This is a genomic window from Pseudomonas simiae (assembly GCF_900111895.1).
GTDB lineage: Bacteria > Pseudomonadota > Gammaproteobacteria > Pseudomonadales > Pseudomonadaceae > Aquipseudomonas > Aquipseudomonas simiae.
On the sequence record NZ_FOKB01000002.1, the window covers coordinates 680292 to 736996 of the forward strand.

Below are 56705 nucleotides of genomic sequence, written 5' to 3' on the forward strand. Positions count from 1 at the left end.
TGCTCGATGTGGTCACTGCCAGCGAGTTGAGGCTGCTCAGTTGCTGGCCGACCGCGTCCAGGCCGGCGAGGCCGGTAATCTGGCTGAAATTCACGCCCTTGAGTTTCTCGGCCTCGGCCAACGGGATCGCTTCATCCGGCGCACTTGGGGTGAGCCAGGCGAGTTTGTCGACGCCGACCTTCTGTGCCAGCACCAAGGATGCGATTTCCTCCTGCAGGTTGACCGATTCGCTGAAATTCAGCAGGCAGAACAGCAGCGCCGAATCTTCCGGCTTCCAGTACTCGGGCTTGTACCCGGTCTGGGCCAGGTCTGGCGGTAGCTTGTCGCGGTAGCGGAACAGGTAGGCATTGACGCCACGGGCATACACTTCGAAGAAGCGCTTGAGGCGCGGGCTCGATGCGTTATACAGCTCGCCCGCGCTTTTCTTCAGGTTGACCGCGCGCATGAATCGATCGACATCCAGCACCTCGGGCCCGGACATTTCCGCCAGGCGGCCCTGAGCCAACAGGCGCAGGGTGACCATCTGTGTGATGCGATCACTGGCGTGCACATAACCGAGGCTGAACAGTGCGTCATGGAACGTGTTGCTTTCGATCAGCGGCATGCCTTGAGCATTGCGGCGCACGGAAACATTCTGTGCCAGGCCTTTGAGCGGCTGCACGCCGGCGACCGGGGGCAGGGTGTCCTGGGTGCTCTGGAGCTGGCAACCGGCCAGGCTTAACGCACTGGCCACTGCCGCGGCAACGCCGAACCGGGGAAGAAAATGTGAGAGGGCTGGCGAGGCCATGGCAAAGCTCCTGCGGGGGGGTAGCGTCAGTAAAGGCGCTACGTTAGTGAGCGCGGCGAAACGACGCAAGCAGGAGCTATGCCTTATTTTCAGGAAATGCGTATCAAGACTTGGGCGGGTTCACTTTCTGCACCAGCTCATACGCGCGGACCGTCGCCGGCCGCTCCTTGATCCTGTTGAACCAGCGGTGCAGGTGTGGGAAATCTTCCAGGCGTTGGCTCTGCCACTTGTGGGAAACAATCCACGGGTAGATCGCCATGTCAGCAATGCTGTAGGCCTCACCCGCCACGAACGCGCGGTCTGCCAGACGCCGATCCAGCACACCGTAAAGGCGAGCGGTCTCGTCCACATAACGCTTGATCGCATACGGAATTTTTTCCGGTGCGAACTGGCTGAAGTGATGATTCTGACCGGCCATCGGCCCCAGGCCGCCCATTTGCCAGAACAACCACTGCAGTGTTTCCTGGCGACCGCGTAGGTCTTTTGGAATGAACTGGCCGGTTTTTTCCGCGAGGTACAGCAGGATCGCGCCGGATTCAAACAGTGAAATCGGCGCGCCACCGTCGGTCGGGTTCTGATCGACGATGGCCGGAATGCGGTTGTTGGGGGCGATCTTGAGGAAGTCAGGCTTGAACTGGTCGCCCTGGCCGATGTTGATCGGGTGCACCTTGTAGGGCAGGCCGGCTTCTTCCAGGAACAGCGATACTTTGTGACCGTTAGGGGTAGTCCAGTAATACAGGTCGATCATGAAGCTCTCCAAAAGTGGTGATGCTTGAGCGAATGCCTGTAGGTATAGGTAATGTTGGGTGTGCGAAGTTTCAATGAAACATTTGCGCATACCCATAGAAGCAAATTAAAAGGCGCCGTCCACCAACACCTGCACCGTCTGCTGCGAACAGCGCTCGATGCGTGCCCGCACGCGATACACCTCGGCAAACAGCAGTGGGTTGAGCACGTCGTCCGCTGCACCGCTGGCATACAAACGTCCCTGGCGCAGCACGGCAATATGGTCGGCGAAGCGCGCGGCGAGGTTGATGTCGTGCAGCACCACCACGGCAATCAGGTTGTGTTCGCGCACCAAATCGCGCACGCAATCCATGACTTTCAGTTGGTAATTGAGGTCGAGGGCGCTGGTGGGTTCGTCCAGCAGCATCACCTGAGGGCGACGGGCGATGAGTTGGGCGAGGCTAACCAGTTGGCGTTGGCCGCCGGATAGGGTGCTCAGCAACTGATCGGCCAAATGCGCGATGCCAATGCGCTGCAAGGCGTCGAAGGCTTCACGCAGGCAGGCGTCGCTGGGCAACGGGATGCCCTCGACATTCGCCACGCGCAGGGCGGCGATCACACTTTCCATCACGCTGAGGCTCAGTCCCGGTGGCAAGTTTTGCGGCATGTAGGTCACACGCCGCGCGCGCTCGGCGACGGACATGGCCGACAGGTCGAGGTCACCCAATCGCACAACGCCTTGCATCTTTTCCAGCCCGGCCACGGCACGTAGCAAGGTGGATTTACCCGCGCCGTTGGGGCCGATCAGAGCGGTGAGGCTGCCGTGGGGCAGGGTGGGCAGGCTCAGGTCGTGCACGATCTGGCGGCGCCCGTAACTTACCTGGGCATTGTGTACGCTCAACCCTTGGCTCATAACTGCCTCCCCCGTTTGAACACCAACACCACGAAAATCGGCACGCCCACCAACGCGGTGACGATGCCCACCGGCACGATCACGCCGGGCATGATCAGCTTGCTGGCAATCGACGACAGCGCCAGCAGCAACGCGCCGGTCAAGGCGCTGGCCGGTAGCAGGAAGCGTTGATCTTCGCCCACCAGAATCCGCGCGATATGCGGACCCACCAGGCCGATAAAACCGATGGTGCCTACAAAGGCCACGGCGGTGGCCGACAGCAGACTGATGCGCAGCAGTGAGAAAAACCGCAGGCGCTTCACGTCCACGCCAAAGCTTTGCGCACGGTCCTCGCCCATGCGCAACAGGGTCAGGCGCGGTGCGGCGGCAAAGGAAAACGGCAGCACTACCGCGACCACCAGCGCCAGGATGCCGAGCTTGTCCCAGTTGGCACGGGTCACACTGCCCAACGTCCAGAACACCAACTGTTGCAACACATCTTCGGTGGCCACCAGTTGCAGCAGCGCCACCACCGCGTTGCAACTAAACACCAGGGCGATGCCGAACAGCACCAGGCTTTCCACCCCGGCGCCGCGCAAACGCGACATGGCTTGCAGCAAAAATACCGACGCCGCCGCGAAGATAAATGCCGAGATGGAAATCGCCGTATTGGCCGAGACCCACAGTGTCGTCACCGGAAACACAATCACCAGGGACGCGCCCAAGGCCGCCGCCGACGACACGCCCAAGGTGAACGGGCTGGCCAGCGGGTTGTTCAGGATCGCCTGCATTTCGGCCCCGGCCAGCGACAGCGCGCAGCCCACCAGCACTGCCATGAGTGCATAGGGCAGGCGCACGTTCCAGATGATCACCTGGTCGGTGGCGCTGAGGTGGGACGGGTGCAGGATTCCGTCCAGCAAGGCCAGCAGGCCCATGCCCGAGGGGCCGCTGGCAAGGTCCACGAGGATGGCGCTCACCAGCGCCGTACCGAGCAGGCCAAGCAGCCAGGCGCGCCGCGCCAGCAGACGGCGATAGCCATGGGTGGCGCTGGCGAGGTCGAGGGTTTGAGTGGTCATTGAACTCACACAATCTTGAAAGCGAAGAGGATCCAAATGTGGGAGCTGGCAAGCCTGCTCCCACACTGACTGCATTCCAATAGGGCGATCAACGTTACTTGGGCTTGCTGTCGATCCAATAGGCACCCTGCAACGGCATCCCCAGGAATTGCGCGTTGATCTGGTCCATGGTCGCCTGCGGATCCAGCTGGGCGAACAGCTCCGGGTGCACCCATTTGGCCAACGATTCAATCGCCAGCAGGTTGTACGGCGAGTTGTAGAAGTCATGCCACAGGCCGTGGGCATTGCCCTCACGGATTGCACGAAGATTGGCGAATTCGGGACGCGCCAATACCCGGTCCAGCGCCTCGTGGGCTTCATCTGCGCCGACACCCGCGCCCAAGATCAAGCCGGGCTTGCGGTTGCCGGTGGCTATATACACATCCGGGTCGGCCTTGAGCGCGTACTCGACGCTGATATCGCCCAGCGCACCCGGCACCACGCCAGCGGCGATATTGCGCCCGCCAACCAGTGCGATCAGTTCGCCCATGCCACTCTTGCCGGTGGTATGCCCCGGCGCTTGCCAAATGCCGGCCAGCAGTTCGAGGAACACACTCGGGCGCGGCCCCGCCGGCAAGGTGGCGACCGCATCGGTGATCACCTTGATGTGCTGGTCATAGAAACCCAGGAACGCCTTGGCCTGGGCTTCACGCCCCAATGCCTGGCCCAGCGCGGTCATGCTGGTGTGAGTACCCTGCACCGGGTTGATGCGGAAGTCGACGAACACCACCGGAATGCCCGCCTGGGCCAGCACATCGGCGACCGGACTGTGTTCGGTGGGGCCGTGACCGGAAATGCTGAACACTGCCAGGTCAGGTTTCAGCGAGAGGATTTCCTCGGCGCTGACACTTTGTTCCGACGCTTGCCCGATCAGCGGGATGTCTTTCACTGCCGGAAATTTCGCCACGTAGGCGTTGTAGGTGTGTTGGTCGAGCAAGCGCAAATCGTTCTGCCAGCCGACGATGCGCTGGAAGGGCGCGTCCTTGTCCAGCAACGCAAACGCCGAAATCAGCCGGCCTTCACCCAGGACAACGCGCTTTACGGTGTCAGCCACTTCGACCTTGCGGCCCAGCACATCGGTGACTTCATGGGCGGCAGCGGTTTCAGCATGGCCCAGGACCAGCGCGGCAAACAGCACGCCGAGCGTGAGCACATTACGGGGTTTCAACATGGCAGGGACTCCAGGTGAAGGCGGCGCATCAGCCATCGCTCCAGCGCCGCAACAGGTTGTGGTAAGCGCCGCTCAGTTGCAGCAGCGCGTGGTGATCGGCGTCTTGGGCGGTGAGGGTCTGGATCGCCACGTCCATGTCCAATAGCAACTGGCGCTGGCTGTCTTCGCGCACCAGGCTTTCGATCCAGAAAAAACTGGCGATGCGCTCACCGCGCGTCACTGGGTTGATCTTGTGCAGGCTGCTGCCGGGGTAGATCAGCAAATGGCCGGCGGGCAGCTTCACAGCGTGTTCGCCGAAGGTGTCGCGGATCACCAATTCACCGCCGTCGTAGCTGGCCGGGTCGGCCAGGAACAGCGTGGCGGAGATGTCGGTGCGCACCCGCTCGCGCACGCCCTTGATGCCGCGAATGGCGTTGTCGATATGCCAGTCGAACCCTTCACCACCGCTGTAGCGGTTGAACAGCGGCGGGTAGATGCGCTTGGGCAAGGCGGCGGACATAAACAGCGCGTTGTCCGACAGCCGCGCCAGAATCTGCTCACCGATGCGATGGGCCACTGGCGAATCCTCCGACAACTGCCGGTTATTTTTCGCCATGGCCGAGCGCTGTCCGGCGGTCACCTTGCCGTCAACCCAGGGCTGATCGAGCAAGGTGGCCACGGTGGCGTCGACTTCGCTGACACTGAACAGCGCCGGGATTTCGATCAGCACGGTTCAGAACTCATAGTCGACGCTGGCGGTGAGGGTGCGCCCGGCACCTGGGATGCCGTAGAGCTGGAAGCCGTCGAGGGAGGCGCCGACCTGGCTGTAGTAGAACTTGTTGAACACGTTGTTGAGGTTGAGGTTGACCGTGGTGTCCTTGTTCACTTTGTATTGCGCGGCCAGGTTGCTCAGCCAGTAGCCGGGGGCTTTTTCGTGGTCGCGGGTGTAGATCGCGTACACGCCGGACGGGCCGTTGGCGTAACTGCTGTTGTTGTTCAAGCCGCCGACGTATTTGTTGTCGGTGTAACGGCGGCGGCCCACGTATTGCTCGCCGTAGCTGAGGCTCAGGGCATCGGTGACGGCGTAGGTGGTCCACAGATTGGCGGTCAGGTCGGGCACGTTCTTGGCTTCGGCGCCCTTGTTGATGCCTTTGGTCTGCGTGCTTTTGAGTGCCGAGAAACCACTGTAGGCGGTCCAGCGCGGGGTGATATTGCCTTGCAGGCCCAGTTCGATGCCGTCGACCCGTTTGGCGGGTAGGGCGCGTACCGGGGCGGATTCGCCGTCCTGGTATTCCCAGGCATTGTCCAGTTCGGTGCGGAAGATCGCTGCTGTGACGTTGAGCATATCGTGGGCAATGTCCCACTTGGTGCCCAATTCATAGGTCTTGGACTTGGCCGGGCTGTAGTTGCGGGTGCTCGCCGTGCCGTAGATCTGGTTATTGGTCGACGCACCCAACGCGGACGGCTGCGCCGCTTCGCTGTAGGACACATAGAGGCTGCCGTGGGGCAACGGCTTGAACACCGCGCCAACCCGACCGCTGACGGCACCGTCGGTGCTGCTGATGCTGGCTTGACCGCGTTGGCTGGTCTGGGCACGCCAGTTGTCGTAGCGCAGCGACCCGAGCACTTGCCACTGATCGTTGAGGGTGATGGTGTCGCCCAGGTAGATCCCGGCGTTGTCGATCACTGAGCGCGGGTCGCCTTCGCCTTTGGTCACGTAGGTGCTGGCGAAGCTGTGGTTGGGGGCGTTCATGTCGAACAACATGTCGCCGGCCGGCACTTTGGCGCTGCGTTTCAGGCCGCCGTAAGTCTCGTGATAGAACGCCAAGCCGCTGACCACGGCGTGTTGCAGGCTGCCGGTGGTGAGGTTGAAATTGAAGTCGGTCTGGTTGTCGAGGATGGTGTAGCGCTTGGACAAGCCGAAATCGCTGCCGCGCAGGATGCCGTAGGCGGTATTGCTGTTGTTCACGTAGTCGGAGTAGGCATTCACCGTGCTGCCCGGCACTTGGCTGATCGGTCCTACACCGGTGTAGCCCAAGGTCGCACAACGGGGGCCGGTGCAGGTCTTCTGGCCGTTGGCGTTGGCGGCGAAGAAGCGCGCCGGGGAGAGCACGGCAAAATTGTCGCTGCGTTCCCAACGCGTCTGGTTGCGCAGGTTGGCGTCATTCCAGTCGAAGTCATGCTCGAAGCGCGCCGTGAGCGAAGTGGTTTTGTTCTCTTGGGTGTAGAGGCTCGAGTCGCCGTACCCGTTGGAGCGCTTCACGCCGGGCATGCGATCGCCATTCGTCCCACGCTGGATCGGCACGCCGCCGTCCGGCGTATTGGTGTCTTTCTGGTAGAAGGTGTCGACGAAAAAGCGCGTGTCGGTGCCCAGGCCGAAGCCGAACGAGGTGGCAATGCCCCAGCGGTCGTAGTCCACGTCGTCACGTTCGGCCACTTGGTTGTAGTGCTTCATCAGGTTGATACGTAGGGCAGTGGTGTCGTTGATCTGTTTATTCAGGTCAGCGGTGAGGCGGCGGTAGGCATCGGTGCCGATACCGGCCGAGACGCGGTTGGCATCGCCCAGGTGCGCTTCTTTACTCACCAGGTTGACGCTGCCCCCCACGGCGGACACGCCGGATTCGATGGAGCCAGTGCCCTTGAACACTTCCGCCTGTTGCAGGTTGAAGGTGTCGGTGCGCGTGGACATGCCCGCATCGCGCACGCCATCGACGGTCAGGCTTTGTTCGGAAGAAAACCCGCGAATCGAAAACAGGTCGCCCCACCCCAGGTTGCCTTCGCCGGACATGAAGGTAATCCCCGGCACGTTGCGCAACACTTCCTGCAAGGTCTGCGCATTCTGCTCCTTGAGCACCTGCTGCGGCACGATGGTCACGCTTTGCGGGGCGTCCAGCAGCGGTTGGCTGATTTTTGCCGAGGTCACCCGGTCTACTTTGAACGTGGAAGTGGCTTCACCATCGACCTTGATTTCCGGCAGGCTCAGCACCGAATCGTTGGACTTGGCCGCTGGCGCGCCAGCCAAGGCGATCGGGACGACGCCGCCGGCAGCCAGTAGGCCGAACATCGGTGCCAGGGTGGTGTGCAGCGTTTGGCTGCGAGAGGTGGGCGATGACATGGGCAACTTCCGAGTCTAAATTACAATTACTCTCATTTAGGTTCGGTAGTCTAAAGAGCGTTTTCCCCTGCCATGCCCCGGGTTTGTATCGCTGATGCGTGATTATGGTTTCCTACAACATTCCATTACATTTGCCTGCACGGCTGGCTGAACTTTCGGCTATTTGCTGCGTTTCATTGTTTTTTGGATTGACTGCCCATGGCCAAGCAAGACCACCTGCTGATCGTTGATGACGATCCGCAAATCCGCCAGTTGCTCTGCGACTACCTGAGCGACGCCGGCTTCCAGGTCTCCACTGCGGCCGACGGCAAGGAAATGCGCCGCCGCCTGGCGCTGAATGTCATCGACCTGATCGTTCTCGACCTGATGCTGCCCGGTGAAGACGGCCTGAGCCTGTGCCGCGAACTGCGGGTGAACTCAAACACGCCGGTGGTGATGCTCACGGCAAAAGGCTCGTTGATCGACCGCATCGTCGGCCTGGAAATCGGCGCCGACGATTACCTGCCCAAACCGTTCGACCCGCGCGAACTGCTGGTGCGGATCAAGGTGGTGTTGCGCCGGGTGCAGAGCTTTCCCGACCGTGCGCGCCTGGATGAAGCGCCGAGCATCCGTTTCGCAGGCTGGCAGCTCGACACGCGGGCGCGGCAGTTACTGTCGCCGGAGGGGGTGGTGGTCAGCCTGGGCAACTCCGATTACCGCGTGTTGCGCCTGCTGTTGCAGCACCCCAATCGCCCGTTGAGCCGCGACTTCCTGCTCAATCACGTGTTCGACAAGGACAGCACGCCGTTCGACCGTTCCATCGATGTGTGCGTCAGCCGTCTGCGCTCGCAACTGCCGGCCAATGTGATCAAGACTGTGCGCAACGAAGGCTACATGCTCACCGCCGACGACGTTGTGCTGGAATCGTGAGACTGCTGCCGCGTTCGCTGTTCGGGCGGTTGGTGCTGATTTTGGTCAGCGGCATGCTCGCGGCGCAGGCGCTGACCAGCAGCATCTGGTACGACCGGCGCCACGGGCAGGTGCTGGAAATCCCTGCGCGCTTGATCGCCACGCGCTTGGCGGACGTGGTGCGGCTGGTGCACGGCGACCCGCAACAGGCGGACCTGCTGATCAAGATGCTCGACACGCCGACCTTCCGCCTGACCCTCAGCGACCAGGCCAGTAATACGCCTAGCACGCTTCACGACAGCGACCGGCCCACCGAACGGTTGATCAAGAAGGTATTGTCGGAAAAAACCGGTTACGCCCAGACGCTGATCCTGTTGCGCCTGTCGCTGGTGGATGCCGAAGGGCAAACCGCCGGGCTGTCGACCCTGCTGGGTTCAAAACCGGTGGTGGGGCAGTTTCTGATCGACCTGCGCCTGCCCGACGGCCGCTGGTTGCAGGTGGATGCCAGCGAAGAACAGGGCTGGACCAGCACCTCACCGCTGGACCTGTTGTTCGATTACGTTATGCGCATTTATTTGCTGCGGGTACTGGTATTGGTGCTGATCGCTCTGGTGGCGGTGCGCCTGGCGATCCGCCCGCTCAACGCGTTGGCCAAGGCGGCCGAAGCCCTGGGCAGGGATATCCAGCGTCCGCCGTTGTCGGTGGATGGCCCTACCGAAGTGCGCCGTGCCGCCCAGGCCTTCAATGCCATGCAGCAGCGGCTGATCGCCAACATCGCCGAGCGCACGCGGTTTCTTGCGGCTATTTCCCACGACCTGCGTTCACCGATCACACGCCTGCGCCTGCGCACCGAGATGCTTGAGGACAACCGCACCAAGGAACGTTTTCGCAGTGACTTGGAGGAAATGGAACAGATGGTGGCCAGTACGCTGGATTTTGTCAGCAGCGGTGAAATCAACGAGGCACGGCAGAACATCGACATCAATGCCTTGCTGCAAAGCTTGCAGGCGGATCTGCAGGATGTGGGCGAGAACGTGGTGATCGAAGGCCGCGCAAAACACCCACTGCCGGGGTACGCCCGCAGCCTCAAGCGGTGTGTGCAGAACCTGCTGGAGAACGCGGTGCGTTATGGCCGCGATGTGACGGTGCGGGTCGAGGACCAGGCGGATAGCTTGACGATCATTATCAGCGACCGAGGGCCGGGGATTCCCCAGGCACAGCTGGAGCAGGTGATGGAGCCGTTTTATCGGGTAGAAGGCTCACGCAATGCCGAGACCGGCGGGTATGGGCTGGGTTTGAGCATCGCTCACACCATCGCCAAGGCGCATGACGGGCGGTTGAGCTTGCGTAATCGGGAAGGTGGGGGCCTTGAGGCGGAGCTGCGATTCCAAAGCAAATCCTGAATGTGAAGTGCAATCTAAATGTGGGAGCGGGCTTGCTCGCGAAAGCGGACTTTCAGTCGATGCATCAGGTGACTGACACACCGAATTCGCGAGCAAGCCCGCTCCCACACAAGCCCGCTCACATTTGGGCCTTACGCCCCGTGGCACTTCTTGAATTTCTTCTCGCTGCCGCACGGGCAAGGATCATTGCGACCCACGTCCTTCAAGGCGTTGCGCACGGGCTCCTGGTGAGCATGGCCGCAGTTCGGGCCGTGGACATGGCCGTGGTCGTGATCATGGTGATCGTGATCGTGGTTGCAGTCAGGACCATGGACATGGGGTTGCTGAGTCATCGATGTCGCTCCGGAATAAAATCGCCGGGGATTATCTCGCCATTGTGGTTCACCTGCACGTCATAACCGATGAATAATCCGGTTTTCAGCTCGCCATCCAAGCGATACGGCACAGGCCGGTCGGGATTTTTCAGCATCTGCACCACATCACGGATCTGCGGCCAGAGGTTGGTGCGCACCGACACCCGGAAAAACTTATGACTGCGCGGCGGCACGGTGAGCCATTCATTGGACTCGCCCTCAGTCAGCACGAAGTCGCCCAGGGTGACCTTGTAAATCAAACCGCGCACAGTCAGGTCGGCGTCGTCGCGGTTATCCACGCGAAAGTACAGCTTGAATTTCTGCTCCAGCAACTTGGCGCGCACCACTTCGACTTTCACCAGCGACACGTGGGGCGGGGGGGAGTCGTCTTCAAACCACGACGCGCAACCACTCAAACCGAGGGCTAACGCCAGCATCAAGCTGTACATCCGAAGCATGGCGTTAATCCTTAGCGTTTTTAGAGGTAGCTGGAACAGCACTTCTTGAATTTCTGCCCACTGCCGCACAGGCAGGCATCGTTGCGTCCGGCCTTCACTTCCACGGTCGGGTCGATGAAGTACCAGCGCCCGTCATTCTGTACGAAAGAAGACTGCTCGCGGTGGCTATGTTCGCCGTTGCTGTCGTGCCAGCGCGCGGTGAAGGTCACGAACGCGTGTTCCGGCTGGCCGCCGAACACCTCGGAGCTTTCCACCTCAAGGCCGAGCCAGGTGCTCTGGGCACTCCAGGCGGCGATGGCATTTCGGTCCAGCCCGGCTTGTTGCGCGGGCAGGGTGGTGGCGATCAGGTAATCCACCAGGCCCAAGACGTAGGCGCTATAACGCGAACGCATCAACGCGGTGGCGCAGGGTGCCGGGTGGCCGGCGTGATAATGGCCGCAGCAGGCATCCAGCAGGTTGCCACTGCCGCAGGGGCAAATGGATGTACTCATCAGGTTACCACCAATACTTTCCGAAGTTTTCCGGGTTGGCCCAGAAGCGGGCGTTGAGCCAGTCCGGCACCTGTTTATAGTCAAGCAGATCATAGGTAAACAGCGTGAGAACCTGCTCGTCGCGCTGGAATCGCTCACCGGCCTGCAGGGCCAGGGAGAAAAAGTCCGTGTCCTTCCAGTCGCAGGCGCCCAGGTCCACCAGCACCGCAATGCGGCTGGCATTCAGGTTACGGATGCCGCCGAGCAGCGTCAGGCCTTGCGGTTTTGACAGGTGCTCCAGGCAGTCCACCACCAGCGCCAGGTCAAACCGCTGTGCGGCAAGCTCTGTGGGCAACGCGCCCGGTGCCGCGACGGACACCTGGGTATCCGGGTGGGCTTTTTGAAAAGCCTCCAGCGCCGGGAACTGGCTGGCGCCCAACAGCAGCAGGCGTTTGGGCTGGTGCAGATCGAGCAAGGCGGCCAAGGCTTGCTGAGGTGTACGGGCAGAAATACCAGCGGTCATCAGAGATCCTCACATCGGGACCATAGAGACTAGCGCGGCTGAGCGTGCGGGCCTAGAGCGGGTGGCGGCGAAAAGTCCTACGAATGCGGCGATCCTCAATGAATACAGGGGCGCGGCGTAGTGGCGCAGATGAAAAGAGCCGTCTTTACTCCACCCATCGGCCCCCGCCGATCCCCTCAGGAGAAATCAGATGAGCATCATGCGGACAGCTCTACCCTTGGTTCTGCTAACCGGAGTATTGACAGGTTGCGCAGGTTTGCAAAAAACCGATTGGCCCACCTGCGCCGCCATTGGCGGTGTGACCGGTGCGGCGATCGGTGCCACTGAAAGCTCGGCCTATGCGGGCGCTGGTGCGCTGCTGATCGGCGGCATGGCCGGTGCCTATTGCTGGGTGCACGGCGATGGTGATGAAGACGGTGATGGTGTGCCGGATAGCCGCGACAAGTGCCCAGGCACGCCAAAAGGTGTGCAGGTGGATGCCAATGGTTGCCCACCGACACCGCCACCGGCCGTGGTTGAGGAAGTGCTGGTGGTCAAGGAAGAAACCATCGTGATCCGCGATGTGCACTTCCAGTTCGACTCGGCCAAGCTGACGGCGGCGGACAAAACCAATCTCGACACCATCGCCACGCGCTTGAAACAGGAAGCCCCGACCGCCCAGTTGCGGGTCAGTGGGCACACCGACAGCGTCGGCAACGACGCCTACAACCAGAAGCTTTCGGACAAACGCGCCCATTCGGTGACGGACTACCTGATCGGTGCCGGTGTGCCGCGCAGCAATTTCGTATCGGTGACCGGCGCAGGTGAAAGCCATCCTGTAGCGGATAACAAAACCGCTGAAGGCCGCGCCTTGAACCGCCGCACCGAAATCCAGATCAACCGCTGACGGCCCTTGCCCCTGTGGGATCCACAGGGGCATTGCTGCCAATCCTCCCCCTTTATCATCTTTTTTGATCCTTCACTGGCAAAGCGCCTGTGGAAGTCGTTACTGTGCGTCCAAAGAAAAACTAGAAATATTTTTTGAAAATTTTCAGGGGAGCTCCACGATGCGTAAGGTTCTATTGCTGGCCCTGTTGGTCAGCCCCGTTGCCCTGGCCCAGAGCGTCAGTGTTGAAACCAACTCGTTGATGCGCCTGCCCAGCAGCACCAGTGTGTTGCAACTGGAGCGCTTGGACGTGGCGGACTACGGCACGTTGTTGATTCCGGCCACCATCAGCCAAGTCACCGTGGATGAACTGCACCTGGGCCGCGACGCCCGTATCGCCATCGTGCCCGGTAACACTGCGCTGCAATTGCAAGTGCGCCATGCGCAGTTGGATCACGGCAGCCAGATCACCTCACGCGGCGCTCCCGGCACCCACGAAAAGCCGGCCAAGGCCGGGCGTGACCTGACGTTGCGCATCAATTCGCTGGTAGCCGAAGAACTGTCGGTGGACGCCCGTGGCGGCGCCGGTGCCCAAGGTTATGCCGGGCTGGATGGCGCCAATGGCGAAGACCCGGGCTGCACCTGGGGCTCGGCCGGTCGTGGCGCCAATGGCGATAACGGCGGTGACGGTTTGCCAGGCGCGGCGGGTGCGCAGGTGCGGGTCGAGCTGCCGCAGGACTTCCCGGCGCAGCAGATCAAGGTGTGGGTGGATGGCGGTGCCGGAGGTTTGGCTGGCACAGCGGGCAAGCCCGGCAAGGGTGGCCAGTCCAAAGGCTGCCTGGTGTACCGCGCTGATGGCGGCGAGAAAGGCCGCCCAGGGTTGGAAGGGCAGCCAGGGCCGGCTGGGCCTGCAGGCACTGTGACAATTCAGCGGCTGTGAGTCGTTTGGGCTGACGTCTTCGCGAGCAAGCCCGCTCCCACATTCGACCGCATTCTCATGTTGGAACTCGGTCAACTGTGGGAGCGGGCTTGCCCGCGAAGAGGCCCTGAAGAACACCCTTATAACATCGGCCGAGCCGAAGCAATCGCCACCACCACCAACCCCACGATCAAATTGATCCCCACCAACCGGCGGATCTGGCCCAGCACCGCAGCCCCTGCCGGCCAATCCTCAGCCGCCACCGCCGTGCGCAATTCCGGGAATTTCAACGCCTGGATACGGATAAACAACGCCGTCATCACCAGATACAACCCCATCATCACCTGCACATACCGCGGTGCCGTCTCAAACCCGTTGAAGCGCAATTGCAGCAAGCCAATGCCGCTGATCGGCAAAATCGCCACCGCGACCCACACCCATACGAAAAAACGTTGAAACACATTCGCCCATAACCTGAGGCGGGCCGGGCCCTCAAGTGCCGCGACAGCGGCGGGGCGCAGGATCATCCAGGCGAAAAACATACCGCCGACCCATACCAGGGCGGCCAATACATGCAGGGTGTAAACGAGGCTAAACGCGGTCATTGTGGTACTCCGTTCTGCGCGGGATTCATTAGCGGGGTATGATAGCCGCCGATCCGAACCACTGAAAATTTATCCAGCGTTTTTTGCGCCCGACTATCCATGATCAGCACTGAACTCAAAACCACGATCCAGGGCGCCTACTCGCGTTTTCTCGAAGCCAAGAGCTTGAAACCGCGCTACGGCCAACGCCTGATGATCGCCGAAGTGGCCAAGGTCCTCGGGGATATCGACACCGACGACGAAGGTCGCCGCGAGGGTGAGCCCGCGGTCGTGGCGGTCGAGGCTGGCACCGGCACCGGCAAGACCGTGGCCTACAGCCTGGCCGCGATCCCCACCGCCAAGGCCGCCGGCAAGCGCCTAGTGATCGCCACCGCCACCGTCGCCCTGCAAGAGCAGATTGTCTACAAAGACCTGCCCGACCTGATGCGCAACAGCGGCCTGAACTTCACCTTCGCCCTGGCCAAGGGCCGTGGCCGCTACATGTGCCTGTCCAAGCTCGACGTACTGTTGCAGGAAGGCCATGCGCAGACCGCCACTGCCCAGCTGTTCGAAGAAGAAGGCTTCAAGATCGAAGTCGATGAGGCCAGCCAGAAGCTGTTCACCAGCATGATCGAGAAACTGGCCGGCAATAAATGGGACGGCGACCGCGACAGTTGGCCCACCGCCCTGGAAGACGCCGACTGGGCACGCTTGACCACCGACCACAGCCAATGCACCAACCGCCATTGCCCCAACTTCGGTCAGTGCGCCTTCTACAAGGCCCGCGAAGGCATGGGCAAGGTCGATGTGATCGTCACCAACCACGACATGGTCCTGGCTGACCTGGCCCTGGGCGGCGGCGCAGTATTGCCGGACCCGCGTGACACCCTCTATGTCTTCGACGAAGGGCACCACCTGCCCGACAAGGCCATCGGCCACTTCGCCCACTACACGCGCCTGCGCTCCACTGCCGACTGGCTGGAAACCACCGCGAAGAATCTCACCAAGTTGCTGGCCCAGCACCCGCTGCCCGGTGACCTGGGCAAGCTGATCGAACAGGTGCCGGAGCTGGCGCGGGAGATCAAGACCCAGCAGCAATTCATGTTCAGCGCCTGCGAGCAGGTGGCTGATTTCAAACCCGGCGAAGACGTCGAGGGCCGTGAGCGGCCGCGTCACCGTTTTGTCGGCGGGTTGATTCCCGAGCACATGCGCGAAATGGGCATCGAGCTGAAGAAGGGTTTTTCACGCCTGACCGACCTGTTCACCCGTCTCACCGACCTGCTCAAAGAGGGCATGGACGGCGAGGTCAATATCGGCATCGCCAGCAACCAGGCCGAGGAATGGTATCCGTTGTTCGGCAGCCTGTTGTCCCGTTCCCAGGGCAACTGGGAGTTGTGGACGGCCTTTACTGTTGAAGACCCGGAAGACAACCCGCCCATGGCGCGTTGGTTGACCCTGTCGGAAAGCGGTGCGCTGTTCGACATCGAGGTCAACGCGAGCCCGATCCTGGCCGCCGAGATGTTGCGCCGCAACCTGTGGAACGTGGCCTACGGCTGCCTGGTCACCTCGGCCACGCTGACGGCCCTGGGCACTTTCGACCGCTTCCGCATGCGCGCCGGCCTGCCGAAAAAGGCCGTCACCGCGGTGGTGCCCAGTCCGTTCCATCACGCCGACGCCGGTGTGTTACGGGTGCCGGACCTCAAGGCTGATCCACGGGATGCGGCGGCCCACACCGCTGCGATCATCCGTGACCTGCCAGAGCTGGTAGAGGGTTCACGCGGTACGCTGGTGCTGTTCTCGTCGCGCAAACAGATGCAGGACGTGTTCGACGGCCTCGACCGTGACTGGCGCAAGCAGGTGTTTATCCAAGGCAACCTGTCCAAGCAGGAAACCCTGAACAAGCACAAGGCGCGCGTTGATGGTGGGGACTCCAGCGTACTGTTCGGCCTGGCGAGTTTTGCTGAAGGTGTGGACTTGCCGGGTGCCTACTGCGAGCACGTGGTGATCGCCAAGATTCCGTTCTCGGTGCCGGACGATCCGGTCGAGGCGGCCTTGGCCGAATGGATCGAAGCACGGGGCGGCAACCCGTTCATGGAAATCTCGGTGCCGGATGCTTCCCTGAAGCTGGTCCAGGCCTGCGGTCGCTTGCTGCGTACCGAGGAAGACCGAGGCACCATCACCTTGCTTGACCGCCGTTTGGTCACCCAGCGCTATGGCAAGGCTATCCTTAATGCCTTGCCGCCGTTCAGGCGCGAAATTTCTTAAGCCACAGTGGGCGGATTCGCCCACTTCGTGGTCTATCTGACTGTCATTCATCAGGCCATTCATCGGCCGCCTGGGAGAACCTTGCTCGTATGATTCGCACGCTGCCCGCCCTTTTTGCCCTGCTGTTCGCCGCGCCCTTGATGGCCGCGCCTGCAGGGCAACAGACCCTGTTCAATTTCGTCCGGCCTGCCGATGTGGTCAAGGTGGCGACCCAGGACGCCAGCCTGCCGCAATACAACGCCGAACAGACGCCTGAAGGCGAAGTGCTGCGCCGTATCACGTTCAACCCGGCTGCCGAACCGAGCCTGGTCCTCAGCCCACAGACCGGCGCCTGGGACTGGTCCCAGTCGGGGGCCATGAGCCTGCGCATCCAGAGTGCGATGGATTGGGCATTGACGCTCTACGTCAAGGTGCAGAGCAACGACGGCCGTACCCTGGTCAGCCGCATCGACCTGCCGGCGGGTCCGGCGCAGACCCTGCTGGTCCCATTGCAAGCCAATTCACCATTGAGCCAGGGCATGAAGGCCGGTCCGCCGATGCCGATCACTGTGGACGGCCAGCGGGTATTGCTGGCCAGCAGCGCGGGTGAAATCGACCGCAGCCAGGTGGTTTCGGTGACTTTGTCGATGATCAAGCCCAACGCCGCCCAGAGTATCTTGCTGGAGCGCTTTGGCGTGCAGGACAGCGAGCCCGTATTGAAGGCTGCCTACAGCGAATTGGTGGATGCCTATGGTCAATCCACCCGTGCGCGCTGGCCGGAAAAAGTCAGCAGCGACGAGCAGCTCAAGGCTGCCTCCGCCAAGGAGCAACAGCAGCTCCAGGGCTGGCTGGCCACGCGGGATAAGTCCGCCCTGGATCAGTACGGCGGCTGGAACAAGGGCCCCGCGTTCGACGCCAGCGGTTTTTTCCGCACCGAGAAGCGCGACGGGCGCTGGTACCTGGTGACGCCGGAGGGGCATCCGTTCTACTCCCTGGGCGTCAATACCGTGGCCCCGGACAACAACCAGACCTACGTGTCCGGTCGTGAATGGATGTTTGCGGCGCTGCCCAAGGCCGGCGAACCGTTCGACAAGTATTACGGCAGTGGTGACAACCGCACGGGCAATGGCGCAGGTGAGGGCCGCAGCTTTGGCGCCGGGCGCTGGTACGATTTCTACGGCGCCAACCTGCAGCGCACCTATGGCGGTGAAGGTTTTGACCAGAAACGCTGGACCACTCACACCCTCGACCGCCTGCAAGCCTGGGGTTTCAATACCGTGGGCAACTGGAGCGATGGCGACCTGGCCAGCGCCGACCGCGTACCCTATACCTTGCCGCTGTCGATCGTCGGCGACTACACCAGCATCAGTACTGGCACTGACTGGTGGGGCGGCATGCCCGACCCGTTCGACCCGCGCTTTGCCATGGCCACTGAGCGCGCCGTGGCCATCGCTGCTCGCGATCATCGCGATGATCCGTGGCTGATCGGTTTCTTTGCCGACAACGAGTTGGCTTGGGCCGGCCCAGGTGATGATCCGAAGTCCCGCTATGCCTTGGCCTATGGCACCTTGCGCATGACCACCGACGTCCCGGCCAAGCGTGCGTTTCTCAAGCAACTGCGCGACAAATACCGTAATGAGGAAGGCCTGTCGAAAGCCTGGGGCATCGAATTGAAGGGGTGGGAACTGATGGAAGACCCGGGCTTCGAACCGCCGGTGCCCAACCCTGAGCACCCGGAAATCGAAGCGGACTTCAAGTACTTCCAGAAGACCTTCGCCGATGCCTATTTCAAGACCATTTCCGATTCGCTGAAGTGGCATGCGCCGAATCAACTGCTATTAGGCGGTCGTTTTGCGGTCAGCACACCGGAAGCCGTGGCGTCCTGTGCACAGTATTGCGATGTGCTGAGCTTCAACATGTACACCCTCAAGCCGCAGGACGGTTACGACTTCGCCGCCCTGCGTGCGCTGGACAAGCCGGTGTTGATCACCGAATTCAACTTCGGCTCGGCCGACCGTGGGCCTTTCTGGGGGGGCGTGACGCAGCTGGCCCGTGAGGAAGACCGTGGCGCGGCCTATGGCAACTTCTTGAAGCAGGCCATGGCCGAGCCGTCGATCGTTGGCGTGCATTGGTTCCAGTACCTGGATCAGCCGGCCACCGGGCGTTTGCTGGACGGTGAAAACGGCCATTTTGGCCTGGTAGGCATCACCGACGTGCCGTTCCAGGGCTTTGTCGACAGCGTACGCAAAAGCAACCTGGCGGCCGTCGATCAACTGGGCAAGGAAGCGGAAAAGGCCAAGGCAGCGGGGGCTGTGCGTGAAAGCGAAGGCGGCAGGGCCGGACACGAGGGCAAAGGTCCGGGGCAGGGCGCCGGACATGCGGGCGGGCACTCTGGAAATGGTCATTGATTGAGTGCTGACGGGTTCACAAAACCCACAAGGGCTGGAACAATGTCGGCCACTTTTTTGATGTTTTCGAGGGCGCTCAGGTGCAGATTCAGGGTCATTACGAACTCCAGTTCGAAGCGGTACGTGAAGCCTTCGCCGCCTTGTTCGATGACCCTCAGGAGCGTGGTGCCGGGCTCTGCATCCAGATCGGCGGTGAAACCGTTGTCGACCTGTGGGCCGGTACCGCCGACAAGGACGGTGTCGAAGCGTGGCACAGCGACACTATCGTCAACCTGTTCTCCTGCACCAAGACCTTCACAGCCGTGACGGCCCTGCAGCTGGTGGCCGAAGGCAAGTTGCAACTGGACGCACCCGTGGCCAACTATTGGCCGGAATTTGCTGCGGCCGGGAAAGAAACCATTACCCTGCGCCACTTGCTCTGCCACCAGGCTGGTTTACCGGCGATCCGCGAAATGCTCCCCACCGAGGCCCTGTACGACTGGCAACTGATGGTCGACACCCTGGCGGCAGAAGCCCCGTGGTGGACGCCCGGCCAAGGCCACGGCTACGAGGCGATCACCTACGGCTGGCTGGTGGGTGAATTGCTGCGTCGCGCCGATGGGCGCGGGCCGGGAGAGTCAATCGTGGCGCGGGTTGCACGGCCACTTGGGCTGGACTTCCATGTGGGCCTGGCGGATGCAGAGTTTTATCGCGTGGCACATATAGCGCGCAGCAAAGGCAATATGGGCGATGAAGCCGCACAACGTTTACTGCAAGTAATGATGCGTGAACCTTCGGCCATGACCACACGTGCATTTGCCAATCCGCCGTCTATTCTGACCAGTACTAATAAACCTGAATGGCGCCGCATGCAGCAGCCGGCGGCAAATGGTCACGGTAATGCACGCAGCCTGGCAGGCTTTTATAGCGGTTTATTGGACGGTAGTTTGCTTGAAGCCGATATGCTTGAACAATTGACCCGCGAACACAGTATCGGGCCGGATAAAACATTATTGACACAAACCCGTTTTGGCCTGGGCTGCATGTTGGACCAACCGCAGCTGCCCAATGCCACCTTCGGCCTTGGCCCGCGTGCATTCGGGCATCCCGGCGCAGGCGGCTCGGTAGGCTTTGCCGACCCAGAGCATGATGTAGCGTTTGGTTTCGTGACTAATACATTGGGACCTTATGTACTTATGGACCCCCGGGCGCAGAAGTTGGTCGGAATATTGGCCGGTTGTCTGTAAACCTCTTGCTGTTTCACGATTTTTTGTTACAAAGGCAAGTATAAGAAGACGCTGAACGAAATGATCTAACTTTGATGTTCTGTAAGCGTCTGTTTAACGGGTCATCCAGACCCCCGTTTCTTTTCTCATTTTGTGGATATCTCATGTTATCGAACAAGTCCTTGGCACTGGCGCTATGCCTCACTATTACCGGCTGCGCACAAACTCCACAAAATGATGCCGAGGGCGGGCATTGGTGGTCATTTGGATCTGACAAGGCCGCGACCAAGGACGCAGTGACCCAAACCGACGTCAAGCCAGACGCCAAGCCGGCTGCGGGTGCCAAGCCTGTAGCACCGGTAGCCGCCACCGCCGCGCCGGCGCCAGCCGCCAAAGCTGACACCGGCTCCAGCTGGTGGCCGTTCTCTTCCAAGAGCGCCGACGAAAAGGCCGCCGATGCCAAGGCTGACCTGAAAGCCGATCTCAAGGCCGCCGAGCCTGCCACTGCCCCGGCCGTCGCCAAGACAGACAGCGAAACCCGCTGGTGGTGGCCGTTCGAAAGCAAACCCAAGCCATTGGCCAAGGTCGACGTGACCAACGTGCCAATGCCTGACCCGAAAATCACCCAGGCCTGGTTGGACGACTATGAGCCGCGCCTGCGCGCCGCCATCAAGGACAGCAACCTGCAACTGGAGCGGCGCGACAACGTGCTCGTCGTGATTGCGCCGGTAGACGGTTCCTACAACCCGAAACGCCCGACCATGCTGCTGCCGGTCACCCTCGGTCCGTTCACGCGCGTTGCCAAGGCTGTTGAAGCCGATCCCAAGACCGCCGTGCTGGTACTCGGCCATGTGGATGCCACCGGCACCGCCCCGGCCAGCCAAGCGCTGACCAAAGAGCGTGCACAATCCATCGCTTCGATCTTCAGCCTCAGCGGCCTGAAGCAGGATCGCCTGATGTTGCGTGGCATGGGCGACCTGATGCCCCGTGCCGCCAACGACAGCAATCAGGGCCGTGCCCTGAACCGTCGCATGGAAATCATGTTGACCCAGCGCACCACCATGCTGGCGCTGCTGAGCAAGTACCAGTCGGGCAAGACCCCGCCTGTCGCCGAGATGGTTGCGGTGCAGAATGTTCCCGCTCCGACTCCGGCTCCAGCTGCCAAAGCTACGGCTAAAAAGGCGCCAGCCAAGAAAGCCGCCGCCAAGCCAGCCGCCAAGAAAGCCCCGGCCAAGCCTGCTGCCAAAAAGCCTGCGCCGGCCAAAGCCAAGGCTGCGGCACCGGCTAACGACCAGGCCAAAAACTGATCCGCTGAACCAGAAGGATAAAGCCGCATGACCCAGGCACTGGCCGATATGCGCCGTGACTACACACGGGATGGTTTGAGCGAGGCCCAGGCCCCGAGCGAGCCATTTGCCTTGTTCCATCAGTGGTTTGCTGACGCGGTGAAAACCGAGCAGCCACCGGTGGAGGCCAATGCCATGACCCTGGCCACGGTTGACCAGGACGGTCGCCCGCACTGCCGCATCCTGCTGCTCAAGGGCCTGGACGCGCAGGGTTTTACCTTCTTTACGAACTATCAGAGTGCCAAGGGCCAGCAGCTCGCGGCGCGGCCCTTTGCGGCCATGACCTTCTTCTGGCCGACCCTGGAGCGCCAAGTGCGGATCGAGGGGCGGGTGGTGAAAGTCACGGCTGAAGAGTCGGACGCTTATTATCAGGTCCGCCCGCTGGGGAGCCGACTGGGCGCCTGGGCGTCGCCGCAGAGCCAGGTCATTCGTGATCGAGAGGAACTGCAGGACCTGCTGAAGGCCACCGAACAGCGTTTCAGCGAAACCCAGCCCGACTGCCCTGAGCATTGGGGTGGCTATCGCTTGCTGCCGGAGCGCATCGAGTTCTGGCAGGGTCGTGCCAGCCGTTTGCATGACCGTCTGAACTATCGCCTGCAAGGGGCCGACTGGACCCGCGAACGCCTGGCGCCCTGAGCTGCACCTTTCGTCATTTCCGTTGAATGCATCCCGTCACTCCGACGTCTCTATTCCAGAGACGTCGGACGTGTACTGCCGCGCCGAGTTCTCGGCGACCGTTGCGACTACAATCAATGTAAACCTTGAAGGTAGAACTACCGTTCGTCGAGTTTTCTGGTGTGGGCAGTCTGTACTAAGGCTGAATGAAAGCAATTTTTTGCGGTGCTTGCCGTGACAGGCGTCAAGCTGCAGCGTTTAATGACCACCTGTCCTTTGGAGTTGATGCTATGCGTAAGTCAGTTTTACTGGTTGCCTGCTTTACCACCCTGTCGTTGCTGCTGGGTGGCTGCGCCTCGAGTCTGACCGGCGACTCGTATTCCCGTGACGAAGCGCGTCGTGTACAGACCGTGCGCATGGGGACCATCGAATCCCTGCGTCCGGTAAAAATCGAAGGTACCAAGACCCCAATCGGCGGTGCAGCCGGCGCAGTCATTGGCGGCGTTGGCGGCAGCGCCATCGGCGGCGGCCGTGGCAGCATCGTGACCGCAGTGATCGGCGCCGTCGCTGGCGGCCTGCTGGGTTCGGCCACCGAAGAAGGCCTGACTCGCACTCAAGGTGTGGAAATCACCGTTCGCGAAGACGACGGCAGCATGCGTGCCTACGTGCAGGCTGTGCAGGAGAATGAAATCTTCCGCATTGGTGACCGTGTGCGCATCATGACTGTTGATGGTACTAGCCGCGTTACGCGTTAAGCGCTGGTTGTAGAACTACAAAACCCCAGCCGGGTGACCGGTTGGGGTTTTTGGTTTTATGGGGTGTGGCCGGGTTGAACTGCAAAAAATGCAGGCATTAAAAAACCGCCTTAGTAGGGCGGTTTTTTATTGCGAACCCGATTATTGACGGGGCTGCGACTTCAAAGATGCATTGACCTGCGGCCGGGATAGTACCTCCGGTCACACCGTCATGCAAGGTTGAGAGAAGTCGACGAAGGCCATTCTTGACGCTTTTCTGTTTTCAATTTTTACTGCAAAAAATTGCAATAGATCTCATAAGCAGTACTGGATATTTAACCACTTTTCGTCACACCTTCATTCGGGAGATTCGTTAGGCTCCCCCTTGTTCTACGTTTTTCGCTAATAGGCGAGCCGGGTACGCGCGCGAATTTTTGGACTGATCGCCACGGGCTAGTAAGCCGTGCCGGATTCATGCGGGAAGCCCATCAACCCGGCCGCCTCAAAGATGCATTGACCTGCATCCAAAGGCTCACGTGTTCCGGTAAGTGCGCTGGAGGTAAGGCCTAACGTTAGGAGGGCCGAGTATGTCGAAGTTTGCACGACGTACGTGGAACCTCGTAGTGAATAGCCTGCGTGTCTACCACGTGTGGGTATTTCTGCGGGACAGCTTCGATGACCGGTAAGGTCTGAAAAGTGGAGCCGCCTCGGTTTAAGCCGAGGCGGCTTTTTGGTTTTCGGCGCTGTCAGTTCAAACCTGAAGTTTCGGCCTTCTTGCGACTCGCCATCGCCGTCACCGCATAACCAATACACGCGGCCAATATCGACCCCGTCAGAATCCCCATCCGGTCCTCCCCAGCAAACTCACTGGCACCCGGCACAAACGCCAGCGAACCGACAAACAGGCTCATGGTAAAGCCGATGCCGCAGAGGATCGCCACACCAAACACCTGGCCCCAGTTGGCGCCGTTGGGCAAGGCAGCGAGGCCGGTCTTGATGGCCAGCCAGGTGAGGCCAAACACACCCACGGTCTTGCCGATCAACAAACCGGCGGCAATGCCCATCGGCACATGGTGAGTGAAGCTTTCCAGGCTGACGCCGGTCAGGGATACGCCGGCGTTGGCGAAGGCAAACAGCGGCAAAATACCGTAGGCCACCCACGGGTGAAGCGCGTGTTCCAGCGTGAGCAGCGGTGAGGGCTCGGCGTTCTTGGTGCGCATCGGGATGCAGAATGCCAATGTCACACCCGCAAGCGTCGCGTGAACACCGCTCTTGAGTACGCACACCCACAGGATCAGCCCAATGATCAGGTATGGTCCGAGCTTGATGACGCCCAGGCGGTTCATCGCAATCAAGGCAACCAGACAGGCAGCTGCGCCCGCCAGGGCGGCGCCGGACAGGTCGGCGGAATAGAACACGGCAATCACGATGATCGCGCCAAGGTCGTCAATGATCGCCAAGGTCATCAGGAACAGCTTCAGCGACACCGGCACGCGCTTGCCCAGCAAGGCCAGCACGCCGAGGGCGAAGGCGATGTCGGTCGCCATGGGAATCGCCCAGCCGGAGAGTGCGGCGGGGTAATCCTTGTTGATCGCCCAGTAGATCAACGCCGGCACGACCATGCCGCCGATAGCCGCTGCGCCGGGCAGTACCACTTGCGAGGGCTTTGACAGGTGGCCGTCGAGCAACTCACGTTTGACCTCCAGACCTATCAACAGGAAGAACAGGGCCATCAGGCCATCGTTGATCCACAGCAAGGCCGGTTTGGCGATTTTCAACGCGCCGATCTGCGCCACCACCGGTACATCAAGAAACGCAGCGTACAGGTGCGACAAAGGGGAGTTGTTGATGATCAACGCCAGTGCCGCAGCCGCGATCAATAACAGACCGCTGGCGGCTTCCAGCTGGAAGAAACGGGTAAAAGTGCTACGCAGAGGCAAGGGATGCTCTCCAATCCAGATTCAATAGGTGGGTACCCTAACCCGTACCGTTAGTTGTTAAAACAAAAGTTATATTCTTATTTGTTATAAGCGACGGTTTGGAATGACGTTGCGATTGAACCTAGCAATTGTGCGCCCGATTGAATCGGTACTGTATCTGTGTGACACGTAGGAAACCCCCTAAAATCAGGGCTTACACCCTTTAGAGAAACTCTCCATGAGTGACCATCGTCCCTGGGCTCGCGAAGCCATTCGCATCATTGAAGCTGACTTCCAGCGCAGCGCGGACACGCACTTGATCCCTTTGCCGCTGCCGGGGTTGCCGGGCATCGAGCTTTACTTCAAGGACGAGTCCAGCCACCCCACCGGTAGCCTGAAGCATCGGCTGGCGCGTTCGCTGTTTCTCTACGCGCTGTGCAATGGCTGGCTCAAGCCGGGCGCGCCGGTGATCGAAGCATCCAGCGGTTCGACGGCGATTTCTGAAGCCTACTTCGCGCGCCTGCTCGGTCTGCCGTTTATTGCGGTGATGCCGGCCACCACGTCCCAGGAGAAAATCGCGCAGATTGCCTTCTACGGCGGCAAGAGCCACCTGGTACAGGATCCCACGCAGATCTATGCCGAATCCGAACGTCTGGCGCGGGAAAGTGGCGGTCACTTCATGGACCAGTTCACCTACGCTGAGCGCGCCACCGACTGGCGGGCAAACAACAACATCGCTGAGTCGATCTTCCAGCAGATGCGTTTCGAGCAACATCCAGAACCGAGCTGGTTGATCTCCAGCCCCGGTACGGGCGGCACCACCGCGACCCTCGGTCGTTATGTACGTTATCGCCAGCATTGCACCCGCGTGTTGTGTGCCGATGCCGAACGCTCGGTGTTCTTTGATTTCTACCAGAGTGGTGATGCCAGTTTGCGCCTGGACTGCGGTTCGCGGATTGAGGGCATTGGTCGGCCACGGGTCGAGGCATCGTTTTTGCCCAAGGTGATCGATGCGATGGTCAAGGTGCCGGATGCACTGTCGCTGGCGGCCATGCACTACCTGGCCGAGCGGTTGGGGCGGCGGGTCGGCGGTTCGAGCGGGACTAACCTGGTTGGCGCTTTGGTGGCGGCGCAGCAGATGAGAGCGGCGGGAGAGTCGGGCTCGATTGTGGCGATCTTGTGTGATGGCGGTGAGCGCTACGCCACAACTTACTACGATCAGGCCTGGCTGGCGGGGCAGGGGTATGCGCTGGACGGGTTGATTGCGGCGGTTGCGGCCAGTGTCGAGCGCGGCGAGCCGTTGCCGGACAGTATTCTGCGCGCCAACATTTAACGTTGTAGAAGCCCGGCGAGCCGGGCTTCTACAAGGGAATGTGTCAGGCTTGCAGGCCCAACATGTCCCGCGCCAACGCCTCGGCAATGCGAATCCCATCCACACCTGCCGACAGAATCCCTCCGGCATAACCGGCGCCTTCCCCCGCCGGGAACAGACCTTTCACGTTCAAGCTCTGCATCGATTCGTTACGGGTAATCCGCAGCGGCGACGAAGTACGCGTCTCAATGCCGGTCAACACGGCATCGTGCAGCGAGTAGCCTTTGATCTGCTTCTCGAACGCCGGCAGGGCTTCGCGGATCGCTTCGATGGCGAAGTCCGGCAAGGCCAGCGCCAAGTCGCCCAGGGAAACGCCTGGTTTGTAGGACGGTTCCACGCTGCCGATCGCTGTGGACGGCTTGCCGGCGATGAAGTCACCCACCAACTGCGCCGGCGCCTCGTAGTTGCTGCCACCGAGGACATAAGCGTGGGACTCCAGGCGCTCCTGCAGCTCGATACCTGCCAGCGGACCGCCCGGGTAATCCACCTCCGGAGTGATGCCGACCACGATGCCGGAGTTGGCATTGCGCTCGTTGCGCGAATATTGGCTCATGCCGTTGGTGACCACGCGGTTCGGCTCGGAAGTCGCCGCGACCACGGTGCCGCCTGGGCACATGCAAAAGCTGTAGACCGAGCGGCCGTTCTTGGCGTGGTGCACCAGCTTGTAGTCGGCGGCGCCAAGTTTCGGATGCCCGGCGTATTTGCCCAGGCGCGCGGCGTCGATCAGTGATTGCGGGTGCTCGATGCGGAAACCCACCGAAAACGGCTTGGCTTCCATGTACACACCGCGGCCGTGGAGCATGCGGAAGGTGTCGCGGGCGCTGTGACCCAGGGCCAGGATCACGTGCTTGGACAGGATTTGCTCGCCACCATCGACGACCACGCCGTTCAACTGGCCGTCCTCGATCAGCACGTCGGTAACCCGCTGCTCGAAACGCACTTCACCGCCGAGGGCGATGATCTGCTCGCGCATGTTCTCTACCACACCGGTCAGGCGGAACGTACCGATATGCGGCTTGCTGACGTAGAGGATTTCTTCCGGTGCACCGGCCTTGACGAACTCGTGCAGGACTTTGCGGCCGTGGAATTTCGGGTCTTTGATCTGGCTGTACAGCTTGCCGTCGGAAAAGGTCCCGGCGCCACCTTCCCCGAACTGCACGTTGGACTCTGGGTTGAGCACGCTTTTGCGCCACAGGCCCCAAGTGTCCTTGGTGCGCTGGCGTACTTCCTTGCCGCGCTCAAGGATGATCGGCTTGAAGCCCATTTGTGCCAACAACAGCCCGGCAAAGATCCCGCATGGGCCGAAACCCACTACGATCGGCCGTTCAACCAGGCCTTCCGGCGCCTGGCCCACGACTTTGTAGCTGACATCTGGCGCGGGGTTGACGTTGCGATCATCGGCGAACTTGAGCAGCAGGGCGGCTTCGCCCTTAACATTCAAGTCGACGGTGTAGATGAAGCACAGCTCCGACGATTTCTTGCGGGCGTCGTAGCTACGCTTGAACAGGGTGAAATCGAGCAGGTCATCACTGGCGATGCCCAGGCGCTGCACGATGGCGGGCCGCAGGTCTTCTTCGGGATGGTCGATGGGCAGCTTGAGTTCGGTGATTCGTAACATGACAGGATCCGGTAGGCGGCGGGCTCGGAGGCCGGCTGTTTTGCAAACCGGCGATTATAAGCCTCAATGGCGGTTTCCCGTCATGTTAAAACAGCGTGGGGTCGCGTCAGTCGTCGCGCGAGCCGCCGAACGACGCGCAACCGCGCTGCACCTGGCCGTTGACGCGCAACTCGGCGGTCATGTGTTGCAGGCTGCCGCTGACCGGGTCGACGCAACGCTGCGGGGCTACCCACAATTCCACGTGCTGGTTGTTGGCTTCGGTCATCAGGTTGAAGCGGCCGTCACCGATTTGTTCTTCCACATAGGGCACCGCCAGTGGCGGCTGGCCTTCGCGCTCCAGCACCAGGCCCTTGGCGGTGACGTTCATCACCCAGGTCGGTTTGTGGCCGTTGGCGCGCAGGATCATGCGTTTGAAGTCCGGGTCGTCGCAGGCCGACGTCGAGCGCTCGACGCGGTAGAGTTGTTGCAGGTCGACGCTGCCCTGGGTGCCGCTGGCGACCCCGGAGAACTTGCCACGCAGGTCGGCAAACAACGCGCCTTGCTCGCCGGCGAGGGAGGCCGCTTCCTGCAGGATGCTGGTGCCGCCGGTGTCGTTGACCACGTAGTTGCGTTTGTCATTGCACGGCTGGAACAGCAGTTTGCCGCCGACTGCGGTGAGTTCGCCCTGCATTCGGGTCAGCCCGGCCGTAGAAGGCTTGGCCGGATCGTTATCGAACATCTGGCAGGCGCCAAACAGGGGAAACAAGGCAAGTAGGGCAAGGGTATGGGCGGCACGCATTATCGGGTCTCCAGACAAGTGCCGCCACGTTACGCAGGCCTGCGCTGCATCACAACCCCGCCCGTTAGCTTCAGGTAATTCTGACAGGCAGCCTGATCACCCCACGATAAACGTCTGGCCGGTCTGCAAGCCTTCCACACTTTTTGCGTAGGCCAATGCCACGTCGGCGCCCGGCGCCGGTTTGTAGCCACGGAAGTACGGTGCGTAGCTGTCCATGGCTTCCAGTAACACCGTCGGGCTCACCGAGTTGACACGCAGGCCACGTGGCAGCTCGATTGCCGCTGCTTTGACGAAAGCATCCAGCGCACCATTGACCAGCGCAGCTGAAGCCCCGGTGCGAATCGGGTCGCGGTTCAGAATGCCACTGGTGAAGGTGAATGAGGCGCCATCGTTGGCGTATTCGCGGCCGATCAGCAGCAGGTTGACCTGGCCCATCAGTTTGTCACGCAGGCCCAGTTCGAAATCGCCTTCGCTCATCTCGCCTAGCGCCACGAACTTCACGCTGCCTGCCGCACAGACCAGGGCATCGAACTTGCCGGTCTGTTCGAACAGTTTGCGGATCGACGCGCTGTCGCTGATATCCACCTGGAAGTCACCGCTGTTGCGGCCGATGCTGATCACGTCGTGACGCTGGGCCAGTTCCGCCTTGATCGCTGAACCGACAGTGCCGCTGGCGCCAATCAATAGGATTTTCATGGTGCTGTTCCTCCAGGGAGTTAAGTGAGGGTTCAGTCTAGAGTGGCTTTTTTGGCGAATAAACGTGCTAATAGGCAACCTTTGGTTTTCAAATGGAAACAATCCGTGAGTGACATGGATGACCTGGCCGCGTTTGCGGTGCTGATCGAAGCCGGTAGTTTTACCGTGGCCGCCGAGCAATTGGGCTGCAGCAAAGGGCAGTTGTCCAAGCGGATCAGCCAGTTGGAAGCGCGGTTTTCCGTGGTATTGCTGCACCGCACCACCCGCAAGCTTAGCCTGACCGCGGCCGGCGCAGCGTTGCTGCCCCAGGCCCAGGCATTGGTGGTGCAGGTGGATCGTGCCCGACAGGCGTTGGCCCGGCTCAAGGATGATCTGGCTGGGCCGGTACGCATGACGGTGCCGGTGTCGCTGGGCGAGACCTTCTTCGACGGATTGTTGCTGGAGTTTTCCAAGCAGTACCCGCAGGTACAGATCGAGCTGGAGCTCAACAACAGCTACCGCGACCTGGCGCGGGATGGCTTTGACCTGGGGGTACGCTTAGGCGCGATCGAGAATGAGCGCCTGGTGGCCAAGCCGTTGTTGGCCTGGCATGAGATGACCTGCGCCAGCCCAGCCTACCTTGAGGAGCATGGCGAGCCGCAGACCCCGTCCGACCTGGCCGCGCACACCTGCCTGCTCAACAGCCATTACAGCGGGCGTGAAGAGTGGCTGTATCACCAGCAGCACGAATTGCTGCGGGTGCGGGTCAGCGGCACATTCGCCTCCAACCACTACAACCTGTTGAAAAAGGCCGCATTGGTGGGCGCCGGTATTGCGCGGCTGCCGTCCTACGTTCTCCCCGCGGAATTAGCGGACGGCCGTTTGCGCTGGCTCCTGCGCGATTATCAGACGCGGAGCATGCCGATGTACCTGGTGCATCCCTATCAGGGCGGTTTGCCGCGCCGCACCCAGGTGTTAGCCGATTATCTGGTGGGTTGGTTCAAGCGCAGCGGCGAGGCCCTGGATCGGCTTTAAGCATAGCGACGGGCGATCAGGTGATCGATGGACAGACGTCCCGGCCCTTTGGCCACCAGCAACAATAGCAGCGCGATCCAGGTCCCGTGGGTCGGGTAGGCGTCCGGGTAGACGAACAGCTGAATCACCAGGGTCATGCCGATCAGGGCCAAGGCCGAGAAGCGTGTGGCAAAGCCCACCAGGATCAATACCGGGAAAAAGTGCTCGGCAAATGCGGCCATAGGCGCTGCGACTTCGGGCGATAACAGGGGCACGTGGTATTCGCTGCGAAACAACGGCAACGTTGAGGCTGCCAGTTTGGGTTCACCCAGTTGGAAGGTGCCGCTGATCAAATCAATCGCGAAGCCTTCGACTTTGGTTTGCCCGGATTTCCAGAACACCGCGGCAATGGAAAAACGTGCGAGAAAGGCGATCAGGCTGTAGGGGATCTGCTCGAAAAGCGCGATGACCCGATTGATCAGGTACGACGGACGAGTATTCATGGCGATACCTTTTGTTCTGGATACAAATGAGTGATGGCGTTGTGGCTGATCAGCAGCGTCAGGCATTGGTGCAGGTCGAACTCGACTGACACTTCAAGCGCCTGCTCCACGGCTATTTCCAAGGGCGTGCCATGGGCCAGGCTGTCGATAAACGTGGCTGAACCGTGGTCGATAGCAAAGACCTGGACCTTCAGGCCCTGACGCATGACCAGCGCACCCTGGGCGTGCCAGGGATTCAGGGTGGCCAGGCCACCTTCGAGCTGGTGTGCGGCCAAGATGGCTACCACCGCATAAGTTGAATTCAATGTGGCAAGGGAGGGGTGCAGTTGCAGGCGCAATTTCCCCAGGGCTGACTGGCCTTGCAGTGCTTGGAGAACCGCCTGCTGTTCCAGCGGCTGGGTATCTGCTGCGTGGTAGGCACGCACGCGCAAGCGTTCCAGGCGTGCGACATCGGCCAGGTAGGGCACGCTGGCGGCAGGCTCGAAGTCCTGGATAAACGCCGCGAACGCACTGCCGTACTCGCTGATCAACGGGCTGGTGGGTGGGCAAGCCTGCACAAACAGGCCGGCCATTGCGCGGAAAAATTCCTCGCCCACCAGTTGTAATGTCACCGGGTAAGCCGTTGCCAGTGCGTTGATCAACGCGCTGTGCACGTTGTTGCGATACACCACAAAGCGGCTGGCAGGGTCGGCGCCATTGCTGCTGAACAGGCCATCGGGGCAGGCCAGATCCGGCGCCAACAAGGCCTCTGCGAACTCGTCATGCAGGCTCATGGGGTCACCTGCGACAGATGCCATTCGGCCTGTTGAGCCTCGGCCAGCAGTGCGCCGAATGCTGGCACCTGGTTATCCCGCTCGATCAGGGTCGCAACCGAGCCGACGTGTGCCAGTACTTTTTCGTACAGCTGCCACACGGCGTTATCGATTGGGGCGCCGTGATCATCGATCAGCAAGCGATCACCGAGGCTGTCAGTGTCTTCGGCAAAACCGGCCAGATGAATTTCGCCGACGGCCTGCAGCGGCAGGGCATCGATGTAGTCGAGTGGATCGCGCTGATGGTTGATGCACGACACATAGACGTTGTTGACGTCCAGCAGCAAACCACAGCCGGTGCGGCGGATGATTTCGCTGATGAAGTCGGTCTCGTCCAGGGTCGAGCGCTGGAATTGCAGATAAGTCGACGGGTTTTCCAGCAGCATTGGGCGCTTCAAGGTGCTCTGTACCTGGTCAATGTGTTCGCACACCCGTTGCAGGGTCGCGCTGTCGTAGGCCAGGGGCAGCAGGTCATTGAGGAACACCGGGCCATGGCTCGACCAGGCCAGGTGTTCGGAAAAAGACTGGGGTTGATAGCGATCGATCAGCGTGGCCAACCGTGCCAGGTGCTCACGGTCCAGCGGGTGTTCGCCGCCAATGGACAGGCCCACACCGTGCAAGGACAACGGGTACTGTTCGCGGATCAACCCCAGGTAATGATGAAACGGGCCGCCGGCCACCATGTAGTTTTCGGCGTGCACTTCAAAAAAACCGATGTCGGGTGAGGTCTCCAGCACTTCAAGGAAATGCTCATGCTTGAGCCCCAGCCCGGCCCGGCGGGGGAGGCCGGGCGCCTGAGCCTGGGAGATGGCGTGCAGGGATGAAAGAGTCATCATCAGTACTCAGGTTTTGCGAGGGATCAGGACTTGGCAGTGAAGGCCGCTTCCTGGCCGAAACCGGTCGGCGAGGTGGAGCTTGGGGTCTTGAGGCAGGTGCCGGCCGGGACCAGTTTCCAGGCGTTGGGCTGGTCTTTGGTTTTCGAGGTGCCGGCGCAGGAAGTGCCAGCACCCGCGGCGCAATCGTTCTTGCCGGCTTCGGCGACGCCAAAGCATTTCTGCATGTCGTCGGCAGCGTGGGCGGTGGTGGCCAGGGTGGACAGGCTCAGGGCGGAACCGAGGGCCAGGACGAGGGTGGCGGCGGACAGTTTGGTAGTCATGGTGCATCTCCAGCAGTGGGTTGAATTGGCGGGCTTGAGTGCCTGCTTGCACCACTAGAGGCGGGAAGGTGAGATTCGTTACACATCGCTTGAAAATAATTTCAAACAATGAAAGTTTCAGGGATCACACAAAGCAAAATGTGGGAGCGGTCTTGCTCGCGAATGCGGTGTTTCAGTCACTGAATGTGCTGACTGATCCACTTTATTCGCGAGCAAGCCCGCTCCCACATTTTTGATCGGGTTCCTACAGCAACCGTCTCTTAACCGCCCAGGTACGCCTCGCGCACCTTGGGATCGGTCAGCAACTGCTCGCCAGTCCCTTGCATCACCACCCGGCCGTTTTCCAGCACATAGGCGCGGTCAGCGATCTTCAAGGCCTGGTTGGCATTCTGTTCCACCAGGAACACCGTCACACCGTCCTTGCGCAGTTGTTCGATGATGTCGAAGATCTGCTGGATGATGATCGGCGCCAGGCCCAGTGAAGGTTCGTCCAGCAGCAACAGCTTGGGCTTGCTCATCAGCGCACGGCCGATGGCGAGCATTTGCTGCTCACCGCCGGACATGGTGCCGCCGCGTTGACTGAAGCGTTCCTTGAGCCTCGGGAACAGGTGCAACACCTTGTCCATCTGCTCCTGGTAGTCGCCCTTGTCGGTGAAGAACCCGCCCATGGCCAGGTTCTCTTCCACGGTCAGGCGCGAGAACACGCGACGGCCTTCCGGCACCACCGCAATGCTCTTTCGCATGATCTGCGACGACTGCTGGCCCACCAGTTCTTCGCCCATGTAGCGAATGCTGCCGCTGTGGGCTTGCGGCGAACCGCACAGGGTCATCAGCAAGGTCGATTTGCCGGCACCGTTGGCGCCGATCAGCGTGACGATCTCGCCTTGGCGCACTTCCACGTTGACGCTGTGCAGGGCCTGGATCTTGCCGTAGAAAGTGGAAACGTTTTCGAATTGCAGCATTTTACGCTTCCCCCAAATAGGCTTTGATCACTTCAGGATTGTCGCGGATCTGCTCCGGCGTGCCGTTGGCCAAAGGTGTGCCCTGGTTGATCACCACGATGTGGTCGGAAATGCTCATGACCAGTTTCATGTCGTGTTCGATCAACAGCACGGTGGCGTTGTTTTCCTCACGCAACACGCTGATCAGGGCCTTGAGGTCTTCGGTTTCCTTGGGGTTCAGGCCGGCCGCGGGTTCGTCGAGCATGAGGATCCGCGGACGGGTCATCATGCAACGGGCGATTTCCAGGCGACGTTGCTGCCCATAGGCCAGGGTGCCGGCGGGGCGGTTGGCGAACTCGGTGAGGTTGACCTTGTCCAGCCAGTACTCCGCATATTCCATGGCCTCGCGCTCGCTCTTGCGGAACGCCGGGGTCTTGAACAAGCCTGCGAAGAAATTGGTGTTCAGGTGGCGGTGCTGGGCGATCAGCAGGTTTTCGACCGCCGTCATGTCCTTGAACAACCGCACGTTCTGGAAGGTCCGCACCACGCCTTTGCGGGCGATCTCGTGACCGGCCAGGCCCTGGATCGGTTGGCCGTCCAGCAGGATGCTGCCACCGCTCGGCTTGTAGAAACCGGTGAGGCAGTTGAACACCGTGGTCTTGCCGGCGCCGTTGGGGCCGATCAGCGCGACGACTTGTTTTTCTTTGACGGTCAGGGCTACGCCGTTGACCGCTAGCAAACCGCCGAAGCGCATGCTCAGATTTTCGACTTTCAGGATCTCGCGGCTCATTTGCGCAGCTCCATGTGTGGACGTTGCATGGGCAGCAGGCCTTGAGGACGCCAGATCATCATCAGCACCATCATGGCGCCGAACATCAACATGCGGTATTCGCTGAACTCACGCATCATTTCCGGCAGCAGGATCATCACGATCGCCGCCAGGATCACGCCCAGTTGCGAGCCCATGCCACCCAATACCACGATGGCGAGGATGATCGCCGACTCGATGAAGGTGAACGACTCCGGGGTCACCAGGCCTTGGCGAGCGGCGAAGAAGCTGCCGGCGAAACCGGCGAACGCAGCCCCCAGGGTGAACGCGGAGAGTTTGATGATGGTCGGGTTCAGGCCCAGTGCGCGGCAGGCGATCTCATCTTCGCGCAACGCTTCCCACGCGCGGCCGATCGGCATGCGCAGCAGGCGGTTGATCACGAACAAGGCGGCCAATGCCAGTAACAGCGCCACCAGGTACAGGAACACCACTTTGCTCACGGGGTTGTAGTCGATCCCGAAGTATTCGTGGAAGGTCTGCATGCCTTCAGCGGCGGTACGGTCGAACGACAGCCCGAAGAACGTCGGCTTGGGGATGCTGCTGATACCGTTGGGGCCGCCGGTGATGTCGGTGAGGTTACGCAGGAACAGACGGATGATTTCACCGAAGCCCAGGGTCACGATCGCCAGGTAGTCACCGCGCAGGCGCAGTACCGGGAAGCCCAGCAGGAAGCCGAACGTGGCCGCCGCCATGCCCGCCAATGGCAGGCAGATCCAGAAACTCCAGCCTAGGTAATGCGAGAGCAGTGCGTAGGTGTAGGCACCCACGGCATAGAAGCCCACGTAACCCAGATCGAGCAGGCCGGCCAGGCCGACCACGATGTTCAGGCCAAGGCCCAGCAACACGTAGATCAGGATCAGGGTGGCGATATCGACCGCGCCGCGCGAGCCGAAGAACGGCCAAATGAGTGCGGCGATGATCAGGGCAATGATGATGTAGCGCTGCGTGCGTGGCAGGGTCAGGAATTGGCTGACCTTGGGCGACACCAACGGACCACGGTTGCTCTTGAACAGGGCACCGACCTGCTGGGTGAACAGCACGCGCAGGAACATCAGCACCGAGCAGAGGGCAATGATGGTCAGGGTCACGGGACCGGTGCCATGCACTTCCAGATTGATGCCGACAATGCTCAGCTTGAGACCGAGTACCGGAAAGGCCACGGCCCATACCAGCAAGGCGCTGAAGAACGCCGATTTAAGATATCTGCTCATACTTTCTCAACCTCCGGACGGCCCAGGATGCCGGTCGGACGGAACAACAGCACCAGAACCAACAGGCCGAACGCCACGACGTCCTTGTACTGGTCGCCGAAGATATCGGCGCCAAAGGCTTCGGCCACACCCAGCACCAGGCCACCGAGCATCGCGCCCGGAATACTGCCGATGCCGCCCAATACCGCCGCGGTAAAGGCCTTGAGGCCTACCAGGAAACCGGCATTAGGGTTGATCACGCCGTACTGCATGCTCAGCAGCACCGCTGCAACGGCGGCCAGCGCGGCGCCGATCACGAAGGTCAGGGCGATGATGTTGTTGGTGTTGATGCCCAGCAGGTTGGCCATCTTGATGTCTTCGGCGCAGGCCCGACAGGCGCGCCCCAGACGGGAGCGGGAGATGAACAGGGTCAGGCCCAGCATCGCCACTAGGGTGACGACGAAAACCAGGATCTGCATGTAGGAAATCAGGACTTCTTCCGCACCACCCGGACCGAAGGAGAAGCTCCCCGGGATCAGGTTGGGAATGGACTTGTCCTTGGAATCCTGGGACAGCAATACGGTGTTCTGTAGGAAAATCGACATGCCAATGGCGGAAATCAGCGGGATCAAACGGTTGCTGCCACGCAAGGGGCGATAGGCAACGCGCTCGATACTGTAGCCATAGGCACTGGTTACGACGATCGACGCAAGGAACGCAGCGGTCATCAACAGCGGCAGGGAGTGGATACCCATCATGGCCAACCCGGCAAGGGCGATAAAGGCCACGTAGGAACCAATCATGTAGACCTCGCCATGGGCGAAGTTGATCATTCCAATGATGCCGTAAACCATTGTGTAGCCAATGGCTATCAAGGCATAGGTGCTGCCAATGGTCAGGCCATTAACCAGCTGTTGGAAAAAATGATAGATCTCAGGCATTACAGCGCTCCTAAAAACCCGATACGCATTTCACTGGTGGAGTCATGTTCCGGCCCCGTGCTGTGTTCTGTGAGCACATTTGCACAAAGCGTTTGCCAGCGAACCGCTGGTGACGGTTTTAAGATTTTCAGGTGAGCCAGCGCCCGGATCGCGGGTGTCAGGCCCATAAACCTCGTAAAACAAAGCCCACTGCTCTCACAGTGGGCTTGTTGGACCAGTAATGCCTGGCTTACTGAGGGGAAACTTCGGTTTTTGGTTTACCGAAGTGCCATTCGTAGACCACGAACTTGAAGTCCTTCAGGTCGCCCTTGGCGTCGAAGCTCAGGTCGCCGGTAGGGGTCTTGAAGGTGCCCGCGTGGATGGCTTCGGCCACCTTGGCGGTGTCTTCGCTCTTCGCAGCCTTGATACCGCCGGCGATCACTTCAATGGCCGAGTAGGCTGGGAACACGAATGGACCGGTTGGGTCCTGCTTGTTCTTGGCGAACTCTTCAACGATGGCTTTGTTGGCCGGGTCGGTGTCGAAGGATTTAGGCAGGGTCACCAGCAGGCCTTCGGAAGCGCCCTGGGCGATTTGCGAGATGGAGTCGTTGCCGACGCCTTCTGGCCCCATGAACTTGGCGTTCAGGCCTTTTTCCTTGGCTTGGCGCAGGATCAGGCCCAGCTCTGGGTGGTAGCCGCCGTAGTAGACGAAGTCGACGTTGGCTTGCTTGAGTTTCTGGATGATCGAGGAGAAGTCTTTGTCGCCGGCGTTCAGGCCTTCGAAGACGGCAACCTTGGTGCCTTTCTTCTCGAGGGTCTGTTTGACGGCGGTGGCGATGCCTTCACCGTATTGCTGCTTGTCGTGCAGTACGGCCACGATCTTCGGCTTCACGTGGTCGGCGATGTAGTTGCCGGCGGCTGGGCCTTGAGCGCTGTCCAGGCCGATGGTGCGGAAGATCAGCTTGTAGCCACGCGCGGTGATTTCCGGGCTGGTGGCAGCCGGGGTAATCATGATCACGCCTTCATCTTCATAGATGTCGGAGGCAGGTTGAGTGGAGCTGGAGCAGAGGTGACCGACCACGAACTTGACGCCGTCGTTGACCACTTTGTTGGCGACGGCAACGGCTTGTTTAGGATCGCAAGCGTCGTCGTATTCCTTGGCTTCAAGCATTTTTCCGTCGACGCCGCCTTTGGCGTTGATGTCGGCGATGGCTTGCTTGGCACCCATGAATTGCATGTCGCCGTATTGCGTCACTGGACCGGTCTTAGGACCTGCGATACCGATCTTGATGGTGTCGGCTGCGAACGAATGGCCGGCAACCCCAGCCAGGACCATAGCGGCAAACAGTTTGGAAATCTGCTTAGTAGCCTTATTCATAGTGCTCCACTCTTACTGTTGTATTTTTTATAGTTCTAGCGGCCTTGTGAGCTGCAGAACCGGATCAGATATCTCGGATATCCCCCCGGCAGTGCCCTGGCAACTGTACCGGTACAGTGTAGAGCGCCGGTTGATCGCTTGAAAAGCTGGCTGCTGGGGGCAAAACCCGGGTATGTCGCTTAAATGAAAGAAAAAGACAGAATTGCGGCGGGGTTATGCCGGAGTTTCAGGCAATCCTTGGCTTTCCTGACACTTTCTATCGGTGACTCATTTGCAACTGGGTTTTTCTGCTTGAGGTGTGACGCTATGATTGCGCCGATTTTTTCCCAAGGTGAACTCCCATGACGCAAGAACCTAGCACCCTCTATGCCAAGCTGCTCGGTGAAACCGCCGAAATATCCTGGAAGGAGCTTGAGCCGTTCTTTGCCAAGGGTGCCCTATTGTGGGTCGACGCCGGCCTGGATTTGATCGAGGCCGCCGAAGGCATGGCCGAAGATAATCGCGACAAAGTCGCTGCCTGGCTGGCTGCCGGGAGCCTTGGCGAAGTGTCTGCGACGCGGGCATTGGACCTGGTTGAGCGTGATCCGAGCCTGTGGGCGGTGGTGGTATCGCCGTGGATTCTGATCCAGGAAAGGGCAGTGTAAGAAAAGATTGCACGAAAAAGGTGCGTGGTTTTTGCTGTCTTAAGTGTGTAGCGGAGTAACTGCTGACGCCGTGATGGCACGTTGCCGTAGAGAAAGGTCACAGGTGAGGGTGACGTGCACGTCATGGGAACAGTTAGGGCGCTGGCCGAATCGCTGCGCAATTGTTTCCAGGTGTGCCAGGACTGAAGGTATCTGTTGTCTGGACTGCCGCATTCGCGAGCAAGCCCGCTCCCAAATGCGACCGCATTTGTGCAGGATGCACACGGTCAACTGTGGGAGCGGGCTTGCTCGCGAAGAGGGCAACGCGGCCTAGGCGGTTTTCCCGGTATGGTTATTCAACGAAATAACCTTGGTCTTGCCAATCCGGTGACGGTAAATCTCGCGCAGGTACTTGATCGCCTTCTTCACGCAATCCCGTGACAGGCGGATGTCATTGATCGACACAAACTTCTCTTTGTCGTTGATCAACTCGCGGTACTTCTTCTCATACATCGGTTTGATCGCGTACCAGTTGGTATCGAGGATCTTCGCCGGGTTTTCGAACTCGTTGAGCAGCTCGTCGATACGGTCTTCGTCGAAGTCCTCGTGGATGATGAAGTCCAGGATCGAATTGTCCAGCGTGTCATCGAAGCGGTACGGGTTGCGCGCAAAGCAACGTTTGATGAATGCCACGATCAGCGTAAGAAAGTCGTCCGACAGGCACGGGCTCTTGGCGATCAGGGTGGTCAGCGACAAGTTGGCCGAAGCACCGATCACCAGGGCATAGCGCTTGAGGGTGGTATTGGGGAACAGGCTGTTGAGGTGGGTCTTGAGCCGGTTCAGGTCCATGTAGGACAGCTTGTAGTCCTTGGGCAATGAAACGATCGACACCACCGACGAACAGTTTTTGAAGAAGTGCAGGTCGTGCAACGCGGCCGCGTCGTAGCCCGAATTCTTGTACTGCTCCAGCGACGCCTTGTAGCGCTTGGACTCGATCGGCAGCAGGCTGATGCCTTCGATGGCTTGGGTGACCTTGTTGAAGTGCGGCAGGTCGATGGAGCGGAAGAACAGGTCGTCGATGTTCAGGCGCTGCGGCTCTTTGTCGAATACCTTGAACTTGTCGCTCGACGGCGCCGGGGTTTCCGGGACGACGGATTCGGCATAGGCAATCGCCACCGGGCCGGCCAGGCTCATGAACAGGTCGTTGGCATCCAGGCGAATGGTTTCGCCGATGTCGATACCGGCACGACGGAAGTAGTTCTGGTCGTAGTCGGTGGTCACGGCCTGGGCCGTGAGGATGTTGAAGATCTGCTGGGAAATGTACTGGTTGGCGTGTTTTTCCATCGCATTGACGTCAATGTTCTGGATATTGCCGTCATCGCTTTCTTCGGCATAACGCATGATGTCGTTGGAGATCAGCATCATCGCGTTCCACGGCCGGATACGCCCCTTCACGCTGGCTTCGCTGCTGTCTTCGTTGGCAAAGTTGTACGAGAAATCCCATTCTTCCGACAGGTATTTGCACAGCAGTCGCCCGGCGTTGATGTGCAGCGCCTCGGACATTTCACTGCGGTGGTCGGAAATATTCGGCAGCACGCAGATGCCGCTGGTGAAGATCGGCTCGAACACAAAGGCATGGCCGCTTTTGCTGTCGTGCTCGTCGGCGGGCTTGGTGTCGAACGTTTTGTTCATGTACGAGTGCTGCTGGGCCAGGCCGAATTCGGAGGCCATGCCCGAACCGGTGCCGCCGCCGGCGCTGAAGATCGAGAAGTACAGGCGCGACTGGTTGGCTTTGATGCCGCAAGAGTCGATCAGGTACGAGTGGATCATCTTCCAATCGGGGCTGGAAAAGCGCTGGGTGTCTTTGTTGAGGATGATCTTGGCCAGGTACTGGCCGAGGATCGGCGCGTTACCGGCACCACCGGCATGGACCTCCGACAAGTCCATGATCTTCATTTTGCTGTAGTCGCGCAGGAAGCCGCTTTTTTCGCCCTTGCGCGAGAAACGGATGCGCCCGGCGATGTCCTTGTCCAGGTCGCCGAGCATGACCAGCGGCTCCACCAGGAACACGGGTTTGCTGGCCTTGGCGCCGCCCAGGCGCAGATTGTTGCGGATCCACTGGGCCGGGCTGTAGCCCTTGTCCTGCGATTTGTCTTCGTTACTGAATTCGTTCAGGTAGAACTTGCGCGCGTTGTACACCAACTCCGCCACGTCCAGTGCGATGTTCGAACCGCAGCGGCCCAGGCCGATCAGGCATACCGAGGGAAATTCCTGCTCGTTGCGCGGGTCGGTGTCGCCTTCCAAGTGGGGCGGGCGCGGGAACACCATGTCGCGCAGGCCGTCGAGGTTGTCGAGAATGCGGTCGGTATTGGTTTCGGTGAAGTACAGGTATTGCTGGGTGGCCGACGGGCGGGTGGTGCTCAATGACGTTGAACCTGAGGGTTTGTCCGCAGGCGCTGGGGGCAACACGTCGGATACCAGGGTGGCAGAGTTATTTTTAGAGGTCATTGTGCGCCATGTGCCTGGGCGGACGGCTAAAGAGTATCAAGTAGCCATCACGGAGTGGGAGTTCGCGACTTTACTGCGCGTCCTTGTCCTGGGCGAGTGGGCTAAACCCTAGTGTTTTCAGGGAAAACCTGGCCGGACTCTGATGAATCGGCCGTTTGTCGGGGTTCTTTAGGCAAATGATGGCTAAATGCCAAGGATTCGACGTCAACGAATTGGCCTGACGATCGACGTGGAGCTGCCACGGTTTGGGGAGGGGTCTTTCGTCGAACTGCTGTCCTTGCTGCCCACCCCTCTGTGCGCAGGGAGAGGGTTGCGCTGGTTGATGCCCTGCATCACGCCGATGATCTCACCGGCCGGCACCGCCGGACTTAGCAGGTAACCCTGCACGAAATCGCAGCCATGCTTGAGTAGCACCTCGAATTGGGCCTGGGTTTCCACGCCTTCGGTCACCACCTGCAAGTGCAGGGTGTGAGCCATTCCGATCACCGCCTGGACGATCTCGATATCGGCGGTGGACTTGGGAATGTCCTGGATAAACGAGCGGTCTATCTTCAGGGTGTTGAGTGGCAAGCGTTTGAGATAAGCGAGGGACGAGTAGCCCGTGCCGAAGTCGTCGATGGCCAGCGACACCCCCAGCGCGCGGATCTGCCGCAGCAACGCCAAGGTGCTGCTGATGTTGCCCATCAGTGCGTTTTCGGTGACTTCCAGCTCCAGGCGGTTGGCGCCGATCCCGCTGAAGCGCAACGCGTCTTCGATTTCATCCGCCAGCTCATCGCGCGCCAGGTTAAGGGCCGAGCAGTTCACTGACATGGTCAAGTCGGTGTAGCCGCGGTCAGCCAGCAGGCTCAGGTCATGACAGGCTTGGCGCAACACCCAGTGGTCCAGTTCGGCAATCAGGCCGTTGCTTTCGGCGATGCCGATAAAGCGGTCCGGGGCCAGCAAGCCGTGCTGTGGATGTTGCCAGCGCACTAGGGCTTCGAGCCGCGTGACCTTGCCCAATTTCATGTCGAAGATCGGTTGATAGAACAACACCAGTTGGTTATGGGTGCGCAGCGCTCCGCGTAATTCCTCTTCCAGTTGCAGTTCGAGGAAGGCGCGAGTTTTCAGGTTGGAACTGAAAAAGTTGAGATTGTTGCGCCCGGCATCCTTGGACTGGTACAGCGCCAGATCGGCGGTTTTCAGCAGTTCTTCGCAAGTCAGGCCGTCGTCGGGGAACAGGCTGATACCAATGCTAGTGGTCATCACCATGCGTCGGCCGGCCAATTCGATGGGCTCTTTCATCTGTTGCATGATGCGCTGGGCCAGGTGCCGGGCTTCGTCGCGGTGGTGAATGCTGATCAGGATGCAAAACTCATCGCCGCCAAACCGTGCGACCACATCCGCGTGGCTGCGCACCGAGCCCTTGATATGCCCGGCCAGCACGCTGAGTAACTGGTCGCCGGCGTCATGCCCGAGGCTGTCATTGATGCGCTTGAAGTGATCAATATCGAGGAATATCACGGCCATCATGCCGTTGGAGGCGGTTTTTTCGGCGAGCTTCTCCGCAAAAATCTGGTTGAACCCTCGGCGATTGAGCAGGCTGGTCAGGGCGTCGTAATGGGCTACTTGTTGCAGCGAGGCGCGAGCCTGGTCCAGTTCGCTGAGCAGTGCATTGACCCGGCGCAGGTCACGTTCCTTGTGCTGCAGTTTCTTGTCGGCCAGAGCGGCGCTGATGCTGCTGCCGATCACCAGCAGGGTGATGACGGCCACCGACAGGCCCAGTTGAATGGGGTTGTTATCCACTGCCAGTGAGAGGTCAGCGCCGGTGGGGACGATTAATTGCAGAGCGGCCATGCCCGTAAAATGCATGCTCAGGATCCCCGCGCCCAAGACCAGGCTGGCGGCGTATTTGAGCAGTTGATGGAACACGCCCGTGCCCGTGCGCAGGTAACTCGACAGCAACAACGCCGCGAGGCTGGCACCCATGGCAATGCCAACCGAGGCCAGGAACAGTCCCGAATCGAAATACATCTGGGCCTGGGAGCGCATGGCCGACATGCCAACGTAATGCATCAAGGCGATGCCGATGCCCATCCAGATGGATGCCAGCAAATACTGGTGAAAGCGCAGGTTGGAGTGACTGAGGGTTTGCATGGCGATCAACGACGCGATCAGTGCGATCAGCAAGGATGCGAACGTCATGAACAGTTCGTAATGGATCACAATCGGGGCCTGGAAGGCCAGCATGCTGATGAAATGGGTGGACCATATCCCGCCTGCCAGGCAACCGGCACCGAGCCAGCGCCAATGGCGCCGCGCGGTAGGGTCTTCGACATGGCCGACGCGTTCGGCCATGTCCAGTGTGCCAAAGCCCGCCGCACACGCAACCAGGTAGGCGAGCAACACCAGGAAGGGGTTATGACTGCAATTGAGTAATAAGTGCCCGCTCGCTGGAAGTTCGGTAAAAAAATGCAGACCCAGCCATTCCATAGCATGTCCCGTCATAGCGTCACGTCACTGCCTACGGCGATGACCAATGAGGACGAGTGTAGACGGCTAGGAGAATTCGCCAAGGAGTAATGGCACTTTGATTCTCTACGATTTTGGCATGCCACCCATAGCGTTTGATGCTAAGCGCTGATGGGCAGGTCCAGTTCGAACGGTGCTTCCAGAGGCGCCAGGCCAAACGCGGCGCGGGCTGCATCGCAATCGGCGTTGTGTTCGCCCCCATACCAGGAGGCCTCGAATTCGCGGCACACACTGGAGCGTTGTTCGTAAATCGTGCAGCGGGTGCCTTGGCCCACTTCTCCTTCAAGGCTGCAACAGCGCGCCGGCTTCTGGTCGGTGCCGATCATCGCCACGCGGGTGGGGTTGATCTGCACCACCAGGTCATCGGGCACCGTGCCCCCCGACGAGGCGCACTCTCCCCAAAAGAAAGACACACGAAAGTGTGAACAGCAGGCACCGCAATTCAGACACGGACTGGCTTCGGACATGGGCGTCATCGATAAGAAAAGTAGGGTTGGGGTGTTACGGAAGGCTCGCCATTCTATCCGGGCCATGGCCGTTGGGAAGGGGGGCAGGCACTTATATTTTTGTGGGCGAAGTCCCGTGCTGCCGGGCGAAATCATGCCCTATCAGCTTTACGAATCATTACAGACAACCGGGTGCTGTCTGACTATGTTGCAGGTACCGGGCAGGATGCATCGGGCATCGCAGCTCTCATAACAATAAAAGAGACGGACCCATGCAGAACTCGACCCAAGCGGCGAATGCCTGGCGCATTCTGCTCCTGCTGTTCCTCGCCAACCTGTTCAATTTCTTCGATCGCACGATTCCGGCGATCATCATCGAGCCAATCCGCATGGAATGGCACCTGAGCGACTTCCAGCTCGGCATCATCGGCACCGCCTTCACCATCGTCTACGCCATTGCCGGCTTGCCCCTCGGGCGCCTGGCCGATACCGGCTCGCGCAGCAAACTGATGGGCTGGGGCTTGTTCGCCTGGAGCGGGCTGACGGCGGTCAATGGCATGGTCGGCAGTTTCTGGACGTTTCTGTTGGTGCGCATGGGCATCGGCATTGGCGAAGCCAGCTATGCACCGGCGGCCAACTCGCTGATTGGCGACCTGTTTCCGGCGCACCGTCGCGCGCGGGCCATGGGCATTTTCATGCTGGGCCTGCCGTTGGGGCTGTTGCTGGCATTCTTTACCATCGGCTGGATGGTCAAGGCGTTCGACAGCTGGCGCGCACCGTTCTTTATTGCGGCGGTACCGGGCATGATCCTGGCGGTGTTCATGTTCTATATCAAGGAGCCCAAGCGCGGCGCCGCCGAAACCGTGCAGGTGTCCCAAGAACGCGTCGACCGCCCGATCCGCCGTGTGTTGGCGGTGCCGACCTTTCTGTGGCTGGTGCTGGCCGGGTTGTGCTTCAACTTTGCGACCTATGCCTGCAACTCGTTCCTGGTGCCGATGCTGCAGCGTTATTTCCTGATGCCGTTGCAGGAAGCCGCCGTCGCCACTGGCGTGATCGTCGGTTTGACCGGCCTGGTGGGCCTGACGTTGGGGGGCTGGGTCGCCGACAAGATCCATCAGCGGGTTGCCAATGGTCGGCTGTTGTTCGCCGCGTTCAGCCTGATTATCTCCACCGTGACCACCGCCTGGGCGTTGCACGCCGGGCGCATTGAGATTGGTGTGTTCGTGGCGCTGTTCAGCGTGGGCTGGTTGTTTGCCTATAACTTCTACACCTGCGTGTACACGGCGATTCAGGACGTGGTCGAACCGCGCCTGCGCGCCACGGCGATGGCGCTGTTTTTTGCCGGGTTGTACTTGTTGGGGGGTGGAATGGGGCCGATCGTGGTGGGCGGGCTCTCCGATCATTTTGCCCATTCGGCGATGTACGCAGCGGGGGCGGAGCAGATGACCGAAGCGTATAAAGCGGTGGGGTTGCATGACGCCATGTACCTGATCCCGGTGGCGCTGTTCTTGACCATGCTGTTTCTGTTCCAGGCGTCGCGCAGCTTTGTGCGCGATGCCAAGAAGATGAAGGAAGGATTGGGGGACGTGCAGGTGCCGGCTGCCGGGGTTCCCGCCTGAGATCGGGTTGACCCCTTCGCAGGCGAGCCAGCTCCCACATTGAACGGTTATCGACATGGCAACTCGGTCAACTGTGGGAGCTGGCTTGCTTGCGAAGAGGCCGGCACCCACAACACCGGGGCCGCGACAAACGAAAAAGGCCCGCATTGCGCGGGCCTTTTTTGTGCTTCAAACCACGATTAACCTGCTACCAGAACCCGAATCGCTTCCAGTCGCAGCGCCGCCTTATCCAGCATGGCCAGGCCTTGCTCGCGTTGGGTGCGCAGGGCCACCAGCTCGCTGTCGCGCACAGTCGGGTTGACCGCTTGCAAGGCGGTCAGGCGTGCCAGTTCTTCGTCGGTGTCCGCCGCCAGGCGACGCTTGGCCTCGGCCACGCGCTCGGCATGTTGCGGGGTGATCTTCTCTTCGCCCGCGTTGATCCGTGGCGTCAGCTGGTCGCGCTGGGCCTGGATGAACTTGTTGGCGCTGGCCCGTGGCACGCTTTCCAATTGGTCGTTGAGGGTCACGAAAGACACACGGCTCGACAGGTCGTTGCCATTGGCATCCAGCAGGCAGCGCAGGGCTGCCGGCGGCAGGTAACGGCCCAGTTGCAGCGAGCGCGGGGCAACCACTTCGCTGACGTAGAGCAGTTCCAGCAACACGGTGCCAGGCTTCAGCGCCTTGTTCTTGATCAGCGCCACGGCGGTGTTGCCCATGGAACCGGACAACACCAGGTCCATGCCGCCCTGCACCATCGGGTGTTCCCAGGTGATGAACTGCATGTCTTCGCGGGACAGCGCCTGGTTACGGTCGTAGGTGATGGTCACACCTTCGTCGTCACCCAGGGGGAAACTGGCGTCGAGCATCTTTTCGCTGGGCTTGAGGATCAGCGCGTTTTCCGAATGGTCTTCGCTGTCGATGCCGAAGGCGTCGAACAGGGTTTCCATGTAGATCGGCAGGGCGAACTGGTCGTCTTGCTCAAGGATGTCTTCCACCAGTGCATCGCCTTCACCCGCGCCGCCGGAGTTGAGTTCCAGCAGGCGGTCGCGACCGGTGTGCAGTTCTTCTTCCAGGCGCTCACGCTCGGCGCGGGCCTCGTCGATCAAGGCTTGCCACTCGCCGTCATCGGCGTTTTCCAGCAGCGGCAGCAGGCGTGGGCCGAACTGATGCTGCAAGGCGTTGCCGGTCGGGCAGGTGTTGAGGAAGGCGTTGAGCGCTTCGTGGTACCACTGGAACAGGCGCTCTTGCGGGCTGGTTTCCAGGTACGGCACGTGCAGTTCGATCACGTGTTTCTGGCCGATCCGGTCCAGTCGGCCGATGCGCTGTTCCAGCAAATCGGGGTGGGACGGCAGGTCGAACAGCACCAGGTGGTGGGAGAACTGGAAGTTACGGCCTTCACTGCCGATTTCCGAACAGATCAGCACTTGGGCGCCAAACTCTTCATCGGCGAAGTAAGCGGCGGCGCGGTCACGCTCGAGGATGTTCATGCCCTCGTGGAACACCGTGGCCGGAATGCCGGAGCGCACGCGCAGGGCGTCTTCCAGGTCCATGGCGGTTTCGGCGTGGGCGCAGATCACCAGGACCTTGGTGCGCTTGAGCATTTTCAGCTGGTCGATCAGCCACTCGACGCGCGGGTCGAAGCGCCACCAGCGGTTTTCTTCTTCGATGTCCGGCTGCGACTGGAAGCTGACTTCCGGGTACAGCTCGGCGTGTTCGCCCAGCGGCAACTCGAGGTATTCGTCCGGGTTCGGCAGCGGGTAGGCGTGCAGTTTGCGCTCTGGGAAACCTTGCACAGCGGCACGGGTGTTGCGAAACAGCACGCGGCCCGTGCCGTGGCGGTCGAGCAGCTCGCGTACCAGGCGTGCGCTGGCTTCGGTGTCGCCATCGTTGACGGCGGTCAGCAGCGCTTCACCTTCGTTGCCGAGGAAACCCTGGATGGTCTTGTGCGCGGCAGGGGAGAGACGACCTTTGTCCAGCAGCTCCTGCACGGCTTCGGCGACCGGGCGATAGTTCTCGCTCTCTGCGCGGAAGGCTTGCAGGTCGTGGAAGCGGTTCGGGTCGAGCAGGCGCAGACGCGCGAAGTGGCTGTCCTGGCCCAATTGCTCCGGGGTGGCGGTGAGCAGCAATACGCCAGGGATCACTTCGGCCAGTTGCTCGACCAGCGCGTATTCCGGGCTGACCTTGTCTTCATGCCACACCAGGTGGTGAGCTTCATCGACCACCAACAGGTCCCAACCGGCGGCGAACAGCGCGTCCTGGGCCTTTTCGTCGTCCACCAGCCATTCCAGCGCAACCAGAGCCAGTTGGGTGTCTTCGAACGGGTTGGTGGCATCGCTTTCGATAAAGCGTTCTTCGTCGAACAGCGCAACCTGCAGGTTGAAGCGGCGGCGCATTTCCACCAGCCATTGGTGCTGCAGGTTTTCCGGGACCAGGATCAGCACGCGGTTGGCGCGGCCCGACAGCAGTTGGCGATGGATCACCAGGCCGGCTTCGATGGTCTTGCCCAAGCCCACTTCGTCAGCCAGCAATACCCGTGGCGCGATACGGTCAGCGACCTCACGGGCGATGTGCAACTGGTGCGCGATCGGTTGTGCACGCACGCCACCCAAGCCCCACAACGAGGACTGCAATTGGCGGCTGGTGTGTTCCAGGGTGTGGTAGCGCAGCGAGAACCAGGCCAGCGGGTCGATCTGCCCGGCGAACAGGCGGTCGCTGGCCAGGCGGAACTGGATGAAGTTCGAGAGTTGGGTTTCCGGCAGGGTGACCTGCTCGTTCTGCCCATTGAGGCCGTGGTACACCAGCAAGCCGTCGACATCGTCGACTTCCTGAACGGTCATTTTCCAGCCTTCGAAGTGGGTGATGCTGTCACCCGGCGAAAACCTCACGCGAGTGAGGGGCGCATTCCGTAGCGCATACTGGCGAGTGTCGCCAGTGGCCGGATAGAGCACGGTCAATAAGCGGCCGTCCTGTGCCAGAACGGTGCCTAACCCCAGCTCTGCTTCGCTGTCACTAATCCAGCGTTGCCCCGGTTGATACTGCTGCGCCATGCTGCCTGACTCCCGCCGTGAAAAAGCCGACTATCTTAACGGAACAAGCCCCCACGCCCAAGGACTCTGAGAAAAACTACTCCGTTGGCGCGGCGTATCGGAAGTCGAATCGACGGGTGGCGGGCACTTGACAGTGTCGACTGGGTCACAGGTTGGCGAGCCTGCGCTCAAGTCGCCCGGCAACCCGCCGACAGCCTGTTGATCAGGAGAATAATCACTATGCTGCCACCCATGCTGCCCGTCAGCGTTGTGCCGGTCACGTCACAACTCGATCCGGTGCGACAGAAGCCGGATATCCCGCCCGTGGTGCCAGTTCAACCCGGCTCCAACGAGAGCACCATCGACCTGAAAAAAGGCGACGCCGAGACGTCGACCTTTTTGCTGCGCGAAGAACAACGCCGCCAGCAGGAACAACAGAAACGCCGGCGTGAGGCCGATGAAGACCCGGAGCAGCACCTGGCCATTCCGGGGGATGTGCTCAATGCCGACAACACCGTGCCGGTGGTGCCGCTGATCGAAGATGCCCCGCGCCAGGGCTTGTGGGTGGACGTCGAGGTTTAGTCGCACAACTCGCGCAGGGCCGCGATCAACAACTCGATATCGTGCTCGGTGTTGAGCGGGCTGACCGAGACCCGCGCCACGCTTTCCAGGCCCCGCGCCTGCATATCCAGTGGCGTGTAGGCCACGCCGTTGGCGCCGATATTGATGCGCTTCAAGCCCAGTCGCCGTTTCAGTTCGAAGGCATCCCACCCCGCCAGGTTGAAGGCGATCAAGCCTGATTGATGGGTGCCCAGGTCATGCAGGGTAATACCCGCAATCCCACGCAATGCGTCGCGGATTTGCTCGGCGGTTTGCGACACCCTTTCCCAGACGCGCTCGATGCCCAGACGATTCATCTCTTGCAATGCGTTGCCCAGGCCAGCCAGTAAGGCGAAGGAGGTCTCGCTGGTTTCGAAGCGACGGGCGTCATTGCGCAGGTCAAACCCCCGGGCCGTCCATGGCGCTGAAAATACGTCACGCTGGGCCGGGTTCAACTGTTCAAGAAAATCCGGCCGCACATACAGCAGTGCGGTGCCCCTTGGGCCGCGCAGGTGTTTGCGTCCGGCCGACTTGAGCACGTCGCACTGCAACGCCTGCACATCCACGGGCACCTGGCCGACGGCTTGGCCGGCGTCGATGAAGTAGGGGATGGCATGACGTCTCGCCACTTCACCGATGGCCTGGGCGGGGTTGATCAGGCCGCCATTGGCCGGGAGCCAAGTGAGGTCGATCAGCTTGACGTGTGTATCGATCATCGATTCCAGCGCCAGCGGGCAGACCGCGCCGCTGTCATCGCAGGGGATGGTTTCCACTCGGGCACCGGCTTGTACAGCCAGCTCCATGCTGGCCAGATTGCCACCCCATTCATGGCGGCCCACCAGAATACGATCGCCCGCCTGCCAAGGCCCCAAGGCCTGAAACGCCAGGCTCCAGGCGGTCGAGCCACTGCTGGCAAACGCGATTGATGAAGCGGGGGCGTTGAGCAGTTGCGCGGCGGCGCGACGGGCTTTTTCCACCAGCACGGCGCCATGTTCACCGGCTTCCATCGGGCCGTCCCGGGCTTCGCGTTGCAGGTGTTCGATGATCGCATCGAGGGTTGCCTGGCTGGGCAGGGAGGCGCCGGCAGGGTTGAAGTGCACGATGCCGGATTGGCAACCCGGCGTGTCATCTCGCAGGCGCTGGACTTCGAGCGGGCTCACGGGCGCAGCTCGAAAATGGCATCAACCTCCACCGCCACGCCGGCCGGCAGGCTTGAAACACCCACGGCGGTGCGCACATGTCGGCCTTTTTCGCCCAGTGCGTTGACCAGTAGATTGGACGCGCCGTTGGCGACCACGCTTTGTTGTTTGAAATCAGCGCTGCTGGCGATAAACACACCCAGGCGCACGGTGCGTACCAGGCGTGACAAGTCATCACCCAAGGCATCGCTCAATTGGCCCAGCAGGCCCAGGGCTGCCAGTTCCGCCGCGTGTGCGCCTTCTTCATCGCTGACGGACTCGCCCAAGCGGCCGACGTAGGCTGGTTTGCCATCTACCAGCGGAATCTGCCCGGAGACGAACAGCTGGTTCTGGCTGATGACATGATTGACGTAGTTGGCAATCGGCTGGCTGGGGGTGGGCAGCGTGAGGCCCAAGGCTTGCACGCGTTGGCGGATGGAGTCGCTCATGATCAATCCTCTCTGTTCAGGAGGTTTCAGCATGTGCGTTGCCTGGGTGAGCGACAAACGGATAGATCTCACGCAACGTATCGAAATAACTCACCCGTCGGCGCAGACTTCCTTCAGCCACCGGCTGAAGCACGCGGCGGCTTCGTTGGTGCTGCCCTGGGGAGCGATGAGCCAATAGCCGATGTCGCTGTGATAGGGCGGCCAGTCGAAGGCCTCCACCAGGCTGCCGTCCTGCAGCCGGCGTTCGATCAGGCGATGCCGGCCCATCGCGATACCTTGGCCAGCCACGGCGGCTTCGACCACGATGTTGTAGTCGTGCAGCATCACGCGGGGGTGGTGGGCGAGGTCGACCTGGTAGTGCGCGGACCAGTCGGTCCACTCGAACGGCCGGTGCGAAGTGGCCATTAATAGTGGGCTGTCCTGCATGGCTTTGAATGTAGGGCTGCACACCGGGGAGATGACTTCCTGCATCAGTCGCGTGGCCTGGACATCAGGCCAATCTCCCTTGCCGTATCGGATGGCGAGGTCGACCTCGGCCGCAGCGACGTTGGCCAGTTGAATAGACGGCAACAACTCAACCTGGATATGCGGGTAACGGGTTAGAAACCCGGCCAGACGCGGCGCCAGCCACAGCGTGGCAAAGGAGGCCAACAAGCCGATGCGCAAGACAGTGGCGCGGGGGGCAACCCGTTGGGTGCGAGTGGCGGCAGCGATGGCATCGAGGGCAGGGCGGATTTCGTCGTAGTACTGTTGGCCGTCGGCGGTCAGATCGATCGCGCGGGTGCGTCGGATAAACAGTGGTTTGCCCAGGTGCTGCTCAAGTTTTTGCACCTGGTGGCTGAGGGCGCTCTGGGTCACCGACAACTCGCTGGCGGCCTTGATAAAACTCAGATGCCGCGCCACGGCTTCAAAGGCACGCAGTGCCAGCAACGGCGGAAGGTCCTTGTGCAGTGCCACCTGAGGGCGTCTCCGGGTTTGGGAAAGGCCTCGATTTTGTGCGATGCCTTGCCTTTTGTCGCCCGCTGATTTGCCGTTGGCCGCTTGAGCCCGCATTATTGGGCCATTCCCTCCACGACGTAAGCCAAGCCATGAGTGAAGACGACAAGCTGATCGACCTGAATGCCGAACGTGCCAAGCGCGTGCATGACCTCAATGACAAGCGCCTGAATGAAGTGCGCCAGGCATTCGAACAGGCAATGCCGCTCAGCAAAGTGAAGAAAAAACCGAAGAACAAACCAAAAAAGCGTTGAAACAGCCTGCATCTGCTGATGCAGGTCAGTTATTGCCCTTCTTTATGCCCCGTCGCGGGCAACATTGATCCCCGTCAATTTTCCAATCCGCGTTCTCCATTAACTTAGCCCTATCGCAACAGGGCAAGCACAGGAGGCCGGTCATGTTTATCGATAATGTGGTGTTTGCCGGAGTGCTGACTGTAAGCCTCATGGTGATGTTTTTTGTAGGATTTGGAATTTTTATCTGGAAAGACGCGAACAAGCGTAAAAAACCATAGGTCTTTCCAGATTACATGAGCACGCAAGGCATTTTGGGCGACTTCGGTCGCCCTTTTTTTTGCGTTCGAATTAACGCCATTCCCTGTAGGAACCGGCTTCTACAGAAATACGAACATAAAAAAAGGTGCGATCCTCGCGGATCGCACCTTTTTTATGACAGGCAGGTTATCAACTACCCAGCGCTTTGGATGCCAACCAGAACAACCCGGCCGACAAGGCCACGGTGGCCGGAAGGGTCAGGACCCAGGCCATCAGGATGGTCTTCACCGTGCCACCTTGCAGACCGCTTTTATTCGCGACCATGGTGCCGGCCACGCCGGAAGACAGCACGTGGGTGGTGGAGACCGGCAGCGCAAAGATGTTGGCGAAGCCAATCATGGTCGCGGTGGTGATCTGCGCCGACATGCCCTGGGCATAGGTCATGCCTTGCTTGCCGATCTTCTCACCGATGGTCAGTACGACGCGCTTCCAGCCCACCATGGTGCCCAGGCCCAGGGCCAGTGCAACGGCGAGGATGACCCAGAACGGGGCGTACTCGGTGGTGGCGGTCAAGTCTTTGCGCAGCTTGTCGAGGTCGGACTTTTCACGTGCATCCAAGCCTGGCAGCTTGCCGACTTTTTTCGCGGTGTCATCCAGGCAGAGCAAATAGCGACGCACTTCAATACGCTGGTCAGAGGTCAGCGAATGATAGTCGGACACGCCTTTCAAGGTGTCGACCAGCGCGTTGATGGTGGGCTCGGTCTGTTGCGGGTTGCACTGGAACTTGCCCGGCAGATCATTTTTCACGCTTTTGCCCAGGGCCAGGAACTCACCGAGCGTGGCGTTATTGCGCTGGTAGAACTGGCTCAGATGCACGGTCGCATCGCGGGTACGTTCGATCTGGTATGTGGTGCTGCCCAGGTCGAGGACGAACTGCGCCGGTACGATACCGATCAGCACCAGCATGATCAGGCCGATGCCTTTCTGGCCGTCGTTGGAACCGTGTACGAAACTCACGGCCATGGCGGAAATCACCAGCACCAGGCGGTTCCAGAACGGCGGGTGTTTCTTGTCGTCGAGCTTGCGGCGCTGGTCCGGGGTCTTGTGCATCTTCGACAGCGGACGCCACCACTTCAGGCCGATCAGCACCAGGGCTGCGACCAGGAAGCCGGCCATTGGCGAGAACACCAGCGAGGCGCCGATATCCACGGCTTTCTGCCAGTTCACACCGTCAGCCAGGGGAATATCGTTGATCAGGGCATTGGCCAGGCCGACACCGAGGATCGAACCGATCAGGGTGTGGGAGCTGGAAGCCGGGATACCGAAGTACCAGGTGCCCAGGTTCCAGGTGATCGCCGCCGCCAATAAAGAGAAGACCATCGCCAAGCCATGGCCGGTGTTCACATTGATCAGCAACTCCACCGGCAGCAAGTGCACGATGGCGTAGGCGACGCCGACACCACCGAGCAACACGCCGAGGAAGTTGAACACCCCGGAGAAGAACACGGCCAAGTGCGGCGGCATGGCTTTGGTATAGATGACTGTGGCCACCGCGTTAGCGGTGTCATGAAAGCCATTGATGAACTCGAAGGCGAGGACAAAGGCCAGGGCGAGCAACAGGCTCACGAGAACCCAAGCATCCAGTCCGCTGAATAAATCGATCATGAAGGTTTTCTGACCCGGTCGTAAGGGGGCGCGATTATGCCAGAAAACCTCAGTAATCGATGCACTAGCTGCTCATCGGTAACAATCTTCACCGAAAAAAACACCGTGAAAGGCGTGCATCCCAGGGTTTTCGGGGCTTTGGCAAGTCTTTGATTTATAAAGCGCAGAGGCCTCAGGGCGGGGTTTTGTCACAAAAACGTCACGCCTGAAACATTTGTATGAAATTTTACCGATGGTGGTGGGATTCAAGGTTGCCGGCTGCTGGCTATGTGCCGGCAGCCGAGGCAGAACCTTGTGGCTCAGACCGGATCGCTCATGGCTCTTCGGTTTTCAGCTCTTGTTCAATCTTTTGGATTTCCTGGGCAAATGCCTGGTCGAGCAGGCTGGCTCGCTTGCGCCAGGGTTTGCGTTCAGGCTCAGGCTGGGCGGCGTAGGTGGTGACTTCCCCGCCGTAAACGTCCTTGTAACGTTGCTCCTGGCGCTCAAGTTCCGCGCGCAGTTCATCTTTCGTCACATTGCTACCTAATTGAGTTGAGTGTTAATACGTTGCAGCTTTATGCCGGCATGCGTCCTCGCGTGTTCCAAGTTGAAACGTTCAAGTTTGGAATAAGCACACGCGGCCACTTGTTTAGTGGGGGCATTCAAGGCATGTAGTTTCGACCATGCACAGCGGGTGCATCATCTGGCGTGGCCCCGACCTGATAAACAAACCAGGTGAACCTGCGCATAGCGCACATTATAGCGGCGCGTTCGAATAACACTATCAGCTTAAAGTTAAAAACCGTCAACTTTGTGTGAGCGTTTTGTTACACCGTCGCGCGGGTAACTGCGTGAATTCTGGCGTCATAAATTCTACCCAACTTAACAGGTTAATAAGCACCGTTTGCTTTTACCCAATCCTGCGGGCTGGCCTACGGCGCGAACCGGAAAATTGCGATAATCGAATGATCGTCCGATAATCGCACAATGTTGTCAGCGCTGCCTTGTGCATCCCGGCTGACGCGGCTTGTAATAGCAGCCGAACCTCCCTTGCGGTCGACAATAAGAGAAAGGATCCCGATATGAACGATCAATTGCGCAACTCTTTCGCGTCAGTAGCGCCGCCGATCGTTGCCTCTCCGGCCAAGCGTATCCAGGCATTTACCGGTGATCCGGACTTCATGACGTCCCTGGCCCGCGGCTTGGCCGTGGTGCAGGCATTCCAGGAACGCAAGCGCCACCTCACCATCGCCCAGATCAGCCACCGCACGGAAATCCCCCGCGCCGCCGTGCGACGTTGCCTGCATACCCTGATCAAGCTCGGCTACGCCACTACCGACGGGCGGACCTATTCGCTGCTGCCCAAAGTCCTGACCCTCGGCCATGCCTATTTGTCTTCCACGCCGTTGGCCGTGTCGGCCCAGCCCTATCTGGACCGCATGAGCGAGCAGCTCCACGAAGCCTGCAACATGGCCACCCTCGAAGGCGACGACATTCTGTACATTGCCCGTTCGGCCACCACCCAGCGCCTGATTTCCGTGGACCTGTCGGTGGGTGGGCGCCTGCCGGCCTATTGCACCTCCATGGGACGCATCCTGCTTGCCGCGCTGGACGACGCCTCGCTGCAGGATTACCTCGACCATGCCGACCTGCAAACCAAGACCAGCCGCACCCTGACCACACCCGCGGCGCTGTTCGAATGCCTGCAACAAGTGCGTCAGCAGGGCTGGTGCATCGTCGACCAGGAGTTGGAGCAAGGCCTGCGATCCATCGCGGTGCCGGTGTATGACGCATCGGGTCAGGTGCTGGCCGCGCTGAACGTCAGCACCCATGCCGGACGCGTCAGCCGCAGTGAGCTGGAACAGCGCTTTCTGCCGAACATGCTCAGCGCTAGCCGTGAGTTGAGCGCGCAACTGTTCGCCTAAGCTGTTCGGTCACCGCACAGATCCCGGTTTGCTCAATTGACGGTGTTTCCCCCGGCTTATTAATGTGCGGCAGCGCTGTTCAAGCGCACCAATAATAATGACGACCCCAGGTCGTCAGCCCGCCATCGGTGTGGAAATAAAAACAATGAATCAGCCTTCTGTCGGTACCCCATTAGACGTTCAGTCCTTCATCAACGCCCAGCCACTGTCACGTTATCAGTGGCGCGTGGTGATCCTGTGTTTCCTGATTGTGTTCCTCGATGGCCTCGACACCGCCGCCATGGGCTTTATCGCGCCGGCGCTGTCCCAGGACTGGGGCATCGACCGCGCCAGCCTCGGCCCGGTGATGAGTGCCGCGTTGATCGGCATGGTGTTTGGTGCCCTGGGTTCCGGACCATTGGCCGACCGCTTCGGCCGTAAAGTGGTGCTGGTGGGCGCGGTACTGGTGTTTGGCGCGTTCAGCTTGGCCTCCGCCTACAGCAGCAACGTCGATCAGTTGCTGGTGCTGCGTTTTCTCACTGGACTGGGACTGGGCGCCGGCATGCCGAATGCCACGACGCTGCTGTCCGAATACACGCCGGAACGCCACAAGTCGCTGTTGGTGACCAGTATGTTCTGCGGCTTCAACCTGGGCATGGCCGGTGGCGGGTTTATCTCGGCCAAGCTGATCCCGGCGTTTGGCTGGCATGCTTTGTTGCTGATCGGCGGCATCCTGCCATTGATCCTGGTGGTGGTGCTGATGCTGTGGCTACCGGAGTCGGCACGCTACCTGGTGGTGCGCAATCGCGGCACCGACAAGGTGCGC

General features: G+C 60.4%; 53 protein-coding genes (2 of these 53 cut by a window edge). 19 read left to right on the forward strand and 34 right to left on the reverse strand.

What is annotated here, in order from left to right:
• From BMZ57_RS09095 to BMZ57_RS09125, 7 genes are all read right to left on the reverse strand, one after another.
• Positions 1-787, reverse strand: partial view of a penicillin acylase family protein gene (locus BMZ57_RS09095; RefSeq protein WP_069672338.1) — the 5' end (the start) only. It extends 1655 nt beyond the left edge of the window; 787 of the gene's 2442 nt are visible here — the first part of the coding sequence; the start codon lies at positions 785-787; the stop codon falls past the left edge of the window.
• 103 nt (positions 788-890) lie between these two features.
• A complete protein-coding gene (locus tag BMZ57_RS09100) occupies positions 891-1535 on the reverse strand; it encodes a glutathione binding-like protein (protein WP_010212403.1) in 645 nt (214 codons plus the stop codon).
• A gap of 105 nt (positions 1536-1640) precedes the next feature.
• Positions 1641-2426 (reverse strand): ABC transporter ATP-binding protein, encoded by a 786-nt coding sequence (locus BMZ57_RS09105; RefSeq protein ID WP_010212401.1) that lies wholly within the window; start codon positions 2424-2426, stop codon positions 1641-1643.
• Entirely contained in the window at positions 2423-3481 is a 1059-nt protein-coding gene (locus BMZ57_RS09110) for a FecCD family ABC transporter permease (RefSeq protein WP_010212400.1), read from the reverse strand. The genes BMZ57_RS09105 and BMZ57_RS09110 overlap by 4 nt, the downstream gene beginning before the upstream one ends.
• 94 nt (positions 3482-3575) lie before the next feature.
• Positions 3576-4691: an ABC transporter substrate-binding protein gene (locus BMZ57_RS09115; protein ID WP_069672337.1), complete on the reverse strand. Its 1116-nt coding sequence runs from the start codon at positions 4689-4691 to the stop codon at positions 3576-3578.
• 28 nt (positions 4692-4719) lie between these two features.
• Positions 4720-5400 carry a Fe2+-dependent dioxygenase gene (locus BMZ57_RS09120; RefSeq protein ID WP_045791245.1) on the reverse strand — a complete coding sequence of 227 codons (681 nt, stop codon included), beginning with the start codon at positions 5398-5400 and terminating at the stop codon, positions 4720-4722.
• Positions 5401-5403: 3 nt separating this feature from the next.
• Positions 5404-7785, reverse strand: coding sequence for a TonB-dependent receptor (locus tag BMZ57_RS09125; protein WP_069672336.1), 2382 nt, complete (start codon positions 7783-7785; stop codon positions 5404-5406).
• Between the two features lie 198 nt (positions 7786-7983).
• Here BMZ57_RS09125 and BMZ57_RS09130 point away from each other — a divergent pair, with 198 nt between their 5' ends.
• Complete coding sequence (locus BMZ57_RS09130; RefSeq protein WP_010212395.1) at positions 7984-8694, forward strand: response regulator; 711 nt, start codon at positions 7984-7986, stop codon at positions 8692-8694.
• Positions 8691-10076, forward strand: a complete 1386-nt coding sequence (locus BMZ57_RS09135; RefSeq protein WP_042570679.1) for an ATP-binding protein — start codon at positions 8691-8693, stop codon at positions 10074-10076. The genes BMZ57_RS09130 and BMZ57_RS09135 overlap by 4 nt, the downstream gene beginning before the upstream one ends.
• Before the next feature lie 131 nt (positions 10077-10207).
• Here BMZ57_RS09135 and BMZ57_RS09140 read toward each other — a convergent pair whose 3' ends face one another.
• From BMZ57_RS09140 to BMZ57_RS09155, 4 genes are read right to left on the reverse strand one after another with little or no spacing between them, the layout of a single operon-like run.
• The gene (locus BMZ57_RS09140) at positions 10208-10408 is read right to left on the reverse strand and encodes an SEC-C metal-binding domain-containing protein (protein ID WP_003189235.1); all 201 of its coding nucleotides are present in this window, start codon (positions 10406-10408) and stop codon (positions 10208-10210) included.
• A complete protein-coding gene (locus BMZ57_RS09145; protein ID WP_021492408.1) occupies positions 10405-10887 on the reverse strand; it encodes an LEA/WHy family protein in 483 nt (160 codons plus the stop codon). The genes BMZ57_RS09140 and BMZ57_RS09145 overlap by 4 nt, the downstream gene beginning before the upstream one ends.
• A gap of 20 nt (positions 10888-10907) precedes the next feature.
• Entirely contained in the window at positions 10908-11378 is a 471-nt protein-coding gene (locus BMZ57_RS09150; protein ID WP_010212389.1) for a YchJ family protein, read from the reverse strand.
• Positions 11379-11382: 4 nt separating this feature from the next.
• Entirely contained in the window at positions 11383-11880 is a 498-nt protein-coding gene (locus BMZ57_RS09155) for a DUF6231 family protein (protein WP_010212387.1), read from the reverse strand.
• A 190-nt stretch (positions 11881-12070) separates the two neighbouring features.
• Here BMZ57_RS09155 and BMZ57_RS09160 point away from each other — a divergent pair, with 190 nt between their 5' ends.
• Together BMZ57_RS09160 and BMZ57_RS09165 are read left to right on the forward strand one after the other, a co-directional pair.
• Positions 12071-12766, forward strand: coding sequence for a PA1041 family peptidoglycan-binding anchor lipoprotein (locus tag BMZ57_RS09160; RefSeq protein ID WP_010212386.1), 696 nt, complete (start codon positions 12071-12073; stop codon positions 12764-12766).
• Positions 12767-12926: 160 nt separating this feature from the next.
• Positions 12927-13685, forward strand: coding sequence for a hypothetical protein (locus BMZ57_RS09165; protein ID WP_010212385.1), 759 nt, complete (start codon positions 12927-12929; stop codon positions 13683-13685).
• Positions 13686-13804: 119 nt separating this feature from the next.
• Here the strand turns inward: BMZ57_RS09165 and BMZ57_RS09170 are convergent, their stop codons facing one another.
• Complete coding sequence (locus BMZ57_RS09170) at positions 13805-14269, reverse strand: CopD family protein (RefSeq protein WP_042570682.1); 465 nt, start codon at positions 14267-14269, stop codon at positions 13805-13807.
• Between the two features lie 99 nt (positions 14270-14368).
• Between BMZ57_RS09170 and dinG the strand changes: the two genes are divergently transcribed.
• The 6 genes from dinG to BMZ57_RS09200 all read left to right on the forward strand — a co-directional run bounded on the left by dinG (position 14369) and on the right by BMZ57_RS09200 (position 22821).
• Positions 14369-16513: an ATP-dependent DNA helicase DinG gene (gene dinG / locus BMZ57_RS09175; protein WP_010212383.1), complete on the forward strand. Its 2145-nt coding sequence runs from the start codon at positions 14369-14371 to the stop codon at positions 16511-16513.
• Positions 16514-16602: 89 nt separating this feature from the next.
• Complete coding sequence (locus BMZ57_RS09180) at positions 16603-18900, forward strand: beta-galactosidase (protein ID WP_010212382.1); 2298 nt, start codon at positions 16603-16605, stop codon at positions 18898-18900.
• An 80-nt stretch (positions 18901-18980) separates the two neighbouring features.
• Entirely contained in the window at positions 18981-20126 is a 1146-nt protein-coding gene (locus tag BMZ57_RS09185) for an EstA family serine hydrolase (protein ID WP_021492394.1), read from the forward strand.
• Positions 20127-20269: 143 nt separating this feature from the next.
• Positions 20270-21412, forward strand: coding sequence for an OmpA family protein (locus BMZ57_RS09190; protein WP_069672335.1), 1143 nt, complete (start codon positions 20270-20272; stop codon positions 21410-21412).
• A gap of 27 nt (positions 21413-21439) precedes the next feature.
• Positions 21440-22087 carry a pyridoxamine 5'-phosphate oxidase gene (gene pdxH, locus BMZ57_RS09195; RefSeq protein ID WP_045791231.1) on the forward strand — a complete coding sequence of 216 codons (648 nt, stop codon included), beginning with the start codon at positions 21440-21442 and terminating at the stop codon, positions 22085-22087.
• A 269-nt stretch (positions 22088-22356) separates the two neighbouring features.
• The gene (locus BMZ57_RS09200; protein ID WP_003189251.1) at positions 22357-22821 is read left to right on the forward strand and encodes an outer membrane lipoprotein; all 465 of its coding nucleotides are present in this window, start codon (positions 22357-22359) and stop codon (positions 22819-22821) included.
• 725 nt (positions 22822-23546) lie between these two features.
• Here the strand turns inward: BMZ57_RS09200 and nhaA are convergent.
• Positions 23547-24740 carry a Na+/H+ antiporter NhaA gene (gene nhaA, locus BMZ57_RS09205; RefSeq protein ID WP_010212376.1) on the reverse strand — a complete coding sequence of 398 codons (1194 nt, stop codon included), beginning with the start codon at positions 24738-24740 and terminating at the stop codon, positions 23547-23549.
• A gap of 217 nt (positions 24741-24957) precedes the next feature.
• Here nhaA and BMZ57_RS09210 point away from each other — a divergent pair, with 217 nt between their 5' ends.
• The gene (locus BMZ57_RS09210) at positions 24958-26052 is read left to right on the forward strand and encodes a PLP-dependent cysteine synthase family protein (RefSeq protein ID WP_010212375.1); all 1095 of its coding nucleotides are present in this window, start codon (positions 24958-24960) and stop codon (positions 26050-26052) included.
• Positions 26053-26095: 43 nt separating this feature from the next.
• Here BMZ57_RS09210 and BMZ57_RS09215 read toward each other — a convergent pair whose 3' ends face one another.
• The 3 genes from BMZ57_RS09215 to BMZ57_RS09225 all read right to left on the reverse strand — a co-directional run bounded on the left by BMZ57_RS09215 (position 26096) and on the right by BMZ57_RS09225 (position 29183).
• Complete coding sequence (locus tag BMZ57_RS09215) at positions 26096-27709, reverse strand: NAD(P)/FAD-dependent oxidoreductase (RefSeq protein WP_010212374.1); 1614 nt, start codon at positions 27707-27709, stop codon at positions 26096-26098.
• A gap of 106 nt (positions 27710-27815) precedes the next feature.
• The gene (locus BMZ57_RS09220) at positions 27816-28487 is read right to left on the reverse strand and encodes a COG3650 family protein (protein WP_021492391.1); all 672 of its coding nucleotides are present in this window, start codon (positions 28485-28487) and stop codon (positions 27816-27818) included.
• 96 nt (positions 28488-28583) lie between these two features.
• Complete coding sequence (locus BMZ57_RS09225; RefSeq protein ID WP_010212372.1) at positions 28584-29183, reverse strand: short chain dehydrogenase; 600 nt, start codon at positions 29181-29183, stop codon at positions 28584-28586.
• Between the two features lie 105 nt (positions 29184-29288).
• Here BMZ57_RS09225 and BMZ57_RS09230 point away from each other — a divergent pair, with 105 nt between their 5' ends.
• A complete protein-coding gene (locus tag BMZ57_RS09230) occupies positions 29289-30197 on the forward strand; it encodes a LysR family transcriptional regulator (RefSeq protein WP_021492390.1) in 909 nt (302 codons plus the stop codon).
• Here the strand turns inward: BMZ57_RS09230 and BMZ57_RS09235 are convergent.
• The 9 genes from BMZ57_RS09235 to BMZ57_RS09275 all read right to left on the reverse strand — a co-directional run bounded on the left by BMZ57_RS09235 (position 30194) and on the right by BMZ57_RS09275 (position 37905).
• Positions 30194-30679, reverse strand: a complete 486-nt coding sequence (locus tag BMZ57_RS09235; RefSeq protein ID WP_010212370.1) for a DoxX family protein — start codon at positions 30677-30679, stop codon at positions 30194-30196. The two genes, BMZ57_RS09230 and BMZ57_RS09235, sit on opposite strands and share 4 nt — an antisense overlap.
• A complete protein-coding gene (locus tag BMZ57_RS09240; RefSeq protein ID WP_069672334.1) occupies positions 30676-31452 on the reverse strand; it encodes an HvfC/BufC N-terminal domain-containing protein in 777 nt (258 codons plus the stop codon). The genes BMZ57_RS09235 and BMZ57_RS09240 overlap by 4 nt, the downstream gene beginning before the upstream one ends.
• On the reverse strand, positions 31449-32327 hold the full coding sequence (gene bufB, locus BMZ57_RS09245; RefSeq protein ID WP_069672333.1) for an MNIO family bufferin maturase: 879 nt from the start codon (positions 32325-32327) through the stop codon (positions 31449-31451). The genes BMZ57_RS09240 and bufB overlap by 4 nt, the downstream gene beginning before the upstream one ends.
• A 23-nt stretch (positions 32328-32350) precedes the next feature.
• On the reverse strand, positions 32351-32647 hold the full coding sequence (locus BMZ57_RS09250) for a BufA1 family periplasmic bufferin-type metallophore (protein ID WP_069672332.1): 297 nt from the start codon (positions 32645-32647) through the stop codon (positions 32351-32353).
• Positions 32648-32907: 260 nt separating this feature from the next.
• The gene (locus BMZ57_RS09255; protein ID WP_010212366.1) at positions 32908-33609 is read right to left on the reverse strand and encodes an ABC transporter ATP-binding protein; all 702 of its coding nucleotides are present in this window, start codon (positions 33607-33609) and stop codon (positions 32908-32910) included.
• A 1-nt stretch (position 33610) separates the two neighbouring features.
• On the reverse strand, positions 33611-34378 hold the full coding sequence (gene livG, locus BMZ57_RS09260) for a high-affinity branched-chain amino acid ABC transporter ATP-binding protein LivG (RefSeq protein WP_010212365.1): 768 nt from the start codon (positions 34376-34378) through the stop codon (positions 33611-33613).
• The gene (locus BMZ57_RS09265) at positions 34375-35628 is read right to left on the reverse strand and encodes a high-affinity branched-chain amino acid ABC transporter permease LivM (protein WP_010212364.1); all 1254 of its coding nucleotides are present in this window, start codon (positions 35626-35628) and stop codon (positions 34375-34377) included. The genes livG and BMZ57_RS09265 overlap by 4 nt, the downstream gene beginning before the upstream one ends.
• Positions 35625-36548 (reverse strand): high-affinity branched-chain amino acid ABC transporter permease LivH, encoded by a 924-nt coding sequence (gene livH / locus BMZ57_RS09270; RefSeq protein ID WP_003172375.1) that lies wholly within the window; start codon positions 36546-36548, stop codon positions 35625-35627. Before livH ends, BMZ57_RS09265 begins: the two co-directional genes overlap by 4 nt.
• A gap of 229 nt (positions 36549-36777) precedes the next feature.
• Positions 36778-37905, reverse strand: a complete 1128-nt coding sequence (locus tag BMZ57_RS09275) for a branched-chain amino acid ABC transporter substrate-binding protein (protein WP_010212361.1) — start codon at positions 37903-37905, stop codon at positions 36778-36780.
• Between the two features lie 341 nt (positions 37906-38246).
• Between BMZ57_RS09275 and BMZ57_RS09280 the strand changes: the two genes are divergently transcribed.
• The gene (locus BMZ57_RS09280; RefSeq protein ID WP_010212359.1) at positions 38247-38549 is read left to right on the forward strand and encodes a DUF2288 domain-containing protein; all 303 of its coding nucleotides are present in this window, start codon (positions 38247-38249) and stop codon (positions 38547-38549) included.
• Between the two features lie 309 nt (positions 38550-38858).
• On the opposite strand, the gene BMZ57_RS09285 is transcribed toward BMZ57_RS09280, so the two are convergent.
• The 3 genes from BMZ57_RS09285 to BMZ57_RS09295 all read right to left on the reverse strand — a co-directional run bounded on the left by BMZ57_RS09285 (position 38859) and on the right by BMZ57_RS09295 (position 44011).
• Positions 38859-41036 (reverse strand): hypothetical protein, encoded by a 2178-nt coding sequence (locus BMZ57_RS09285; RefSeq protein ID WP_069672331.1) that lies wholly within the window; start codon positions 41034-41036, stop codon positions 38859-38861.
• Between the two features lie 204 nt (positions 41037-41240).
• Entirely contained in the window at positions 41241-43505 is a 2265-nt protein-coding gene (locus tag BMZ57_RS09290) for a putative bifunctional diguanylate cyclase/phosphodiesterase (RefSeq protein WP_069672330.1), read from the reverse strand.
• 140 nt (positions 43506-43645) lie between these two features.
• On the reverse strand, positions 43646-44011 hold the full coding sequence (locus BMZ57_RS09295) for a YkgJ family cysteine cluster protein (protein WP_021492384.1): 366 nt from the start codon (positions 44009-44011) through the stop codon (positions 43646-43648).
• A gap of 251 nt (positions 44012-44262) precedes the next feature.
• Between BMZ57_RS09295 and BMZ57_RS09305 the strand changes: the two genes are divergently transcribed.
• Complete coding sequence (locus BMZ57_RS09305; protein WP_010212352.1) at positions 44263-45609, forward strand: spinster family MFS transporter; 1347 nt, start codon at positions 44263-44265, stop codon at positions 45607-45609.
• A gap of 179 nt (positions 45610-45788) precedes the next feature.
• Here BMZ57_RS09305 and rapA read toward each other — a convergent pair whose 3' ends face one another.
• Positions 45789-48635 carry an RNA polymerase-associated protein RapA gene (gene rapA, locus BMZ57_RS09310; RefSeq protein ID WP_010212351.1) on the reverse strand — a complete coding sequence of 949 codons (2847 nt, stop codon included), beginning with the start codon at positions 48633-48635 and terminating at the stop codon, positions 45789-45791.
• A 219-nt stretch (positions 48636-48854) separates the two neighbouring features.
• On the opposite strand from rapA, the gene BMZ57_RS09315 reads away from it, so the two are divergent.
• Positions 48855-49196 carry a hypothetical protein gene (locus tag BMZ57_RS09315; RefSeq protein WP_010212350.1) on the forward strand — a complete coding sequence of 114 codons (342 nt, stop codon included), beginning with the start codon at positions 48855-48857 and terminating at the stop codon, positions 49194-49196.
• Here BMZ57_RS09315 and BMZ57_RS09320 read toward each other — a convergent pair.
• The 3 genes from BMZ57_RS09320 to BMZ57_RS09330 all read right to left on the reverse strand — a co-directional run bounded on the left by BMZ57_RS09320 (position 49193) and on the right by BMZ57_RS09330 (position 51798).
• Positions 49193-50374, reverse strand: a complete 1182-nt coding sequence (locus BMZ57_RS09320) for an aminotransferase class V-fold PLP-dependent enzyme (RefSeq protein ID WP_042570686.1) — start codon at positions 50372-50374, stop codon at positions 49193-49195. The genes BMZ57_RS09315 and BMZ57_RS09320 overlap by 4 nt on opposite strands.
• A complete protein-coding gene (locus BMZ57_RS09325) occupies positions 50371-50841 on the reverse strand; it encodes a RidA family protein (protein WP_010212347.1) in 471 nt (156 codons plus the stop codon). The genes BMZ57_RS09320 and BMZ57_RS09325 overlap by 4 nt, the downstream gene beginning before the upstream one ends.
• Before the next feature lie 90 nt (positions 50842-50931).
• On the reverse strand, positions 50932-51798 hold the full coding sequence (locus tag BMZ57_RS09330) for a LysR substrate-binding domain-containing protein (RefSeq protein ID WP_010212345.1): 867 nt from the start codon (positions 51796-51798) through the stop codon (positions 50932-50934).
• A gap of 131 nt (positions 51799-51929) precedes the next feature.
• Between BMZ57_RS09330 and BMZ57_RS29490 the strand changes: the two genes are divergently transcribed.
• Positions 51930-52091 carry a hypothetical protein gene (locus BMZ57_RS29490; protein WP_010212343.1) on the forward strand — a complete coding sequence of 54 codons (162 nt, stop codon included), beginning with the start codon at positions 51930-51932 and terminating at the stop codon, positions 52089-52091.
• A 143-nt stretch (positions 52092-52234) separates the two neighbouring features.
• Positions 52235-52351: a cytochrome c oxidase subunit CcoM gene (gene ccoM / locus BMZ57_RS29985; protein ID WP_010212341.1), complete on the forward strand. Its 117-nt coding sequence runs from the start codon at positions 52235-52237 to the stop codon at positions 52349-52351.
• A gap of 169 nt (positions 52352-52520) precedes the next feature.
• Here ccoM and BMZ57_RS09340 read toward each other — a convergent pair whose 3' ends face one another.
• Positions 52521-53996, reverse strand: a complete 1476-nt coding sequence (locus BMZ57_RS09340; protein WP_010212339.1) for an inorganic phosphate transporter — start codon at positions 53994-53996, stop codon at positions 52521-52523.
• A 313-nt stretch (positions 53997-54309) separates the two neighbouring features.
• Positions 54310-54510: a hypothetical protein gene (locus BMZ57_RS09345; RefSeq protein ID WP_003189295.1), complete on the reverse strand. Its 201-nt coding sequence runs from the start codon at positions 54508-54510 to the stop codon at positions 54310-54312.
• Between the two features lie 547 nt (positions 54511-55057).
• On the opposite strand from BMZ57_RS09345, the gene pcaR reads away from it, so the two are divergent.
• Together pcaR and pcaK are read left to right on the forward strand one after the other, a co-directional pair.
• The gene (gene pcaR, locus BMZ57_RS09350; RefSeq protein ID WP_010212335.1) at positions 55058-55900 is read left to right on the forward strand and encodes a pca regulon transcriptional regulator PcaR; all 843 of its coding nucleotides are present in this window, start codon (positions 55058-55060) and stop codon (positions 55898-55900) included.
• 145 nt (positions 55901-56045) lie between these two features.
• Positions 56046-56705: the start of a 4-hydroxybenzoate transporter PcaK gene (gene pcaK / locus BMZ57_RS09355; RefSeq protein WP_010212334.1), read on the forward strand. The gene runs 681 nt beyond the window's last position; the window shows 660 of its 1341 coding nt (coding positions 1-660); the start codon lies at positions 56046-56048; its stop codon lies beyond the right edge, outside the window.

Excerpts from the sequence above, each read along its gene's own strand:
- BMZ57_RS09100 (WP_010212403.1), bottom strand. The coding sequence starts at position 1,535 with ATGATCGACCTGTATTACTGGACTACCCCTAACGGTCACAAAGTATCG.
- BMZ57_RS09105 (WP_010212401.1), bottom strand. The coding sequence starts at position 2,426 with ATGAGCCAAGGGTTGAGCGTACACAATGCCCAGGTAAGTTACGGGCGC.
- BMZ57_RS09110 (WP_010212400.1), bottom strand. The coding sequence starts at position 3,481 with ATGACCACTCAAACCCTCGACCTCGCCAGCGCCACCCATGGCTATCGC.
- BMZ57_RS09115 (WP_069672337.1), bottom strand. The coding sequence starts at position 4,691 with ATGTTGAAACCCCGTAATGTGCTCACGCTCGGCGTGCTGTTTGCCGCG.
- BMZ57_RS09125 (WP_069672336.1), bottom strand. The coding sequence starts at position 7,785 with ATGTCATCGCCCACCTCTCGCAGCCAAACGCTGCACACCACCCTGGCA.
- BMZ57_RS09130 (WP_010212395.1), top strand. The coding sequence starts at position 7,984 with ATGGCCAAGCAAGACCACCTGCTGATCGTTGATGACGATCCGCAAATC.
- BMZ57_RS09140 (WP_003189235.1), bottom strand. The coding sequence starts at position 10,408 with ATGACTCAGCAACCCCATGTCCATGGTCCTGACTGCAACCACGATCAC.
- BMZ57_RS09145 (WP_021492408.1), bottom strand. The coding sequence starts at position 10,887 with ATGCTTCGGATGTACAGCTTGATGCTGGCGTTAGCCCTCGGTTTGAGT.
- BMZ57_RS09150 (WP_010212389.1), bottom strand. The coding sequence starts at position 11,378 with ATGAGTACATCCATTTGCCCCTGCGGCAGTGGCAACCTGCTGGATGCC.
- BMZ57_RS09155 (WP_010212387.1), bottom strand. The coding sequence starts at position 11,880 with ATGACCGCTGGTATTTCTGCCCGTACACCTCAGCAAGCCTTGGCCGCC.
- BMZ57_RS09160 (WP_010212386.1), top strand. The coding sequence starts at position 12,071 with ATGAGCATCATGCGGACAGCTCTACCCTTGGTTCTGCTAACCGGAGTA.
- BMZ57_RS09165 (WP_010212385.1), top strand. The coding sequence starts at position 12,927 with ATGCGTAAGGTTCTATTGCTGGCCCTGTTGGTCAGCCCCGTTGCCCTG.
- BMZ57_RS09170 (WP_042570682.1), bottom strand. The coding sequence starts at position 14,269 with ATGACCGCGTTTAGCCTCGTTTACACCCTGCATGTATTGGCCGCCCTG.
- dinG (WP_010212383.1), top strand. The coding sequence starts at position 14,369 with ATGATCAGCACTGAACTCAAAACCACGATCCAGGGCGCCTACTCGCGT.
- BMZ57_RS09180 (WP_010212382.1), top strand. The coding sequence starts at position 16,603 with ATGATTCGCACGCTGCCCGCCCTTTTTGCCCTGCTGTTCGCCGCGCCC.
- BMZ57_RS09190 (WP_069672335.1), top strand. The coding sequence starts at position 20,270 with ATGTTATCGAACAAGTCCTTGGCACTGGCGCTATGCCTCACTATTACC.
- pdxH (WP_045791231.1), top strand. The coding sequence starts at position 21,440 with ATGACCCAGGCACTGGCCGATATGCGCCGTGACTACACACGGGATGGT.
- BMZ57_RS09200 (WP_003189251.1), top strand. The coding sequence starts at position 22,357 with ATGCGTAAGTCAGTTTTACTGGTTGCCTGCTTTACCACCCTGTCGTTG.
- BMZ57_RS09210 (WP_010212375.1), top strand. The coding sequence starts at position 24,958 with ATGAGTGACCATCGTCCCTGGGCTCGCGAAGCCATTCGCATCATTGAA.
- BMZ57_RS09215 (WP_010212374.1), bottom strand. The coding sequence starts at position 27,709 with ATGTTACGAATCACCGAACTCAAGCTGCCCATCGACCATCCCGAAGAA.
- BMZ57_RS09220 (WP_021492391.1), bottom strand. The coding sequence starts at position 28,487 with ATGCGTGCCGCCCATACCCTTGCCCTACTTGCCTTGTTTCCCCTGTTT.
- BMZ57_RS09225 (WP_010212372.1), bottom strand. The coding sequence starts at position 29,183 with ATGAAAATCCTATTGATTGGCGCCAGCGGCACTGTCGGTTCAGCGATC.
- BMZ57_RS09235 (WP_010212370.1), bottom strand. The coding sequence starts at position 30,679 with ATGAATACTCGTCCGTCGTACCTGATCAATCGGGTCATCGCGCTTTTC.
- BMZ57_RS09240 (WP_069672334.1), bottom strand. The coding sequence starts at position 31,452 with ATGAGCCTGCATGACGAGTTCGCAGAGGCCTTGTTGGCGCCGGATCTG.
- bufB (WP_069672333.1), bottom strand. The coding sequence starts at position 32,327 with ATGATGACTCTTTCATCCCTGCACGCCATCTCCCAGGCTCAGGCGCCC.
- BMZ57_RS09250 (WP_069672332.1), bottom strand. The coding sequence starts at position 32,647 with ATGACTACCAAACTGTCCGCCGCCACCCTCGTCCTGGCCCTCGGTTCC.
- BMZ57_RS09255 (WP_010212366.1), bottom strand. The coding sequence starts at position 33,609 with ATGCTGCAATTCGAAAACGTTTCCACTTTCTACGGCAAGATCCAGGCC.
- livG (WP_010212365.1), bottom strand. The coding sequence starts at position 34,378 with ATGAGCCGCGAGATCCTGAAAGTCGAAAATCTGAGCATGCGCTTCGGC.
- BMZ57_RS09265 (WP_010212364.1), bottom strand. The coding sequence starts at position 35,628 with ATGAGCAGATATCTTAAATCGGCGTTCTTCAGCGCCTTGCTGGTATGG.
- livH (WP_003172375.1), bottom strand. The coding sequence starts at position 36,548 with ATGCCTGAGATCTATCATTTTTTCCAACAGCTGGTTAATGGCCTGACC.
- BMZ57_RS09275 (WP_010212361.1), bottom strand. The coding sequence starts at position 37,905 with ATGAATAAGGCTACTAAGCAGATTTCCAAACTGTTTGCCGCTATGGTC.
- BMZ57_RS09280 (WP_010212359.1), top strand. The coding sequence starts at position 38,247 with ATGACGCAAGAACCTAGCACCCTCTATGCCAAGCTGCTCGGTGAAACC.
- BMZ57_RS09285 (WP_069672331.1), bottom strand. The coding sequence starts at position 41,036 with ATGACCTCTAAAAATAACTCTGCCACCCTGGTATCCGACGTGTTGCCC.
- BMZ57_RS09290 (WP_069672330.1), bottom strand. The coding sequence starts at position 43,505 with ATGGAATGGCTGGGTCTGCATTTTTTTACCGAACTTCCAGCGAGCGGG.
- BMZ57_RS09295 (WP_021492384.1), bottom strand. The coding sequence starts at position 44,011 with ATGTCCGAAGCCAGTCCGTGTCTGAATTGCGGTGCCTGCTGTTCACAC.
- BMZ57_RS09305 (WP_010212352.1), top strand. The coding sequence starts at position 44,263 with ATGCAGAACTCGACCCAAGCGGCGAATGCCTGGCGCATTCTGCTCCTG.
- rapA (WP_010212351.1), bottom strand. The coding sequence starts at position 48,635 with ATGGCGCAGCAGTATCAACCGGGGCAACGCTGGATTAGTGACAGCGAA.
- BMZ57_RS09315 (WP_010212350.1), top strand. The coding sequence starts at position 48,855 with ATGCTGCCACCCATGCTGCCCGTCAGCGTTGTGCCGGTCACGTCACAA.
- BMZ57_RS09325 (WP_010212347.1), bottom strand. The coding sequence starts at position 50,841 with ATGAGCGACTCCATCCGCCAACGCGTGCAAGCCTTGGGCCTCACGCTG.
- BMZ57_RS29490 (WP_010212343.1), top strand. The coding sequence starts at position 51,930 with ATGAGTGAAGACGACAAGCTGATCGACCTGAATGCCGAACGTGCCAAG.
- ccoM (WP_010212341.1), top strand. The coding sequence starts at position 52,235 with ATGTTTATCGATAATGTGGTGTTTGCCGGAGTGCTGACTGTAAGCCTC.
- BMZ57_RS09340 (WP_010212339.1), bottom strand. The coding sequence starts at position 53,996 with ATGATCGATTTATTCAGCGGACTGGATGCTTGGGTTCTCGTGAGCCTG.
- pcaR (WP_010212335.1), top strand. The coding sequence starts at position 55,058 with ATGAACGATCAATTGCGCAACTCTTTCGCGTCAGTAGCGCCGCCGATC.